General features: G+C 64.7%; 50 protein-coding genes (1 of these 50 cut by a window edge). 15 read left to right on the top strand and 35 right to left on the bottom strand.

Annotation, left to right across the window (positions count from 1 at the left end):
• The first annotated feature begins 25 nt into the window (after positions 1-25).
• Positions 26-2,179, top strand: a complete 2,154-nt coding sequence (locus ACE039_RS21325; protein ID WP_485823266.1) for a phosphocholine-specific phospholipase C — start codon at positions 26-28, stop codon at positions 2,177-2,179.
• An 85-nt stretch (positions 2,180-2,264) separates the two neighbouring features.
• On the opposite strand, the gene ACE039_RS21330 is transcribed toward ACE039_RS21325, so the two are convergent.
• The 7 genes from ACE039_RS21330 to ACE039_RS21360 all read right to left on the bottom strand — a co-directional run bounded on the left by ACE039_RS21330 (position 2,265) and on the right by ACE039_RS21360 (position 9,340).
• Positions 2,265-3,026 (bottom strand): ABC transporter ATP-binding protein, encoded by a 762-nt coding sequence (locus ACE039_RS21330; protein ID WP_105555133.1) that lies wholly within the window; start codon positions 3,024-3,026, stop codon positions 2,265-2,267.
• Positions 3,023-4,861, bottom strand: a complete 1,839-nt coding sequence (locus ACE039_RS21335) for a branched-chain amino acid ABC transporter ATP-binding protein/permease (protein WP_105555134.1) — start codon at positions 4,859-4,861, stop codon at positions 3,023-3,025. The genes ACE039_RS21330 and ACE039_RS21335 overlap by 4 nt, the downstream gene beginning before the upstream one ends.
• Before the next feature lie 6 nt (positions 4,862-4,867).
• Positions 4,868-5,905 carry a branched-chain amino acid ABC transporter permease gene (locus tag ACE039_RS21340; protein ID WP_313457562.1) on the bottom strand — a complete coding sequence of 346 codons (1,038 nt, stop codon included), beginning with the start codon at positions 5,903-5,905 and terminating at the stop codon, positions 4,868-4,870.
• A gap of 166 nt (positions 5,906-6,071) precedes the next feature.
• Positions 6,072-7,235, bottom strand: a complete 1,164-nt coding sequence (locus tag ACE039_RS21345; protein WP_105555136.1) for an ABC transporter substrate-binding protein — start codon at positions 7,233-7,235, stop codon at positions 6,072-6,074.
• Between the two features lie 236 nt (positions 7,236-7,471).
• A complete protein-coding gene (locus tag ACE039_RS21350) occupies positions 7,472-8,029 on the bottom strand; it encodes a biotin transporter BioY (RefSeq protein WP_105555137.1) in 558 nt (185 codons plus the stop codon).
• Positions 8,030-8,069: 40 nt separating this feature from the next.
• Positions 8,070-8,666 carry an energy-coupling factor transporter transmembrane component T family protein gene (locus tag ACE039_RS21355; protein ID WP_485823267.1) on the bottom strand — a complete coding sequence of 199 codons (597 nt, stop codon included), beginning with the start codon at positions 8,664-8,666 and terminating at the stop codon, positions 8,070-8,072.
• Complete coding sequence (locus ACE039_RS21360; RefSeq protein WP_105555139.1) at positions 8,663-9,340, bottom strand: energy-coupling factor ABC transporter ATP-binding protein; 678 nt, start codon at positions 9,338-9,340, stop codon at positions 8,663-8,665. Before ACE039_RS21360 ends, ACE039_RS21355 begins: the two co-directional genes overlap by 4 nt.
• A 52-nt stretch (positions 9,341-9,392) precedes the next feature.
• Between ACE039_RS21360 and msrB the strand changes: the two genes are divergently transcribed.
• The 4 genes from msrB to ACE039_RS21380 all read left to right on the top strand — a co-directional run bounded on the left by msrB (position 9,393) and on the right by ACE039_RS21380 (position 11,500).
• Positions 9,393-9,791, top strand: coding sequence for a peptide-methionine (R)-S-oxide reductase MsrB (msrB, locus tag ACE039_RS21365; RefSeq protein ID WP_105555140.1), 399 nt, complete (start codon positions 9,393-9,395; stop codon positions 9,789-9,791).
• Positions 9,792-10,367, top strand: a complete 576-nt coding sequence (locus tag ACE039_RS21370; RefSeq protein ID WP_105555141.1) for a septation protein A — start codon at positions 9,792-9,794, stop codon at positions 10,365-10,367. It begins immediately after the preceding gene.
• 69 nt (positions 10,368-10,436) lie between these two features.
• Entirely contained in the window at positions 10,437-10,706 is a 270-nt protein-coding gene (locus ACE039_RS21375; protein ID WP_105555142.1) for a BolA family protein, read from the top strand.
• Positions 10,707-10,723: 17 nt separating this feature from the next.
• Positions 10,724-11,500, top strand: a complete 777-nt coding sequence (locus ACE039_RS21380) for a peptidylprolyl isomerase (protein ID WP_310032979.1) — start codon at positions 10,724-10,726, stop codon at positions 11,498-11,500.
• A gap of 169 nt (positions 11,501-11,669) precedes the next feature.
• On the opposite strand, the gene ligA is transcribed toward ACE039_RS21380, so the two are convergent.
• The 3 genes from ligA to smc are packed head-to-tail and all read right to left on the bottom strand — an operon-like array spanning position 11,670 to position 18,434.
• On the bottom strand, positions 11,670-13,772 hold the full coding sequence (ligA, locus tag ACE039_RS21385; RefSeq protein WP_485823268.1) for an NAD-dependent DNA ligase LigA: 2,103 nt from the start codon (positions 13,770-13,772) through the stop codon (positions 11,670-11,672).
• Entirely contained in the window at positions 13,772-14,854 is a 1,083-nt protein-coding gene (locus ACE039_RS21390) for a cell division protein ZipA C-terminal FtsZ-binding domain-containing protein (protein WP_105555145.1), read from the bottom strand. The genes ligA and ACE039_RS21390 overlap by 1 nt, the downstream gene beginning before the upstream one ends.
• A 46-nt stretch (positions 14,855-14,900) precedes the next feature.
• Entirely contained in the window at positions 14,901-18,434 is a 3,534-nt protein-coding gene (smc, locus tag ACE039_RS21395) for a chromosome segregation protein SMC (RefSeq protein WP_105555146.1), read from the bottom strand.
• A 264-nt stretch (positions 18,435-18,698) separates the two neighbouring features.
• On the opposite strand from smc, the gene lplT reads away from it, so the two are divergent.
• The gene (lplT, locus tag ACE039_RS21400) at positions 18,699-20,012 is read left to right on the top strand and encodes a lysophospholipid transporter LplT (protein ID WP_105555147.1); all 1,314 of its coding nucleotides are present in this window, start codon (positions 18,699-18,701) and stop codon (positions 20,010-20,012) included.
• 81 nt (positions 20,013-20,093) lie between these two features.
• Here the strand turns inward: lplT and ACE039_RS21405 are convergent, their stop codons facing one another.
• Entirely contained in the window at positions 20,094-21,080 is a 987-nt protein-coding gene (locus ACE039_RS21405) for a uracil-DNA glycosylase (RefSeq protein WP_485823269.1), read from the bottom strand.
• On the bottom strand, positions 21,077-22,345 hold the full coding sequence (gene tsaB, locus ACE039_RS21410; RefSeq protein WP_485823270.1) for a tRNA (adenosine(37)-N6)-threonylcarbamoyltransferase complex dimerization subunit type 1 TsaB: 1,269 nt from the start codon (positions 22,343-22,345) through the stop codon (positions 21,077-21,079). Before tsaB ends, ACE039_RS21405 begins: the two co-directional genes overlap by 4 nt.
• Positions 22,346-22,476: 131 nt before the next feature.
• On the opposite strand from tsaB, the gene risA reads away from it, so the two are divergent.
• The 4 genes from risA to ACE039_RS21430 all read left to right on the top strand — a co-directional run bounded on the left by risA (position 22,477) and on the right by ACE039_RS21430 (position 25,841).
• The gene (gene risA, locus ACE039_RS21415; RefSeq protein WP_003813882.1) at positions 22,477-23,211 is read left to right on the top strand and encodes a response regulator transcription factor RisA; all 735 of its coding nucleotides are present in this window, start codon (positions 22,477-22,479) and stop codon (positions 23,209-23,211) included.
• A gap of 34 nt (positions 23,212-23,245) precedes the next feature.
• A complete protein-coding gene (gene risS / locus ACE039_RS21420; RefSeq protein ID WP_199196712.1) occupies positions 23,246-24,640 on the top strand; it encodes a sensor histidine kinase RisS in 1,395 nt (464 codons plus the stop codon).
• Between the two features lie 59 nt (positions 24,641-24,699).
• Positions 24,700-25,248: a peroxiredoxin gene (locus tag ACE039_RS21425; protein WP_006217982.1), complete on the top strand. Its 549-nt coding sequence runs from the start codon at positions 24,700-24,702 to the stop codon at positions 25,246-25,248.
• A 74-nt stretch (positions 25,249-25,322) separates the two neighbouring features.
• Positions 25,323-25,841 (top strand): carboxymuconolactone decarboxylase family protein, encoded by a 519-nt coding sequence (locus tag ACE039_RS21430; protein ID WP_057284725.1) that lies wholly within the window; start codon positions 25,323-25,325, stop codon positions 25,839-25,841.
• 275 nt (positions 25,842-26,116) lie between these two features.
• Here the strand turns inward: ACE039_RS21430 and ACE039_RS21435 are convergent, their stop codons facing one another.
• From ACE039_RS21435 to ispD, 3 genes are all read right to left on the bottom strand, one after another.
• Positions 26,117-28,231, bottom strand: coding sequence for a DUF4344 domain-containing metallopeptidase (locus ACE039_RS21435; protein ID WP_485823271.1), 2,115 nt, complete (start codon positions 28,229-28,231; stop codon positions 26,117-26,119).
• 146 nt (positions 28,232-28,377) lie between these two features.
• On the bottom strand, positions 28,378-28,863 hold the full coding sequence (gene ispF, locus ACE039_RS21440; protein WP_105555151.1) for a 2-C-methyl-D-erythritol 2,4-cyclodiphosphate synthase: 486 nt from the start codon (positions 28,861-28,863) through the stop codon (positions 28,378-28,380).
• Positions 28,860-29,543, bottom strand: coding sequence for a 2-C-methyl-D-erythritol 4-phosphate cytidylyltransferase (ispD, locus tag ACE039_RS21445; RefSeq protein ID WP_485823272.1), 684 nt, complete (start codon positions 29,541-29,543; stop codon positions 28,860-28,862). The genes ispF and ispD overlap by 4 nt, the downstream gene beginning before the upstream one ends.
• Before the next feature lie 29 nt (positions 29,544-29,572).
• Here ispD and mfd point away from each other — a divergent pair, with 29 nt between their 5' ends.
• On the top strand, positions 29,573-33,055 hold the full coding sequence (gene mfd, locus ACE039_RS21450; protein WP_485823273.1) for a transcription-repair coupling factor: 3,483 nt from the start codon (positions 29,573-29,575) through the stop codon (positions 33,053-33,055).
• A gap of 22 nt (positions 33,056-33,077) precedes the next feature.
• On the top strand, positions 33,078-33,935 hold the full coding sequence (gene serB / locus ACE039_RS21455) for a phosphoserine phosphatase SerB (protein WP_485823274.1): 858 nt from the start codon (positions 33,078-33,080) through the stop codon (positions 33,933-33,935).
• Positions 33,936-34,070: 135 nt separating this feature from the next.
• Here the strand turns inward: serB and ACE039_RS21460 are convergent, their stop codons facing one another.
• From ACE039_RS21460 to ACE039_RS21540, 17 genes are all read right to left on the bottom strand, one after another.
• Positions 34,071-36,320 carry a TonB-dependent receptor gene (locus tag ACE039_RS21460; protein ID WP_485823275.1) on the bottom strand — a complete coding sequence of 750 codons (2,250 nt, stop codon included), beginning with the start codon at positions 36,318-36,320 and terminating at the stop codon, positions 34,071-34,073.
• Positions 36,321-36,646: 326 nt separating this feature from the next.
• Positions 36,647-36,976 carry a DUF2818 family protein gene (locus tag ACE039_RS21465; protein ID WP_448710971.1) on the bottom strand — a complete coding sequence of 110 codons (330 nt, stop codon included), beginning with the start codon at positions 36,974-36,976 and terminating at the stop codon, positions 36,647-36,649.
• A gap of 13 nt (positions 36,977-36,989) precedes the next feature.
• Positions 36,990-38,474: an NADH-quinone oxidoreductase subunit NuoN gene (gene nuoN / locus ACE039_RS21470; RefSeq protein ID WP_448710973.1), complete on the bottom strand. Its 1,485-nt coding sequence runs from the start codon at positions 38,472-38,474 to the stop codon at positions 36,990-36,992.
• 9 nt (positions 38,475-38,483) lie between these two features.
• Positions 38,484-39,986 carry an NADH-quinone oxidoreductase subunit M gene (locus ACE039_RS21475; protein WP_105555157.1) on the bottom strand — a complete coding sequence of 501 codons (1,503 nt, stop codon included), beginning with the start codon at positions 39,984-39,986 and terminating at the stop codon, positions 38,484-38,486.
• On the bottom strand, positions 39,983-42,040 hold the full coding sequence (gene nuoL, locus ACE039_RS21480; RefSeq protein ID WP_485823276.1) for an NADH-quinone oxidoreductase subunit L: 2,058 nt from the start codon (positions 42,038-42,040) through the stop codon (positions 39,983-39,985). The genes ACE039_RS21475 and nuoL overlap by 4 nt, the downstream gene beginning before the upstream one ends.
• A gap of 17 nt (positions 42,041-42,057) precedes the next feature.
• Positions 42,058-42,366: an NADH-quinone oxidoreductase subunit NuoK gene (gene nuoK, locus ACE039_RS21485; protein WP_006217969.1), complete on the bottom strand. Its 309-nt coding sequence runs from the start codon at positions 42,364-42,366 to the stop codon at positions 42,058-42,060.
• On the bottom strand, positions 42,363-43,019 hold the full coding sequence (locus ACE039_RS21490; protein ID WP_006223759.1) for an NADH-quinone oxidoreductase subunit J: 657 nt from the start codon (positions 43,017-43,019) through the stop codon (positions 42,363-42,365). The genes nuoK and ACE039_RS21490 overlap by 4 nt, the downstream gene beginning before the upstream one ends.
• Before the next feature lie 17 nt (positions 43,020-43,036).
• Positions 43,037-43,525, bottom strand: coding sequence for an NADH-quinone oxidoreductase subunit NuoI (nuoI, locus tag ACE039_RS21495; RefSeq protein ID WP_416023811.1), 489 nt, complete (start codon positions 43,523-43,525; stop codon positions 43,037-43,039).
• Between the two features lie 21 nt (positions 43,526-43,546).
• A complete protein-coding gene (gene nuoH / locus ACE039_RS21500) occupies positions 43,547-44,620 on the bottom strand; it encodes an NADH-quinone oxidoreductase subunit NuoH (protein WP_088587944.1) in 1,074 nt (357 codons plus the stop codon).
• Entirely contained in the window at positions 44,620-46,947 is a 2,328-nt protein-coding gene (gene nuoG / locus ACE039_RS21505; protein WP_485823277.1) for an NADH-quinone oxidoreductase subunit NuoG, read from the bottom strand. The genes nuoH and nuoG overlap by 1 nt, the downstream gene beginning before the upstream one ends.
• A gap of 15 nt (positions 46,948-46,962) precedes the next feature.
• The gene (gene nuoF, locus ACE039_RS21510; RefSeq protein ID WP_088138982.1) at positions 46,963-48,330 is read right to left on the bottom strand and encodes an NADH-quinone oxidoreductase subunit NuoF; all 1,368 of its coding nucleotides are present in this window, start codon (positions 48,328-48,330) and stop codon (positions 46,963-46,965) included.
• Positions 48,327-48,821, bottom strand: a complete 495-nt coding sequence (gene nuoE, locus ACE039_RS21515; RefSeq protein WP_006217963.1) for an NADH-quinone oxidoreductase subunit NuoE — start codon at positions 48,819-48,821, stop codon at positions 48,327-48,329. Before nuoE ends, nuoF begins: the two co-directional genes overlap by 4 nt.
• A gap of 47 nt (positions 48,822-48,868) precedes the next feature.
• The gene (locus ACE039_RS21520; protein ID WP_105555160.1) at positions 48,869-50,125 is read right to left on the bottom strand and encodes an NADH-quinone oxidoreductase subunit D; all 1,257 of its coding nucleotides are present in this window, start codon (positions 50,123-50,125) and stop codon (positions 48,869-48,871) included.
• A gap of 3 nt (positions 50,126-50,128) precedes the next feature.
• Complete coding sequence (locus ACE039_RS21525) at positions 50,129-50,755, bottom strand: NADH-quinone oxidoreductase subunit C (protein WP_105555161.1); 627 nt, start codon at positions 50,753-50,755, stop codon at positions 50,129-50,131.
• Between the two features lie 75 nt (positions 50,756-50,830).
• Positions 50,831-51,307, bottom strand: coding sequence for a NuoB/complex I 20 kDa subunit family protein (locus ACE039_RS21530; RefSeq protein ID WP_006217960.1), 477 nt, complete (start codon positions 51,305-51,307; stop codon positions 50,831-50,833).
• A gap of 40 nt (positions 51,308-51,347) precedes the next feature.
• Positions 51,348-51,707 (bottom strand): NADH-quinone oxidoreductase subunit A, encoded by a 360-nt coding sequence (locus ACE039_RS21535; RefSeq protein WP_006217959.1) that lies wholly within the window; start codon positions 51,705-51,707, stop codon positions 51,348-51,350.
• Positions 51,708-52,005: 298 nt separating this feature from the next.
• Positions 52,006-53,121 carry a porin gene (locus ACE039_RS21540; protein WP_448710980.1) on the bottom strand — a complete coding sequence of 372 codons (1,116 nt, stop codon included), beginning with the start codon at positions 53,119-53,121 and terminating at the stop codon, positions 52,006-52,008.
• 462 nt (positions 53,122-53,583) lie between these two features.
• Between ACE039_RS21540 and ACE039_RS21545 the strand changes: the two genes are divergently transcribed.
• The 3 genes from ACE039_RS21545 to ACE039_RS21555 are packed head-to-tail and all read left to right on the top strand — an operon-like array spanning position 53,584 to position 55,063.
• Positions 53,584-54,198, top strand: coding sequence for a TetR/AcrR family transcriptional regulator (locus ACE039_RS21545; protein WP_485823278.1), 615 nt, complete (start codon positions 53,584-53,586; stop codon positions 54,196-54,198).
• Complete coding sequence (locus tag ACE039_RS21550) at positions 54,195-54,638, top strand: PaaI family thioesterase (RefSeq protein ID WP_105555164.1); 444 nt, start codon at positions 54,195-54,197, stop codon at positions 54,636-54,638. The genes ACE039_RS21545 and ACE039_RS21550 overlap by 4 nt, the downstream gene beginning before the upstream one ends.
• Positions 54,635-55,063, top strand: coding sequence for an NAD(P)-binding domain-containing protein (locus tag ACE039_RS21555; protein ID WP_448708013.1), 429 nt, complete (start codon positions 54,635-54,637; stop codon positions 55,061-55,063). Before ACE039_RS21550 ends, ACE039_RS21555 begins: the two co-directional genes overlap by 4 nt.
• Here the strand turns inward: ACE039_RS21555 and ACE039_RS21560 are convergent.
• The 3 genes in view from ACE039_RS21560 to ACE039_RS21570 are tightly spaced (each overlapping or abutting the next) and all read right to left on the bottom strand, a layout consistent with a single transcriptional unit that may run on beyond the window.
• Positions 55,034-55,801, bottom strand: coding sequence for a phosphatase PAP2 family protein (locus tag ACE039_RS21560; protein WP_485823279.1), 768 nt, complete (start codon positions 55,799-55,801; stop codon positions 55,034-55,036). The two genes, ACE039_RS21555 and ACE039_RS21560, sit on opposite strands and share 30 nt — an antisense overlap.
• The gene (locus ACE039_RS21565; RefSeq protein ID WP_448708011.1) at positions 55,798-56,598 is read right to left on the bottom strand and encodes a metallophosphoesterase family protein; all 801 of its coding nucleotides are present in this window, start codon (positions 56,596-56,598) and stop codon (positions 55,798-55,800) included. The genes ACE039_RS21560 and ACE039_RS21565 overlap by 4 nt, the downstream gene beginning before the upstream one ends.
• Positions 56,595-57,241 carry the 3' portion of a diacylglycerol/lipid kinase family protein gene (locus tag ACE039_RS21570; RefSeq protein WP_485823280.1) on the bottom strand. It continues 328 nt past the right edge of the window, so only the last 647 of its 975 coding nucleotides appear in the window; its start codon lies beyond the right edge, outside the window — the gene reads right to left on this strand; the stop codon is at positions 56,595-56,597. The genes ACE039_RS21565 and ACE039_RS21570 overlap by 4 nt, the downstream gene beginning before the upstream one ends.

A 57,241-nucleotide genomic window follows, 5' to 3' on the forward strand; every position in this document is an offset into this window, starting at 1 on the left:
GCGTCGCATTCCAGGATGCCCACCCATGCAGACCCGACGCGACTTCCTGCGCAACAGCGCGACCCTGGCCGGCGCCGGCAGCGCACTGGCGCTGTTGCCGGCGTCCATCCGCCGCGCGCTGGCCATCCCCGCCAACCACCGCACCGGTACGATCCGCGACGTCGAGCACATCGTGATCTTCATGCAGGAGAACCGCTCGTTCGACCATTATTTCGGTGGCCTGGCGGGGGTGCGCGGCTTTGGCGACCGCTTTCCCATCCCTGTGCCGGACAGCCCCGACGCCCGCTGCCGCACCGTGTGGGCGCAATACAACGACAAGCCCGATGAAGGCGCGCCGCGCACCGTGCTGCCCTACCACCTGAACACGCGCGAAGCGTTCGAGACCTTGCGCGTCGCCAGCACGCCGCATACCTGGTCGAACGCGCAGGACGCCTGGGAAGCGGGCCGCATGGGCCGCTGGCCCGCTGCCAAGAAAAACCATTCGATGGCGTACTACACCGAGGCCGACATGCCTTTCCAGTACGCCATGGCGCGGGCTTTCACGGTCTGCGATGCCTATCATTGTTCGTTCACCGGCGGCACCAACACCAATCGGCTCTTCGTATGGAGCGGCACGAACGACGGCGCCGGGCGCGGCAATGGCCCCGCGCTGGGCAATGTCTATAACAAGCTCAAGGGCGGCGATCCCGCCCGCGCCTATACCTGGACCACCTATCCGGAACGTCTGGAAGCCGCAGGCGTCAGCTGGCGCATCTACCAGGACATGGCGGACAACTATTCGCTGAACCCCACCGCGGGGTTCAAGGCCTATCGCGATGCGTACCATGGCGTGCCGGGCGCGCTTGCCGCGCTGAAGGACAAGGCGTTGACCACGCGCGGCCTGGACCTGCTGCGCCAGGACGTACTGGACGGCACGTTGCCGCAAGTGTCGTGGATCTGCGCCACCAAGGCCGGCTCCGAGCATCCCAGCCCGTCCAGCCCCGCCCAAGGCGCAGACTACACGGCACGCGTACTGGACGCGCTGACCGCCAATCCCGAGGTCTGGAGCAAAACCGTCCTGCTGTTGATGTTCGACGAAAACGACGGCTTCTTCGATCACATGCCGCCGCCCGCCCCGCCATCGCGCGACGCCACCGGCGCACTGGCCGGCGCGTCCACAGTGGACACCCGCGGCGAATACCACGAGCTTGTCACTGGCGTGGAAAAGGATGACACGCCGGCGCATCTGCATGGCGTCTACGGGCTGGGGCCGCGCGTGCCCATGTATGTGCTGTCGCCGTGGACCAAGGGCGGCTGGGTCAATTCGCAAGTGTTCGACCACACGTCCGTGCTGCGCTTCGTCGAACAGCGCTTCGGGGTGGCCGAGCCGAACATATCGCCCTGGCGCCGCGCGGTCTGCGGCGACCTGACATCGGTCTTCGATTTCGCCAACCCGGATGAAGCCGACCTGCTGCGCGGCTTTCCGCCAACGGCCGAACGAGCGGCGCAGGCATCCGCCCTGCCCGGCACCGTGACGCCCCCCGCGCCGGCGCAACCGGCGCTGGCGCGCCAGCAACCCGGCACGCGCCCTTCCCGCGCGCTCCCTTACGCACTGCAGGCCCACGCCCGGGTGGACGGCGACCGCGTCACGCTGGCGTTTGAAAACACCGGCACGGCCGGCGCGGTGCTGCATGTCTATGACCGGCTGCACCTGGACCGTGGCCCGCGCCGCTATACCGTGGAGGCCGGCAAGCGGCTGGAGGGCGAGTGGCTGACGACGGGCGACGACGGCCGCTACGACCTGTGGGTACTGGGTCCGAACGGCTTCCATCGCCATTGCGCCGGACGGATCGCAGCCGGGGCGATGCCGCCGCTGGCGGTCACCGCGACCTATGCGGGGCCGGGCGCGTCTTTGCGGCTGTCGGTGCACAACCCCGGACCGCAGCCGCGCACGTTCCGCATCGAGGCCAATGCCTACGACTATCCGCCGCAGACCCACGCCGCGCTGGCGCCGGGTGAAGCCGTGGAACTGTCCTGGGACATGACCCGCACGGACGGCTGGTACGACGTCGCCGTGCAGGCGCCCGACGACGCCGCCTGGACGCGCCGGCTGGCCGGGCGCATCGAGACCGGCGCGCCCTCCACGTCCGACCCCGCAATGGGGCAGGCGCTGATGCTGCAATGGACGCCCTTGCCATGACGCCACCCGCCCCTTACGAAGGCGGCGTGACGTTCCAGTTCGGCGATACGCCGGAGCTGGCTCTACTTGCTACGGGCAAGACCGTTCAGGCCTGCTCCGCGCCCTTGCCCAGGCCCAGATAGCTTTCGATGACCTTCGGGTCGCCGGCCAGCTCGCGTGCCGGACCGTGCAGGATCACCTCGCCGGTTTCCAGCACATAGCCGTAGTCGGCCACTTGCAGGGCGGCTCGGGCGTTCTGCTCGACCAGCAGGATCGCCACGCCGGTTTCGCGCAACCGCGCGATGATGTGGAAGATCTCGCGCACGATGCGCGGCGCAAGCCCCAGGCTGGGCTCGTCCAGCATCAGCAGCGTGGGCTTGGCCATCAACGCGCGGCCCACTGCCAGCATCTGCCGTTCGCCGCCAGACAAGGTGCCGGCCTGCTGCGCGCGGCGTTCGCGCAAGCGCGGGAACAGGTCGAACACTTCGTTCAGCGTGTCGCGCCAGCCCGCCTCGCGCGCGCGGTAGCGGCGGAAACCGCCCAGCAGAAGATTGTCTTCCACGGACATGGTGCCGAACAGTTCGCGGCGTTCGGGCACCAGCGACATGCCCGCCGCCACGCGGCGTTCCACCTGCCAGGCGGACACGTCGGTGCCCGCGTACTGCACGGTGCCGGCCGAATGGCCGGTCTGCGGCAACGAACCCATCACGGCGTTCAACATGGTGGATTTGCCGGCGCCGTTGGCGCCGATCACGGTCACGATGCTGCCGGCGGGCACGGTCAGGGTGGCGCCCACCAGCGCGCCGACCTTGCCGTAGCGAGCGGACAGGTTGCTGACTTCCAGGACGGGAGATTGGGTGGCGCTCATTGCACACCTCCGGCCGACACCGGCTTGGCCTGATCGGCCTCTGGCAGGTCGTCGTCGATGCCGCCCAGATAGGCTTCCAGCACGGCCGGGTTCTTTTGCACATCGGCCGGCACGCCTTCGGCCAGCTTGGTGCCGAAATCCATCACCACCAGGTGGTTGGTCAGGCGCATCACAAAATCCATATCGTGTTCGACAAGCAGAATGCTCATGCCTTCCGCGCGCAGTTGTTCCAGCACGCGCGCCAGGTCCTGCTTTTCCTTGTAGCGCAGGCCGGCGGCGGGTTCGTCCAGCAGCAGCAGCACGGGATCGGACGCCAGGGCGCGCGCGATTTCCAGGATGCGTTGCTGGCCCAGCGCCAGGTTGCCCGCCTGCTCATAAAGGTATTCGCCCAGGCCCACCCGCTTGATCTGCTGGGCGGCCTCGTGCAGCAACTGCGCCTCGCGGGCGCGGTCCGAATGCAATGCCCCTGCCAGCACGCCGACATCCGAGCGCAAGTGCGCGCCCAGCGCCACGTTTTCCAGCACGGTCATGCCGGGCAGCAATTGCACGTGCTGGAAGGTGCGTCCGACGCCCAGCTTGGCGATCTCGCGCGCCGAGCGGTTGTCGATGCGCTGGCCCATGAACGTGACCTTGCCGCGCGTCACCGGCAGCACGCCGCTGATCAGGTTGAACGTGGTGCTCTTGCCGGCGCCGTTGGGGCCGATCAGGCCCATGATTTCGCCCGAACTGACCTTGAAGGTGATGTCATTGACCGCGACCAGACCGCCGAATTCCTTGCGGATGGCGTCCACTTCCAGCACCACCTGCCCCGCCTGCGGACGTTCACGCGTGGGCAAGGCGGGCGCGGGCGCCGGCGGCGCCAGATTGCGGCGCGAGCCGTCCGCGCCGGTGAGGCTGCCCCACCAGCCCGCCAGGATCGGCCACAGGCCGTTACGGGCGTATTGCAGCATCAGGATCAGCAGCACGCCGAAGACGATCATTTCGAAGTTGGCGTTGGTGTCCAGCAGCTTGGGCAGCCAGTTCTGCAACTGGTCCTTCAGCACCAGGATGACGCTGGAGCCCAGCAATGCGCCCCAGACGTAACCCGCGCCGCCCACGACCGCCATGAACAGGTATTCGATACCGTAGTTCACGCCGAAGGGGCTGGGGCTGACGGCACGCTGCATATGCGCGTAGAGCCAGCCCGAAATGCAGGCCAGCAACGCCGCCCAGACGAAGATCACGACCTTGTACGCGGCGGTGTTCACGCCCATGGACTCGGCCATGCCGGCACCGCTCTTCAGGGCACGGATGGCGCGGCCGGGCCGCGAATTCAGCAGGTTGCGCGTAGCCCACAGCGCCAGCAGCACGAAGACCCAGATCAGGTAATAGATGTGGCGGCCATTGGCCAGCGACATGCCGAAGATGCTGATGGGTTCGATGCCGGCGATGCCGTCGTGCTTGCCCAGCCAGTCGATGTTGCCGAAGAGGAAATACAGCGACAGGCCCCAGGCGATGGTGCCCAGCGGCAGGTAATGGCCAGACAGGCGCAAGGTGATCGCGCCCAGCAGATACGCCACCACGGCGGTCAGCACCAGGCCCGCGGGCAGCGCCAGCCACGGCGACACGTCATATTGCGTGGTCAGGAAAGCGGTGGTGTATGCGCCCAGGCCCACGAACGCGGCCTGGCCGAACGAGGTCAGGCCGCCTACCCCGGTCAGCAATACCAGGCCCAGCACGACCAGGCTGGCCAGCCCGATGTAATTGAGTTGCGTCACCCAGAATTCGGGCGTGACCGGCACCAGCGGCAGGCCCACCAGGACGACGAGGAATACGACAAGCAGAATGCGGTTCATGGCGGTTTACTCCTCTTCGTCCACGTGATGGGTGCTGAACGAACGCCAGACCAGAACCGGGATAATCAAGGTGAAGACGATCACTTCCTTGTAGGCGCTGGCCCAGAAGGACGAGAAGGATTCCAGCACGCCCACCAGCAGCGAGCCGGCAGCCGCCACGGGGTAGCTGGCCAGGCCGCCGATGATGGCGCCCACGAAGCCCTTCAGGCCGATCAGGAAACCGGTGTCGTAGTACACCGTGGTGATCGGCGCGATCAGCATGCCGGACATGGCACCGATCGCGGTGGCCAGCGTGAACGTCAGGCTGCCCGACATGGTGGTGCTGATGCCGACCAGGCGCGCGCCGCGGCGGTTGACGGCGGTGGCGCGCAGCGCGCGGCCATACAGCGTCTTGCCGAAGAACAGCCACAAGGCAACGATCAGCAACGCGCAGGTCGCAACCACGAATAGGCTTTGCGCGGACCAGGTCATGAAGCCCAGGTCGACTTGTCCGCTGACGAATGCCGGCGTGCGCCAGCCTTCCGCGCCAAAGAACACCAGCGCCAGGCCGGTCAGCGCGAAGTGCACCGCGACCGAGACGATCAGCAGGACCAGCACGGTGGCTTCAGCCAGGGGTTGATAGACGATGCGATAGACCATCGGGCCCATCGGGATCACCAGCAACAGCGTCAGCAGCATGTTCAGCCACAACGAGTTCTCGGGTCCGGTGTAGCTCTTGGTAAGCCACAGCAGGGCCAGCGGCAGAACCACGCAGGTGACCAGCGATTTGGGCAGGCCGGCGAAACTGCGGGTGCGCACGGCGCGCAGCAGTTCAAGCGCCAGGCACACGGCGCCCAGCAGCGGCAGCAGATAAGCGGTGCCGGGCACCTTGCCGTCCACCAGCATGGCCAGGGTCAAGGCGCCAAACGCCACGAACTCGCCCTGGGGAATGAAAATGACGCGCGTAACGGCGAAAACCAGCACCAGAGCCATGCCCAGGAGGGCATAGATGGCGCCGTTGACGACACCGTCTTGCAGCAGGATCAGCGCAATTGAGGAATCCATCTAACAACCTTATTGATTCTTGGTGTCCCGGCCCCACCCGGGACACTGATACGACACACCGGCCGGAAAGGCCGGTGCGAAGCATTGCTCGGGTGCCGCAAGGCAAACGCCGGTTACTGGCGTTTACCCCGCGTGGCGCACCCGTGGATCGGGCAATCCTGGGAAATTACAGGCCGGGCTGATAGACCCACTTGCCGCCTTCGACCTTGACGATGACGCGCGAACGCTCGTCAAAGCCGGCGTGGTCGGTGGGCGACATGTTGAACACGCCTTGCGACGCAGCCAGGTCCTTCACGCCTTCCAGCGCGTCGCGCATGGCGGCACGGAATTCCGGCGTGCCGGGCTTGGCGCCCGACTTCAGCGCCACGGGCAAGGCCGCCACGACCAGCTGGCCGGCGTCCCACATGTGGCCGCCAAACGTGTTGGTCGAGCCGGCGCCGTTAGCCTTCTCGTAGGTCTCGACGTAAGCCAGGGCCGACTTCTTGACCGGGTTGGAATCGGGCAGTTGAGCCGCCACCAGCAGCGGGCCGGCCGGCAGGAGCATGCCGTCGCAATCCTTGCCGCAGACGCGCAGCACGTCGTTGTTGGCGGCGCCGTGGGTTTGATAGATGGTGCCGCCGAAATTGCGGGCCTTCAGTTCCTTTTGCGGCAGGGCCGACGGCGTGCCGGCGCCGGCGATCAGGATGGCGTCGGGCTTTGCGCCGACCAGCTTCAAGACCTGCCCCGTCACGCTGGTGTCGGTGCGGCTGTATTTTTCGATGGCGACGATCTCGATGCCCTTGGCCTTCGCGGCCTTTTGCATCACGTCCAGCCAGCCGTCGCCGTAGGCGTCGGCAAAACCGATGAAGCCCAGCGTCTTGACCTTGGACTTTGCCATGGCATCAGCCAGGGCGCCGGCCATCAGCGCGTCGTTCTGCGGGGTCTTGAAGACCCAGCGGCGCTTGTCGTCCACGGGTTCGACGATCTTGGCGCTGGCGGCCACGCTGATCATCGGCACCTTGGCTTCGGCGGCCACGTCCACCATGGCCAGCGAACCCGGCGTCACGGACGTGCCGATCAGCACGTCGACCTTGTCGTCCGAGGCCAGCTTGCGCGAGTTCTTGACGGCTTGCGTCGTGTCGGTGGCATCGTCCAGGACGATCCATTCGATCTTCTGGCCGGCCACTTCCTTGGGCAGCAGTGCCACGGTGTTGCGCTCGGGAATACCCAGCGACGCGGCGGGGCCGGTGCTGGAGACCGTCACGCCCACCTTGACCTGCGCACTCGCCAGGAGGGGCAGAGTCAGGGCTACGGCGGCAGCCGCCGCGGACAAGCCGAAGTGCTTGCGCATATTTTTGTCTCCTGTGGTGGCTCTTATGTGCCTCGATTGAGGCGAAGCGAGCCTAGTTAAAGTTATACAGAAAAAAATATTATAGGGTTAAAACAGTATCAAATGACTTCCCGCAACTACGGTAAATCCCTGATGTGCTACGGAAACCTTGTTTTAGCGAACGCATTTGTTAATGGCGAACTTGTACTAGAAAAGCTTTCGGCGCGTCAGTTGGGGGATTCCCTGTGCCGGCCGCCTTACCGTCCCAGCATCGGCCACACGCGTTCCACCCGCGAGGCGACCCACGCGGCCACGACGGCCTTGACCAGATCGCCCGGCAGGAACACCGCCACCGCCATCGCCGCCTTGGGCAGGCCCATCTTGGTCACGGACGCCAGCCACGGCACGCCGAAGGCATACACCACGGCGATTCCGCCCACGACGCAGGCGGCCACATAACCGGCCAACCCCGTCCAGGTCCCCGTGGCGCGGCTTGCCAGGCGGCGCGCCAGCCAGCCCGTGACGAAAGCGCCTGCCACAAGCCCGATCAGGAACCCGCCCGTGGGACCGAAGAAAGCGCCCAGTCCGCCGCGGCCGCCGGGCAGGACAGGCAGGCCAATGGCCGCCAGCGCCAGATACAGCAAGCAGGCCAGCGCGCCACGCACGGGCCCCAGCATCGCGCCAGCCAGCATGGCGCCAAGCGTCTGCAGCGTAATGGGCACCGGAATGCCGGGCAGCGGGATCGGCGGCATCAAGCTCAGCACGACAATCAGCGCCGCGAACAGCGCGATCAGCACGGTGTTATTGGATTTCATGGTTTTCCCCTCTACGGAATCAAGGCAGTACGCGCCGCCATCATGGGCTGCGCGCGTCGATGGCTTCGGCCACTTCCTGGGCGCGCTTCAAGGTCAGGACGATCAAGGGCACGATCAGCGCCACGGGATGGGCCCCCAGCCCGCGCGCGGCTTGCGCTTCGCGAATTTCTTGAAAGTTGCGCCAGATCTCGGGCACGAAACGCAGGGCCAACGCCAGCGCCAGCGCGACCTTGCCAGCATCCACCAGACCGATGCGCTCGAACGGCGTCAGCGCTCGTTCGCAGACGGTAATCAGGTCGGAGGTCCGGGTGGACAGCGTCACCGCCAGCGCCAACCCCACCATCGCCCCCACGCGCAGCACCACGGCCAGCGCTTCAAGCCAGCCCTGGAACCACCCGGTGAACAGCGCCACGGCCAGCAGCACCCAAAGCAGCCCGCGCGTCTGCCGCCAGACGGCGGCGGCGGTCACGCCCGTCGACCCGGTCAGCCCCACGGCAACGGCAAACGCCAGCGCCAGCCAGCGGGGGTCGCGCAGCATGAACAACCCGGCCCCGGCCGCGACCAGCACCGCCAGCTTCAGCCAGGCCGGCAGCCGGTGCAACGGCGTCTGGCCGGCGACATATAGGGGCTCCATCATGCGCAGTGCTCCCGGTACCAGCGCAGGGCGGCGGCAGGCGTGTCGTCCGCGGCGATGCCGCCGTCACGCACGACCAACACGCGGTCGAACGCTTCCAGCAATTCCAGATCGTGGCTGACGACAATGGCGTCATGGGGCAATGCGGCGATGGCGTCGCGCACCCGATTGCGGTTGCGCAGGTCCAACTGGGTCGTGGGCTCGTCGAAGACGATCAGCGCCGGCTCCATCACCAGCACCGCCGCCAGGGCCACAAGCTGGCGCTCGCCCCCCGACAGCGTGTGGCTCGTGCGGTCCGCCAGATGGCCCACGCCCAGCGCACCCAGTTGGGATTCGATGCGGGTTTCGCGCAGCGCCTTGTCGGGTTCCAGGCGCTTCAGCCCGAACGCCAGGTCTTCCCGCACGATGGGAAAAACGATCTGGTTTTCAGGGTTCTGGAAGACGAAGCCGACCCGCTGGCGCACGGCCTTCAGATCTTTCCGGGTATCCAGCCCGTCGACGCGGACGCTGCCGGCGGACGGCAGCACCAGGCCGTTGACCAGCCGCGCCAGCGTGCTTTTGCCGGCGCCGTTGGGGCCGACGATGCCGACGCGGCGTTCGGCCAGGGTCACGCTCACCCCGCGCAGCACTTCCGCCTGGGGCGTGGACACTACCGCCTGGTCAAACTCGATTAACATGGGGCGGGATTATGCCCGAACCATTTCGGGCATCGGGACTCCAAGAGCTCATATGGAAAAAGTACGCAAAACCGACGCCGAATGGCGCGCACAGCTTTCCCCCGAAGAATACGTGGTCACCCGCGAAAAGGGTACCGAACGCGCATTCACCGGGCGTTACTGGAATACCACCACGCCGGGCATCTACCGCTGCGTGGGCTGTGGCACGGCCCTCTTCGCATCCGACACCAAATTCGACGCCGGCTGTGGGTGGCCCAGCTACTTCCAGGCACTCGACCCGGAACTGGTCCGCGAAGAGCGCGACACGACCCACGGCATGGTGCGCACCGAAGTGCTGTGCAACGTCTGCGATTCGCACCTTGGCCACGTCTTCCCCGACGGCCCTCCGCCCACCGGGCTGCGCTATTGCATCAATTCCCTGTCGATGACGTTTGAACCCATAGAAGACTGAATGAAGAAGTTTCTGTTCGACCTGTTCCCGCTGTTCCTGTTCTTCATTGCCTACCGGTACACGGATATCTTCATCGCCACCGGCGTCGCGATGGCGGCGGCCGTGCTGCAGATCATCTGGCTGAAAGCCACGGGCCGCCCCACCGAGGCCATGCACTGGATCAACCTGACGGTCATCCTGGTCTTCGGCGGCGCCACGATCTGGTTGCACAGCGACGTCTTCATCAAGTGGAAACCCACGGTGCTGTATTGGCTCTTCGGCGGCGCGCTGCTGTTCGCCCGCCTGCTGTTCGGCCGCAACCTGATCCGCCGCCTGATGGAAAAGCAGATCCAGTTGCCCGATACCGCCTGGGACAAGCTGAACCTGGTCTGGGCCGGGTTCTTCCTCATCGCGGGCGCCCTGAACCTGTATGTGGCGTTCTCCGGCCATTTCACCGAATCGCAATGGGTCAGTTTCAAGGCCTTCGGCCTGATGGGCCTGATGGTCGTGTTCGTGATCGGCCAATCGGTATGGTTGGGCAAACACATCCAGACCGACGAAAACGCCAGCTCCGGCACCCCGCCGAGCAAGCCCTGATCCGCCAGACGGCCCTATCATCGGCGTGCCCGCCCCCGGGCGGCGCGCCGGAACTTACACACTGCCGCCATGTCAGACAACACCGACCGCATCGCCCTGATCCGGGAGCGCCTAGCCGCCCTGGAACCCCTTACCCTGGACATTCTGGACGACTCGCATTTGCATGCCGGCCACGAAGGCAGTAAAAACGGCGCCGGCCACTATCGCGTGCACATCGTTGCGTCTTGCTTTGCAGGGCTCTCCGCCGTAGCGCGACATAGGCTGGTGTATCATCATTTGCAAGATTTGATCCCCTATCCGATTCATGCGCTTGCGCTAGATGCCCAGGCTCCCAAATAGAAAGTCAAAGGATATTCATGAAACGCATCGTCATGCTGGCTGCGGCCTGCGTCATCGCCGTGCCTGCTTTCGCGCAAAACGTGGCAACCGTCAACGGTAAGGCCATTCCGCAGAAGAACCTGGATCAATTCGTCAAGCTGCTGGTCAGCCAGGGCGCGACCGATTCGCCGCAACTGCGCGAACAGGTCAAGCAGGAAATGATCAACCGCCAGATCTTCGTGCAAGCCGCCGAATCCAGCGGCATTGCCAAGCAAGCCGACGTTCAGACGGAAGTCGAACTGGCCCGCCAAGGCATCCTGGTCCGCGCCCTGATGGCCGACTACCTGGCCAAGAATCCCGTGTCGGACGCCAAGGTCACGGCGGAATACGACAAGATCAAGAAAGAACAAGCTGGCAAGATGGAATACAAGGTCCGTCACATCCTCGTCGAAGACGAGAAGACGGCCAATGACCTGCTGGCCCAGATCAAGGGCAACAAGGGCAAGTTCGACGATCTGGCCAAGAAAAACTCGAAGGACCCCGGCAGCGCCGAAAAGGGTGGCGATCTGGGTTGGGCTCCCCCGACCAACTACGTCCAGCCGTTCGCGCAAGCCGTGACCCAGCTGAAGAAGGGCCAATTGGTCGACAAGCCGGTGCAAACCCAGTTCGGCTGGCACATCATCATGGTCGACGACACCCGTCCGGTCGAATTCCCGCCGCTGGATCAGGTGCGTCCGCAACTGGAAGAAATGCTGCGCCAGCAAACCCTGGCCGACTACCAGAAGCAACTGCGCGACAAGGCCAAGATTCAGTAAGCCTGCGCCAGACACAAAACTGCCCGCCCTTGCGGGCAGTTTTTTTTTGCCGCGCGATAGCGCCGCCCCAAGACAAGAACCGCCCTCCCTTGGGGCAGCAAGCGCCCAAAAAAAACTGCACGCCTCGGGCATGCAGTTTTTTCGTTTCCCGGGGGCAGACCGCCGGGCCCTAAGACATGCCCAGCAGGGCCTTCAGCGCGTCTTCGTCCAGCACCGTCACGCCCAGTTCCTGCGCCTTGGTCAGCTTGCTGCCGGCCTCTTCACCGGCCACCAGATACGCGGTCTTCTTCGACACCGAGCCGCTGACCTTGCCGCCAGCGGCCTGGATGTGCATCGAGGCCTCTTCGCGCGTCCAGTTGGGCAGCGTGCCCGTCAGCACAAACGTCTTGCCCGCCAGCGTCGTGCCTTGCGGCACGGCTTCGGCCACCGGGTTCACGCCCTGCGCCTTCAGTTGTTCGATCACATCGCGGTTGTGCTGCTCGGCAAAGAAGCGGCGAATGGACGCCGCCACCACCGGGCCCACGTCGGGCACCGAAGACAGGGCGTCTTCGTCCGCGTCCATGATCGCGTCGATGCTGCCGAAATGCCGGGCGACATCACGGGCGGTCGTTTCGCCCACGTGGCGGATACCCAACGCGAACAGTAAACGGCCCAAGCCCGGCTCGCGCGCCTTTTCGATGGCGGCCACCAGGTTGTCGGCGGACTTCTGGCCCATGCGGTCCAGCCCCACCAGTTCCAGCGGCCGCAGGCTATACAGGTCAGCCAGCGTCTTGACGCGACCGCTGTCGACCAACTGGTCCACGAGCTTTTCGCCCAAGCCTTCGATATCCAGCGCCTTGCGGCTGGCCGCATGCCACAGGGTCTGCTTGCGCTGCGCCCCACAGAACAGGCCGCCGGTGCAGCGCGCGATGGTTTCGTCTTCCAGCCTTTCGATGGCCGACCCGCAGACGGGGCAAGCCGTCGGCATGACGAATTCCCGGGCATCATCCGGCCGTTTTTCAAGCACCGGCCCCAGCACCTCGGGAATCACGTCGCCGGCGCGGCGCACGATGACCGTGTCGCCGATTCGCACGTCCTTGCGGCGGATCTCGTCTTCGTTGTGCAGCGTGGCGTTGGTCACGGTGACGCCGCCCACGAACACGGGCTTCAGGCGCGCCACCGGGGTGATCGCACCGGTGCGGCCGACCTGCACCTCGATATCCAGCAACGTCGTCGTGGCCTCTTCGGCGGCGAACTTGTGCGCCAGCGCGAAACGCGGCGCGCGCGCCACAAAGCCCAGCACCTTCTGGGCCGGCAGCGAATCCACCTTGTAGACCACGCCATCGATGTCGTAGGGCAGGGTCGCGCGCATCGCGCCCACCTTGGCATAAAAGGCCATCAGCCCTTCGGCGCCCGTGGCCCGATGGTTATGCATCAGGTTGACCGGCAGGCCCAGCTCGTGCAGCCATGCCAGCATCGCGCCGTGCGATTTTTCGGGCAGCAGCGACGCTTGGCCGGCACCGGCCGACGCCTCGTCGAACAGGCCGCTCTGCGCGCCGGGCAGGCCTTGGACCTCGCCCCAGCCGTAGGCGAAAAAGCGCAACGGCCGCTTGGCCGTGATGCGCGGGTCCAGCTGGCGCAGGCTGCCGGCGGCCGCGTTGCGCGGGTTGACGAACACTTTCTCGTCGCGCTTGGCCTGGGCCACGTTCAGTTTTTCGAAGTCGGCGCGGTTCATCAGGACTTCGCCGCGCACTTCCAGCACCTCGGGCGCGCCATCCTTCAATTGCAGCGGAATCGCCTTGATCGTGCGAATGTTGGACGTGACGTCCTCGCCCGTCTGGCCATCGCCGCGCGTGGCTGCCTGCACCAGGCGGCCGTCTTCGTAGCGCAGGCTGATCGCCAGGCCATCCAGCTTCAGCTCACAGAAATAATCGGCCTGTTGCGCCGGGCCCAACAGGCCCGCGCCGCGCAACGTATCCGTCACGCGGCGATCAAAGGCCGTGACCTCTTCTTCGTCGAATGCGTTGTTCAGCGACAGCATGGGCACGGCGTGGCGCACCGCGCCGAACGCCGAAACCGGTGCGGCGCCCACGCGCTGCGTAGGCGACTCCGGCGTGACGAGTTCGGGGTGCTCGGCCTCCAGGGCTTCAAGCTGGCGCATCAAGCCGTCGTACTCGGCGTCCGAAACCGTGGGTTCGTCGTAGACGTAATAGCGGACGTTGTGCTGTTCAAGCTCTGCGCGCAAGCGCGCCGCGGCCTTGGCCGCGTCTTCCCCACCGGACGCGCTGCTCATTAAGCGAACACCCGTTGAGCGCGCTCGCTTCCGGCGGGCAGGCCCGCTTGTTCGAGCTGTTCGAACAGCACTTGCAGCCGTTCGTCGATGACCGTCTCCGACCCCTCGGCAAGCGGTTTGCCTTGGTCGTCGACCAGTTCGGCACGCAAGCGCGCCGCCAGGTCGCGGCCCACATCGACCATGCGGCCAAAGGCGCGGCTGTCCGCCGGCGCGCAAGGCACGTCCAGCAGCAAGTACAGGCGTTCGATGCCGCCCATTCCGGCGTCAAAGGCGGCGCCGTCGGCACGCGACAGCGTGAACCGGGTCGCGCCATTCTCGGCCGGCCAGGCAAGGCGATTGCCTTCGGCCACGAAACCCGTATCACGGGCGACGGACAGGACTTCGGCGGCCGGCTGGGCGGTGCCCAGCATCAGGGTCAGGCCGACCTGGGTATCCAGGGCGGCGCAGGTATCGTCCAGACGGGCGCCCTGCTCCAGCACGGCTTGCTGGTCGGGGCCTTCGATCGTGGCGTCGAAGCGTTCAGCCATGTCTTGCGCACGGGCCCAGGCTTGCGACCATTCGATGGCGGTCAGCGGACCGCTGCGGTTGGCCAGCAACACGGCCAGTTGCATCGACGCATAGGTTTCGCCGGCATGGACGCGGGCACGATGACGGCGCTGGTCGGTTTCGGCGAACACGCGCATCGGCTTGCGGCCAACATGGCGCAGGCTTTGCATGTACGGCAGCAGGTCGGCACCGCGAACCGGTTCCGCGAAGTTGATCTCGATGACCACTTCGCAGGCGGGATCGGGTTCCTCGGTGTCGTCGGCATCGCTGCCCGGGTCTACCGGTGCCGGCTGGCCTTCCTTGCGCGGTGCGTCGCCACCCATGCCGGGCTCGCGGCGGGAAACCGCCCCGGAGGCCGTGGTCGCAGCGCCCGCCGCGGCCGCAGCCGCGCCGCCCAGCAGGGGATCCTGCTCGGAGGTGGGGAAATGGCTCTGCATCTTGCGCCGGACGCGCCGGTCCTGCCACCAGTTGAACCCCAGCACCAGCAGTATCAGCAAGACGCCCAGGGCAATCAGCCCGATCTGCAAATCACTCATGTGTAAATCCCGCGCCAACAGGGCGGCGCCTTTCTAAATATTGGGTTTATGCCGCTTCGGAGGCCATCATCTGCACGGCCGAATCTATATCTACCGCAACGATACGCGAAACCCCTTGCTCTTGCATGGTTACCCCGATCAGTTGCTTGGCCATCTGCATGGCGATCTTGTTGTGCGAGATGAACAGGAACTGCGTTTGCTCGCTCATGCTGGCGACAAGATTCGCATAACGTTCCGTGTTCGCATCGTCCAGTGGCGCGTCCACCTCGTCCAGCAGGCAGAACGGCGCCGGGTTCAGCTTGAACAGCGCGAACACCAGCGCGGTCGCGGTCAGGGCCTTTTCGCCGCCCGACAGCAGGTGAATCGTGCTGTTGCGCTTGCCCGGAGGCTGCGCCATCACCTGCACGCCGGCGTCCAGGATTTCCTCGCCAGTCATGCTGAGCTTGGCCTCGCCCCCGCCGAACAGCTTGGGGAAGAGCTCGCCAAAGTGGCCGTTCACGACGTTGAACGTCTCTTGCAGCAGTTCGCGGGTCTCGCGGTCGATCTTGCGGATGGCGTCTTCCAGGGTCTCGATGGCGGTCATCAAGTCCTGGTGTTGCGAATCCAGGAAGCCTTTGCGTTCGCGCGACGTGTTCAGTTCGTCCAGCGCCGCCAGGTTGACCGAGCCCAACGACTCGATCTGGCGCGAAATGCGCCCCACTTCCTGCTGCAGCCAGCTGGCGCGGCGCCATTCGTCGGGCGCGTTGGCCAAGTCCTGGGCCAGCGCTTCGCGGTCGACTTCGCGGGCGTTCAACTGTTCGGTGAACTGTTCCTCGGCCAGGCGGGCCGCCTGTTCCTGCAACTGCAATTCCATGATGCGCGCCCGGCGCGGTTCCAGCGTTTGCTCTTGCTGCTGCCGGTCTTCGTCGGCGCCGCGCAACAACGCCGACAGGTTTTCCATTTCCTGGCGGGCGCGGGACAGCGCTTCCTCGCGTTCGGCACGCGCTTCCAGAGCATCCTGCAAGCCGGCCTGGGACGCGGACGCATCCAGCTCGGCCAGATCGCCCATCAGTTGTTCAAGTTCAACCGCGCCGCGCTGGCTCTGGTCGGCCGCCAACTGCTGGTTGCGTTGCAGGTCGGTGATGCGGACCTGGATGCCGCGCTCGGCGAACTCGGCCTCCTGGGCCGCACGTTCCAGTTCACGCAGGCGCGTGCGGGCCGCCTCGGCTTGGGCGGCCAGCGTTTCGCCGTCGATCTCGGCGTCGGCGAAACGGGATTGGTGTTCGGCCAGCTCTTCGTCCAGGGTTTCGAAGCGGGCTTCGGCCTCTTCGCGCGTGGCAAGCAGGTCTTCTTCCTGCACCTTGATTTCTTCAAGGTCCTGCCGCAAGCGCGACGCGCGTTCGCCGGATTGTTCGGCCTGCTGCTGCAGCCGCGAGTGTTCCAGCTGGATGTCGTGCACCCGGCGCGTGACCTCGGCCACGCGGGTGCGCGCCGGCGCGATGGCCTGGGACACCTGCTGCCAGGCCGCTTCGGCGCGGGCGACCGCGGCGCGCGCCTGGTCGGCGATCAGTTGCTGGGCTTTGATTTCGCGCTGCAGGTTTTCGATTTCCTGCTGGCGGGCCAGGAGGCCGGCCTGCTCGGAGTCCGGCGCGTAGAAGCGCACGCTGTGCGCGTCGACCAGATGGCCGGCCTTGACCACGCAGGCACCGCCGGCGGGCAAGGATGCCCGCATGGCCAGAGCCTGGGTTACGTCGGTCGCGGTGTAGACACCGGCCAGCCACTCGTTCAGAAGCGTGCGCAGGTCGGGATCGGTAATGCGCAACAGGCTGGCCAGCGGCGTCAGGCCGGCGGGTGCCGCCGGCGCCGGCGCGGCGACGGGCAACTGGTAGAACGCCAGGCGAGCCGGTGGCGCATCTTCGGCAAAGGCGCGGGCCCAGTCCAGGTTGCGCACTTCCATCGACGCCATGCGTTCGCGCAGCGCCGCTTCAAGCGCGGTTTCCCAGCCTGGCTCGACATGCAGCTTCTGCCACAGGCGCGACAGGCCGGCGAGCTCGTGCTTGGCCAGCCAGGGCTCCAGCGCCCCCTGCTTTTGCACGTCTTCCTGCAATTTCACCAGCGCCGACAGGCGGGCTTCCAGGCGCGCCAGATTCTGCGCGTCGGTCTGGGCGGCGGCCTGGGCGCGACTGCGCTCGGCGTCCGCTTCCGGCACCCGGCCTTCCAGCGTGGCCAGTTCTTCCTGGGCTTCTTGCAGTTGGTCTTCGCCCGCAAGGCGGTCACCGGCCAGTTGTTCCAGACGCACGGGGTCCGGGGCGTGCAGTTCGCGCAGTTCCTGTTGCAGACGCTCGCGGCGCTGCTCCAGGACCTGCATCTGGCGGTCGGCGTCGCGCTGGGTCTGAGCGACCAGCGCCAGGTTCTGCTCGACGCGGGCCAGCGCGGCACGCATTTCGTCGCGGCCGGATGCGGCCTCGCGCACGCGCTGTTCGACCGAAGGCAGGCCGGCCTGGGCATCTTCAGCCGTGGCGCGCGCCTCTTCGGTGCGGGCGGCGGCGGTGGCCAGGTCGTCTTCGGCCTGGGCGATCTGTTCCGTGCAATGTTCGCGTTGGCTGGTCCATTCCGCGATCTGCTGCTGCAGTTGGTCGCGGCGCGACTGGAGGCGATTGCGGGAATCGACCACGTGGCGGATCTCGGCCTCCAGGCGGCTGACCTGGGCGTTGGCCTCGTACAGCGCGCCCTGGGCGGTGTGGACCGCGTCGCTGGCGGCGTAATGCGCCTGGCGCCGGGATTCCAGCGCGGCTTCGCCCGCCCGCAGGCCGGCGATGGCGGCTTCCAGCTCGTTCTGGGCCTGCGCCATTTCCTGGACTTTCTTGGCGCGCTCCTCGCGCGCCCCGGTTTCCTTCAGGAACCACAACGCATGCTGCTTCTTTTCGCCGTCGGCCTGGAGTTCGCGGTAGCGCGTGGCCACTTCGGCCTGCGCTTCCAGCTTTTCCAGCTGGCTATTCAGTTCACGCAGGATGTCTTCGACGCGGGTCAGGTTCTCGCGCGTGTCGGACAGGCGGTTTTCGGTCTCGCGGCGACGTTCCTTGTAGCGCGACACCCCGGCCGCTTCTTCCAGGAATACCCGCAGTTCTTCAGGGCGCGCCTCGATCAGGCGGTTGATCATGCCCTGGCCGATGATGGCGTAGCCCCGCGCGCCCAGGCCGGTGCCCAGGAAGATGTCGTGGATGTCGCGGCGCCGGACCTGCTGGTTATTGACGAAATAGCTGCTGGTGCCGTCCCGGGTCAGAACGCGGCGCACGGCGATTTCGGCGTAGGTGCTCCATTGGCCGGCGGCGCGCCCTTCGCTGTTGTCGAACACCATTTCCACCGAGGCCCGGGCGGCCGGCTTGCGGTGGCCGGAGCCGTTGAAAATGACGTCCTGCATGGACTCGCCGCGCAGCTCGGAGGCCTTGGCCTCGCCCAGCACCCAGCGTACTGCGTCAATGATGTTCGATTTTCCGCAGCCGTTGGGACCCACCACGCCGACCAGTTGGCTGGGCACGGGGATCACGGTGGGATCAACGAAGGACTTGAAGCCGGCGAGTTTTAGCTGAGTAAGACGCACAGTACGATGACGACGGGGTGGGTTGAACGAAAGGCGTTAACGGACCTGCCGCACAGATTGCAAACCGGCCCGTCAAGGGCCGGCTCACATATGGGTCGTATGATACCGCAGGCAGTCTGTCCCTAAACGTTAGCAACGGTCAACCCGCGGGCAAACGCTCAATAGCGCGCGTCCACGCTCCGGCTATACTCCCTGACACTTTTTGGCACGACACATAATTTTCACGCGGACCGGCCGGGCTCAGGCCAAAGAACGGGGACATTCTTGAAACGTGGTTTCTATCTGGTCATGGCCGCGCAGGCCTTCTCGTCATTGGCGGACAATGCGCTGTTCATCGCAGCCATCGCCTTGATACAGGAGCTGCATGGCCCCGACTGGCTGGCGCCCATGATGAAATGGTCTTTCGCGCTGGCCTACGTGGTGCTAGCCGCCTTTGTTGGCGCCCTGGCAGACTCCTTCCCCAAGGGGCGGGTGATGTTTTCCACCAACGCCTTGAAAGTGGCCGGCTGTCTGCTGATGTTCTCGTACGCCAGCATCGGCGTCGCCCCCGAATATCAAACCTATCTGGTATGTGCCGCCTACGCCGTCGTGGGCATCGGCGCCGCCGCGTATTCGCCCGCCAAATACGGCATCGTCACCGAAATGCTGCCGCCCCACATGCTGGTCAAGGGCAATAGCTGGATCGAAGGCCTGACGGTCTTTTCCATCATTCTTGGCACGGTGCTGGGCGGTCTGTTGATTTCTTCCTCGGTCTCCACCGCGCTGCTCAGCCACTCGTTCATCGGCAGCCTGGTGCACACGCCGGCCGAAGCCGCCATCCTCGTGATCGCCTTCGTCTACCTGCTGGCGGCGCTGTGCAACCTGATGATTCCGCACACCCACGTGCGCTACCCGCCGCAGCAAAAGAACCCGGTACGGCTGATCCGCACGTTCTGGGGCTATGTCCGCGTGCTTTGGCGCGACAAGCTGGGTCAGATCTCGCTGGCCGTCACCACGCTGTTCTGGGGCGCCGGCGCAACCCTCCAACTGATCGTCATCGAATGGGGCCGCAGCCATCTGGGCTATCAGCTGGACAAGGCTTCGATGCTGATGGGCGTGGCCGCGCTGGGCACCGTGGTGGGTTCGATCCTGGCGGGACGCATCCCGCTGCGCCGCGCACTGGCCGTGCTGCCCGTGGGCGCCGCCATGGGGCTGGTCGTGCTGCTGATGCCGCTGGTCTACTCCCCCTGGAGCGTCTACCTGCTGCTGCTGATCACGGGCGGCCTGGCCGGGTTCTTCGTGGTGCCCATGAACGCCCTGCTGCAACACCGCGGCCACGTGCTGCTGTCGGCCGGCCATTCCATCGCCGTGCAGAACTTCAACGAACAGCTCAACATCCTGCTGATGGTGGCGATGTACACCCTGCTGCTGTGGCTGCAACTGCCGATCAACATCATCATCATCATTTTTGGCACCGTCGTCGCCGTGCTGATGGTCGTGTTCATGCGCTGGAGCAAGCGCAACATGCTGGCCAATCCCGATCTTCACGACCAGATCGGCCAGGAAGGCCATGGCCGCGCACTGGACTCCACGCACTAGGAAATCACCGCCAAGCGATTGATATTCCAAAGAAAAAACCGGGCCTTGCCCGGTTTTTTCGTTTGCGACCGGCAGCCGCCGTCAGACCATGCGGGACGCCAGCTTCAGGTCCTGCCAGGCCCGCGCCTTCTCGGACGGGCTGCGCAGCAGGTACGCCGGGTGGTAGCTGACGATGACCGGAATCTCGGCGCCTTCGTCCGTCTTCAACGAATGAACACGGCCCCGCAGGCTGCCGATCGTGGCGTCCGTGCCCAGCAGCGTCTGCGCCGCGAAGCGACCCAGCACCAGGATGCGCTCGGGTTTGAGCAAGGCAATCTGCCGCATCAGGTACGGGCTGCAGGCCGCGATTTCCTCGGGCTTGGGGTTGCGGTTGCCCGGCGGACGGCACTTGATCACGTTCGTGATGAACACGTCGGTTTCCCGGCTCATGCCCACGGCGGCCAACATCGCGTCCAGCAGCTGGCCGGACCGGCCCACGAAGGGATGACCCTGCCGGTCTTCTTGCTCGCCCGGGGCTTCGCCCACGACCAGCCAGCGGGTCGGGGTGGCGCCTTGGCCGAACACGGCGTGGCGCCGCCCGTCGCACAAGCCGCAGGCGGTGCAGGCCACGACCTGTTCACGCAATTCGTCCAGATTGGCGTTCTTGACGGCCTCGGCCACCGGGATGCGCGGCGCCTCGACGACGTCGTCCTCGGCCGCCTTGGGCTCCGGACGCGGAGGCGGGCCCGTGCGATTCAGGATGGACGCCGGAATGCCCGGACGGCCATTCGCCCGCTTGGACGCGACGGTCTCGACCACAGGCGCGGCGCCAGCAATGGCAGCGGGCGCGGCAGGCGCGGGCGCAGGCGCCACGGGCAGCGGCGCGGTGTCTTGCACAACGACGGCTGGCGTTGCGTCGGGAACGGAAACCGGTTGGGAAACAGGCGCTTGCGGCACCACGACGGGACGCGCGGCGGCGGGCGCCGGACGCATCCACAGGCGTTCCATGCCGATTTCCCGCAGCCAGATCCTTTGCAGCGGATTGATGCGGGGAACGGCCGGCTTGGCGGCAGCGGTCGGCAGGCTCATGCCGCTTCCTCCGCCGCGGCCGCAAACCGCTTCTGCATGACCAGCGCGTCTTCGCGGGCCCCCTTGGCGGCCGGGTAATACCCGCGCCGCACGCCGATCTGCAAATAGCCGTGATGTTGATAGAAGCTGACGGCGGACGCGTTGGACGGGCGCACTTCCAGCAGCACGCCTTCCAGCCCGCGCTGGCGCGCCTGCTGTTCGCACCAGTCAAGCAGGACGCCGCCCAGGCCCTGGCGATGCAGGGGCTTGTCCACGGCGATCACCAGCAGGTGAGCCACGTCGGGGGCGAACATCAGGATGCAGAAGCCCGCCACCTTGCCCTCGCGGCGGAGCACCCAGGCGCCGTATCCGGCAGCCAGCGCATCCGCGAAATTGCCGCGAGTCCAGGGAAACGCCTGCACATGGGCTTCCAGCGCCACGACGTCGTCCAGGTCGGCTTCGGTGAGCGGCTGCGGAATCAGGGGCGCTTGCGACGCCAGTGACGGCTGCGCCTTGGGGTTGCCGCCTTCGCCACGCATGCGTTCGGCGGTGGTGAAGGCCACTTTGTCGCGCACGTACAGCGGCGCGGCCTGTTCGGGCGGCAGGGCCTCGCCACGCAGCCATCCCTGGCGCGCCAGCCGCGCCACGCTGGCGGCTTCAGGCCGTTGCGCATCGGCGGCACGGCGCCAGGCCGCGGGATGCGGCATGTCGGCCGCATAGGCGTCCCAGGCGTCGCCCGCCAGCACCAGATTCAGGCTCAGCCCCGCCCGGGCCGACCATGCGGGCAGATGGTGCTCGGTCCAGGGCACGACTTCGGCCGCCGCGATCAGCAGCGGCGGCTGCACGGTTTCCCAGCCGCCCTCGCCTTCCGGCGCGGCCACCGGGCGGTAGACCGCCAGATAGACCTCATTCATGCGGGCGTCCAGGGCCACGACGATGGCATCGGACGGGGTTGCGTCCGCGACCTGGGCGGCAACCGCCTGGTGCGACACGACCGGCAGCACGGGTATGCCCAGGCCCAGCCCCATGCCCTGGGCCACGCCACAGGCCACGCGCAGCCCCGTAAAGCCCCCCGGCCCCTGGCCGAAGGCCACGGCATGGAGCGACGAAGGCGCCAGGCCCGAGGCCGCCAGAAGCTCGTTGGTCATCGGCAAAAGCCGTTCGGCGTGCTCCTGGGAGCCCTCGTGTTCCCGGGTACTGACCTCCAGGCGGCCATCGACCGCCCGCAACAGGGCCACCCCACAACGGGACGAAGACGTTTCCAAAGCCAGCAGGTTTAGTTCCATAGATGCAGATTGTACGAAATACGGCGGCTTTGCCCCCGGTTGTAAGGGGGATTTCAACCATGGTTCGCAATGTGTAATATCTTGTGAACGCCCACTAGCCGCTGGTTCTCGTCACTGTTACATTTCCGGCCATGAATACGCAAAACACCACCCCCACCCGAAAAATCCTCGTCGTCGACGATGATCCGCGCTTGCGCGATTTGCTGCGCCGGTATTTGTCCGAGCAGGGATTCAACGTTTTCGTTGCCGAAGACGCCAAAGAGATGGGCAAACTCTGGCAACGCGAGCATTTCGACCTGCTCGTGCTGGATCTGATGCTGCCCGGCGAAGATGGCCTGTCCATCTGTCGTCGGCTGCGCGGTGGCCACGACAACACGCCCATCATCATGCTCACGGCCAAGGCGGAAGAAATCGACCGCATCGTGGGCCTTGAAATGGGCGCGGACGACTACCTGTCCAAACCGTTCAACCCCCGGGAACTGCTGGCACGGATCAACGCGATCCTGCGCCGCCGCGGCACCGAGGAACATCCCGGCGCCCCCAGCCAGGAAAACGAATCCATCGCCTTCGGCCCCTACGTGCTCAACCTGTCCACCCGTACGCTCACGCGCAACGGCGAACAGGTGCCGATCACCACGGGTGAATTCTCGGTGCTCAAGGTGTTTGCGCGCCATCCGAAGATCCCCCTGTCCCGCGACAAGCTCATGGAGCTGGCGCGCGGCCGCGAATACGAAGCTTTCGATCGCAGCCTCGACGTCCAGATCTCGCGCCTGCGCAAACTGATCGAACCTAATCCGTCCAAGCCCGTGTTCATCCAGACCGTTTGGGGTCTCGGATACGTGTTTGTGCCGGACGGTGGTAGCTGATCGGCTCGCCCGCCCCGGGCAGGAGCGCAGCCTCGTGCCCCGCTTGCGCAGAACCTTCAGGAACCTGACTTCACGTTTGCGGCTCGGCTTGTTCGGCCGCACGTTCCTGCTGCTTGCCGCGCTGATGTTGGTCAGCCTGGGCGCGTGGCTACAAGTCTTCTTCAGCATGGAGCTGGGACCGCGCGCCAATCAAATGGCGCAGCGGGTGATCACGGCCGTCAATATCACACGCACGGCGCTGATCTACTCGCACAACGGCGAACGCAGCAAGCTCCTGCTGGACCTGGCCACCAACGAAGGCATCCAGGTCTATCCGCGCGAAGTCACTGACTTTGCCGAAGCCCTCCCCGACGACGACTATTGGCAACGCGTTGCCCAGCACATCCGCACGCGCTTCGGTCCGGAAACGCAGATCGCCTGGGGCGTGAACCAGGTGCCTGGCTTCTGGGTCAGCTTCCAGATAGAGAAAGACCTGTACTGGCTGGTGTTCGAGCGAGAGCAGATCGGGTTGACGGGCGGGATCGAATGGTTGGGCTGGGGCGCCACGGCGTTGCTGCTTTCCCTTGTCGGGGCGGCGGTCTCGGTGGGCTTCGTGAACCGGCCGTTGTCGCGGCTGGCCCGGGCGGCCCAGGTGCTGTCGCGCGGCGAGACACCCGCAGCCCTGCCCGAGCAGGGTCCGCTGGAAATCCGCGACCTCAACGCCTCGTTCAATCGGATGGCCAAAGACTTGCGACAGGCCGAGGCAGACCGGGAATTGATGCTGGCGGGGATTTCGCACGACCTGCGCACGCCGCTTGCCCGCATGCGGCTTGAGATCGAACTGAGCGGCGTGTCGGAAGACGCCCGCCAGGCCATCGACGAAGACCTGGGCCAGATCGACCACAGCATCGGCCAGTTGATGGAATATGCACGTCCGGCCGGCACGCTGCCGCAGCTGGCGACGGACATCTCGGCGGTCCTGGCCGAACTCTACGAACGCGAACGCAGCCACACGGCGTCGCTGGGCGGAGACCTCGACGCCTCGCTGGAACCGGGGCTGCGCGCCCGGATCACGGCGCTGGACTTGAAGCGCGTGGTCAGCAACCTGATCGAAAACGCGCGGCGCTATGGCCGGTCCAGCGACGGCATGGCGCACCTTGTCATGACGCTGCAAGCCGAAGGCGGCATGATCGTGATCGAAGTATGCGACCGCGGACCCGGCATCGCTCCCGAAGATGTCGACCGGCTGCTGCGGCCTTTCTCGCGGGGCGAGGCGGCGCGTACCGGTGTCAGTGGCGCGGGCCTGGGTCTGGCCATCGTCGAACGCCTGCTCAAACACGTGGGCGGCACGCTGCGAATGCTCCCCCGAGAGGGCGGCGGGCTGACCGCGCGGATAGAGTTGCCCAAAGCCAAGTTTAGGAATTATCAATTAGACAACGATAATCCATAGCGTAGAATTTATGCTTTAAGGCACAGCCTTATTTCCACCAACAACTACTGGGAGTACACATGAAAACTGTTGGCGACAAACTCGAGCCCTTCAAGGTCACCGGCGTCAAACCCGGCTTCAACCAGCACGAAGAAAATGGCGTGTCGGCGTTTGAAGACATCACCGAAAGCTCGTTCCCCGGCAAGTGGAAGGTGATCTACTTCTACCCGAAAGACTTCACGTTTGTGTGCCCGACCGAAATCGTCGGCTTCAACAAGCTGGCCAAGGATTTCGAAGACCGCGACGCCGTCCTGCTGGGCGGCTCGACCGATAACGAATTCGTCAAGCTGGCATGGCGCCGTGAGCACCCGGACCTGAACAAGCTGGGCCACTACCAATTCGGCGACACCACCGGTGCCCTGATCGACCAGCTGGGCGTCCGTGAAAAGGGTGCTGGCGTTGCCCTGCGCGCCACGTTCATCGTTGATCCGGACAACACGATCCAGCACGTTTCGGTGAACAACCTGAACGTCGGCCGTAACCCGGAAGAAGTTCTGCGTCTGCTTGACGGTCTGCAAACCGACGAGCTGTGCCCGTGCAACCGTACGGTTGGCGGCGCCACGCTGTAATTTCCAGCCCGGCAACGGGCCTGCTTGCAGGCCCCGAGCCGGGCTTTAATTGCGCTAGATTATAGGTAAAAACTATGGAATTTCTTACTACCATTAAGGAACAGCTGCCGGATTGGGCCAAGGACATCCGCCTGAATCTGGACGCCGTGATTGCCCGTTCGACGCTCGCCCCTGAAGATGCCGTGGGCGCCGCCCTGTCCGCCGCCTACGCCGCGCGCAGCCCGGTGCTTGTGGAAGCCTTCAAGAGCGGCTTGTCGGAAGGCGACGCCAATGCCGCGCTGACCGCTTCGGCGCTCATGGGCATGAACAACACCTGGTATCCCTACGTGGAAATGACCGGCGATGCGCAGTTGAAGAGCCTGCCGGCGCAGTTGCGCATGAATGCCTACGCCACCCACGGCGGAGTGGAAAAGAAGCGCTTCGAACTGTTCGCGCTGGTGGCCTCGATCATCGGCAAGTGCCACTTCTGTGTGGCCTCGCACTATGAAAACCTGAAGAACGACGGCCTGTCGACCGAACAGCTGCGCGACGCGGGCCGTATCGCGTCCGTCGTTAACGCCGCCGCCCTGGCGCTAGCCGCCCAAGGAAAGTAAACGAGCCCCCACGCCGCACACGCTGCGCGTGCTTGCTGCCCCCCGAGGGGGCGCTTTTTGCCTTGGGGCGGCCCGGCGGCAAAAATGGCCCCCACACCGCACACGCTGCGCGTGCTTGCTGCCCCCCGAGGGGGCGCTTTTTGCCTTGGGGCGGCCCGGCGGCAAAAATGGCCCCCACGCCGCACACGCTGCGCGTGCTTGCTGCTCTGCTCCTTGATGGGCACAAAAAAACCGCCTGTTCGCACAGGCGGTTTTTTTCATGCGGCTGGCGATGGCTACTTCTTCGCCATGTCCGAGGTGGTCGGCAGGCCGTTGGCGGCCCATGCTTCGACGCCGCCGCGGTACCAGTAGGCCGGCCAGCCCAACGTCCCGGCGCGCAGGGCCGCGTTATAGGACGAACGGTCGTTCATGCTGCCGCCCAGGAACACGACCGGCACATCCCGCTTGCCGCCGCTTTTCTTCAGCAACCAGGCGTCCAGCGAGGCCTGCAGCTGATCAGTGACGCTGCCGTCCGAACCGGCGTCGGCCAGCGGGAAAGCGATCGGCACCGTGTCGCGCAGGCCGCTGGTATCGACGATCAGGATGTTCTTGTCGTTCTTGACCATCGACACCAGGTCCGCAGTGGTAATCACCTGGGCGCGGTAGATCTGGTTGGGCGTCGGCCCCTTGTAGGGCGCGGCGAACAGCATGGTCGTGGGCGGCACGCCCATGTCTTTCAGTTCGTCGATGGCGCTGGGGGGCATGCCTTGGCCGGGCGCCGATTGCGGCTGCTGGCGCGGCGCAGTGGCCGGGCCGCCGCCCTTGTTGGCCACGACTTCGCCGTTGACCGTACCCATTTCGATATCGGAAATCATCACCGCGATGCTCTCGATGAGCTCATAGCACATCGTGATCGAGCCTTCACGCGGGCTGTACCAGGCGTTGAGCTTGCCGCAGTCCTTGAACACCACGTTTACCGGACGCGGCAACACATAGGTCTGCCCGAGCAGCTTGATGTTGTTCGTGATCGCTTCGGAAAGGTTGTTGGCGAACAGGTTGCCGATCTTGCGCGAAGACGGTTCGAAGACCACCTTCACCGGCGCGCCGGGCGCATTGGCAGGCTGCAGGCCGTCCGGCGTCCAGGTGCCGACGCGGGTATAAGGCGCCAGGATCTTGCGCCAGGCGCGGTTCTGCTTGTTGAATTCGTCCGAGCAACGCGCCTTGGTCCGGTCTTCAAGCCCCACGTGCTTGGCCACCGGTTCGAAGACGCTGGGATTACCGCCATACATGATGCACAGCATGTTGCGGAAGCGCTTGAGGTCGCCCGTGTGCTCGTCTTGCCAGGCCGAAGAGGCCGACGCGCCATTGCTTTCAGCCACTTTGCCGCTGTAGTACCACTGCAGCGCGGCATAGGTCGCCGCGTCGCGGGCCATGGTGTTCACGTCCTTGTCGTTCGACGGGTACATCGTCGGTTCAACAATCTGCAACGCCGCATAGATGTCGACCGCGTCTTCTTCCGCGCCGGTCGACGGCAATTCCAATTCGCCGATCAGCGCATGGCCGAACTCGTGCATGAAAATGCTGCGCATGATCCCGATGTACACCGAAACGATGCGCAGGGTGTCGCCACCGAAGCGCGGATAGGGGCCCGCGCCCGGCAATCCCGAGCCGCCGTTACCGGCGGCCGGCGTCTGGGCGGGTGCTGGCGTTCTTTGCGGATTGCCGCCTTGCGGGGCGGTTTGCGGCGCACCCGCGCCGCCGCTGCCGGGGCGCGGGGGCAGTCCCCCGGCGGGCGCCGCCGCGCCGGACGGCTTCGAACCCACATTCGACTCGATGGTGAAATCCGCGATGCCGAACGTGCCGACGTCATACGCCATGATGCCGATTTCGGAACCCACCGCGGGCGAATCGGTGACGTCGCCGATTATCTGGCCATTCACGACGAACCGGGCAGCGCCCGGAAGCTCGACCACTTTCATGCGGTCGGAACCGTCCAGTTTCGCCAGGTTGGGCACCGACGCGATATCGCGCCGCTTCTGGCCTTCCAGGCAGAACAGCAACGTATTCTTGTCGGCCGTGATCTCAAGCAGGCACAAGCTCTTGGCCGCGCGGTTATTCAGCACGACGCCGATGGAGGCTTTCGGATTCTGCGAATTGACGACCACATTGACGTCGGTCACGCGGCCCGTTTCGGGCGCCGGCCCCACATTGAGATACAGCGTCTGTTCGCTGCCCGGCGTCGCCGTATTGCGCAAGCTGAACCAGCCGTCTTGCACGCCGGCGGTCCAGCCTTGCAGCAGTTGCTGCCTGACCGTGCCGGCCAGCGGGCCAAGCTGTTGTTCAAACTCGGCGTGTGCAGCCGAGCTGAATGCACCTAGGACGAAAATCAGGGCGACGCCGCGTAAATGCATCCGAATGTCTCTGTGGTCGAAATTGAAGAGCGGAGAATATGCCAGATCAATTCGACCCGCTTATTTATTTGTTAAAGATGTATTCCAAAGTAAATAAGCCGGAAATTCATGTGCATCGCGCTGGCGCCGCCGGGTTCCTTCCCGGCTCAGGCGCGGGCCAGCAGGGCCACGACGGTGGCCGCAATGCCTTCCTTGCGGCCCAGATAACCCAGGCCCTCGTTGGTCTTTGCCTTGATGTTGACCTCGGTCTCGGCCAGGCCGGTATCCGCAGCGATGTTCTTCACCATGGCCGGCGCATGCGGGCCGATCTTGGGCGCTTGCGCGTGCAAGGTGGCATCGATGTTCACCGGCGCCCAGCCGGCGCTGCGCACCCGCGCCATCGCCTCGCGCAGCAGCACGCGGCTGTCCGCGCCCTTGAAAGCCGGATCGGTATCCGGAAAATGCCGGCCGATGTCGCCCAGGCCCGCCGCGCCCAGCAGCGCGTCGGTGATCGCGTGCAGCAGGACGTCCGCATCGGAATGCCCCAGCAGGCCGTGCGTGTGCGGGATCGTGACCCCGCCGATGATCAGCGGGCGGCCTTCGACCAGCGCGTGCACGTCAAAGCCCTGCCCGACGCGAAAAGGAATGCTCATAGCCATTTTTCCATCAGTTCGAAATCATCCGGCCACGTCACCTTGAAGTTGCGCAAGGCGCCCGGAACCAATAACGGCGCATATCCGGCCGCCTCAAGGGCTGATGCCTCGTCGGTGACGGTCACGCCATTCACGGAGGCCGCCGTCAGCGCATCGCGCAGCACGCCGGCCCGAAACATCTGCGGCGTCTGCGCCAGCCACAAGCCATTGCGGTCCAGGGTGCGCTCGACCCGCTCGTGGCCGCCCTTGACCGTATCGGCAACGGGCAACGCCAGCAAACCGCCAACGGGGTCCGCCAGGCAGGCGTCGATCAGGCGGCGCAGCGCGGCTGCCGGCAGGCCGGGACGAGCCGCGTCATGAACCAGCACCCAGGCATCGTCCGCCACGCCGCTATCGGCCAACGCACCGGCAACGGTGTCGGCCCGGGTCGCGCCGCCGCAGGCGCGCCATACCGTCCGAGGCAGGCCCGCCAGCGCCGCGTCCACCCAGCCGTCGCCCGGCGTCACGGCCACGCGCACCTGAGACACCCGTTCATCGGCCAGCAGGGCGCGCACCGCATGGCGCAGCATGGGCTGTCCGGCCAATGGACGATACTGTTTGGGCACGACCTGCGCGCCGGACGGGTTGGCGCGGGCGCCGACACCCGCGGCGGGGACGATTGCAATGATTGAGTCAGACATGGTGCGGTGATTTTATAATCTTCCGCTTGATGCCTGCTCCCAGCCTGATGCCCACCCCCAATTCCTCCGCCACCGCCGCCCCGCCCGTCCCGGCGACCGCCTCAACTTTGTCCGCGCTGAAACCCGGCGCGCGCTATGCGCAGCCCCGCCCGCCCGGGTCGGGAGACGCCTGGCTGCTGGCGGACCTGGCGCGGCAAGCGGCCGCGCCGCTGGTCATCCTGACCGCCGAGCCGGTGGAGGCCCAGCGGCTGGCCGAAGAAATCCAGCTATTCGCGCCGGACCTGCGCGTCAGCCAGTTGCCCGACTGGGAAACGCTGCCCTACGACGCGTTTTCGCCGCACCAGGACCTGATCTCCCAGCGCCTGCACACGCTGCACTCGCTGATGATGAAGACGGTGGACGTGCTGACGGTGCCGATCACGACCGCGCTGTACCGGTTGGCGCCGCCCTCGTTCCTGGCCGCCTACACGTTCTCGTTCAAGCAGAAGGACAAGCTGAACGAAGCCGCCCTGCGCGCCCAACTGACGTTGGCCAACTACAACCACGTCACCCAGGTGACCGCGCCGGGTGAATTCTGCCTGCGCGGCGGACTGATCGATCTGTTCCCCATGGGCTCCGCCGTACCGTACCGGCTGGACCTGTTCGACGACGAAATCGAGACCATCCGCAGCTTCGACGTCGACACGCAGCGCAGCCTGTACCCCGTGCGCGAGGTCCAGTTGCTGCCCGGCCGCGAATTCCCGATGGACGAAGATTCGCGGACCCGTTTCCGCGCACGCTTCCGAGAGATTTTTGAAGGCGATCCCTCCCGCGCCCTGCCCTACAAGGACATCGGCAACGGCATCCCGTTTGCCGGCGTCGAGTACTACCTGCCGCTCTTCTTCGAGGAAACGGCGACGCTCTTCGATTACCTGACGGCAGGGACGGTCACCGTCACGGTCGGCGATATCGACGACGCGATCCAGCGCTTCAACCACGACACATCCAGCCGCTACGGTTTCTTGAAAAGCGACCGCGAGCGCCCGGTGCTGCCGCCGTCCTCGTTATTCCTGGACAACGAAACGCTCTATGCAAGCCTGAAGGCGTTCCGGCGCCTGTCGCTCACCGCCGGCGAGCCGCACCCCGACTTCAAAGCCGTGCCCGACGTCAGCGTGGCGCGCCGTTCCGAGGACCCGATCGCCAAGCTGCGCGCGCTGGTGCAGACCCGCCAGACCCGCGTGCTGCTGTGCGCGGATTCGGCCGGCCGCCGCGAAACCCTGGTGCAGATGCTGAACGAGTTTGGCGTCACGCCCGATGCGCAGCCGGAAACCATCGAAGCCTTTCTGGCGTCCGACGCAAACTTCGGCATCGTGGCCGCGCCGCTTGCCACCGGCTTCGGTTTGCCGCAGGCCAACCTGGCCTTCCTGACCGAAAACGACCTGTACCCGGGCCTGGCTTCGACCGGCCGGCGCGGCAAGCGCTCGCAGGAACGCGCCAGCAACGTCGAAGCGATGGTGCGCGACCTGTCCGAACTGCGCGCCGGCGATCCCGTCGTCCACGCGCAACACGGCATCGGCCGCTACCATGGCCTGGTCAACATGGACATGGGCGAAGGCGAGATGGAATTCCTCCATCTTGAATACGCCAACGGCAGCACCTTGTACGTGCCGGTGTCGCAGTTGCACGTGATCGCCCGCTATAGCGGCGCCGACCCGGAAGCCGCGCCCTTGCACCAATTGGGCTCCGGCCAATGGGACAAAGCGCGCCGCAAGGCCGCCCGCCAGGTGCGCGACACCGCGGCCGAGCTGCTGGCGCTGTATGCGCAGCGCGCCGCCCGCGAAGGCTTCGCCTTCAATCTGCCGCTGAACGACTACCAGGCCTTCGCCGAAGGCTTCGGCTTCGAAGAAACAGCGGACCAGGCCGCCGCCATCGAAGCCGTGCTGGCGGACATGACCTCCGGCCGCCCCATGGACCGGCTGGTCTGCGGCGACGTGGGTTTCGGCAAGACCGAAGTGGCGCTGCGCGCGGCCTTCCTGGCGGTGGCCAACGGCAAGCAGGTTGCCCTGCTGTGCCCCACCACCCTGCTGGCCGAACAGCACGCCCAGACGTTCTCCGACCGTTTCGCCGACTGGCCGGTGCGCGTCGTGGAGTTGTCGCGCTTCCGCTCGGCCAAGGAAGTGGCCGCCGCCATCGAAGGCATCAACGACGGCCGCGTCGACATCGTCATCGGCACGCACAAGATCCTGTCCAAGGATGTGAAGTTCAAACGCCTGGGACTGGTCATCATCGACGAAGAGCACCGCTTTGGCGTGCGCCAGAAGGAAGCGCTGAAAGCGCTGCGCGCCGAAGTCGACGTGCTGACGCTGACCGCCACGCCCATCCCGCGCACGCTGGGCATGTCGCTGGAGGGCATCCGCGACTTCTCCGTCATCGCCACGGCACCGCAGAAGCGCCTGGCGATCAAGACCTTCGTGCGCCGCGAAGACGGCAGCACCCTGCGCGAGGCCCTGCTGCGCGAGCTCAAGCGCGGCGGCCAGTGCTACTTCCTGCACAACGAGGTTGAAACCATCCACAATCGCCGCGCGCGGCTGGAAGAACTGGTGCCCGAAGCCCGCATCGCCGTGGCCCACGGCCAGATGCCCGAGCGCGAACTGGAACAGGTGATGAAGGGCTTCTACCAGCAGCGCTATAACGTGCTGCTGTGCACCACCATCATCGAAACCGGCATCGACGTGCCCAGCGCCAACACCATCGTGATCCACCGCGCCGACCGCTTCGGACTGGCGCAGTTGCACCAGTTGCGCGGCCGCGTGGGACGTTCGCACCACCAGGCCTACGCCTATCTGCTGACGCCGGGCGAAGACGCCATCACGTCCAACGCCAAAAAGCGCCTGGAGGCGATCCAGGCCATGGAGGAACTGGGTTCCGGCTTCTACCTGGCCATGCACGACCTGGAAATCCGAGGCACGGGCGAAGTGCTGGGCGACTCGCAATCCGGCAACATCCAGGAGGTCGGCTTCTCGATGTACAACGAGATGCTGAACGAGGCCGTCCGCGCGTTGCGCGCGGGCGAAGAACCCGACCTGGACGCGCCCTTCAACCTGGCTTGCGAGGTCAATCTGCATGCCCCCGCGCTGCTGCCTTCCGACTACTGCGCCGACGTGCACGCGCGCCTGGGTATCTATAAGCGTCTGGCCCACGCCGCCAACGAAGACGATTTGATCCTCATCCAGGAAGAACTGATCGACCGCTTCGGCAAACTGCCCGAAGCCGCGCAAACGCTACTGACCACGCATCGTTTACGACTGGCCGCGCAACCGCTGGGCATCGTCAAGATCGACGCCAGCGAAACCCAGGCGCTGATGCAATTCGGCCCCAAGACCACGGTCGATCCCGGCCGGATCATTGAACTTGTGCAACGCCAGCGCAACATCAAACTGGCAGGACAGGATAAATTGCGGATTGAGATCAAGGCCGCGCAGATCGCCGCTCGCGCCGATGCCATACGCGTCGTGCTGCGCGCCTTGAAATAATCCCGCCAACCTTCGCAACTTTATGACTACCCATCACCTTGTCGTCCAATCCCCCGGCCTGACCGTCGAACACGCGGAACAGCTGGCCGCCCTGGCTCAGGCCCAGGGGGTGGCGCGCATCAGCAACACCGCCGCCCGTCTGCTGGACGTGCAGCACGACGCCCTGACCCGCGCCGAAGTCGTGGCCTGGGCCGACCGCAACGGCGTGGATGTGGCCTTCCTGCCGGCCGGCCTGAAGCTGTCGCAATGCAAGGTGCTTGCGATGGACATGGATTCCACGCTGATCAACATCGAGTGCATCGACGAGATCGCGGGTGTGGTGGGGGTGAAAGACAAGGTGTCCGAGATCACCGAAGCCGCCATGCGCGGCGAGATCAAGGACTTCGCCGAAAGCCTGCGCCGCCGTGTTGCCCTGCTCAAGGGCGTGCCGGCCGACGCGCTGGAGCAGGTCTATGTTGAAAAGCTGCGGCTGAACCCAGGCGCGGAACGCCTGATCAGCACGGCGCAGGCCGCCGGCATCAAGGTATTGCTGGTGTCGGGCGGCTTCACGTTCTTCACCGACCGCCTGCGCGAGCGGCTGAAATTGGACAGCGCGCATGCAAACACGCTGGAGATCGACAACGGCCTGCTGACCGGCCACGTCGTGGGCGACATCCTGGATGCCTCGGCCAAGGCGGTCTACCTGCGTGAATTCGCCCGTGTGCACGGCGCCACGAAAGACCAGATCATCGCCATGGGCGACGGCGCCAATGACCTGCTGATGCTGGGCGCGGCGGGCTTCCCGGTCGCCTACCACGCCAAGCCGCTGGTGCGCGAGCAAACCCGCTTCGCGTTGAACGTGACGGGCCTGGACGGCGTGCTGAGCTGGTTCGAAAGCTGATTGGCGGCAGGCTTCGCAGCCGTCCGAAGCAACAGCCAACCGCCCGCCCCAAAAAAAGCCACCTTGCGGTGGCTTTTTACTTGCAGCGCCGGAACCGTACCGGCCCATCAAGAGCGGTCCGTCGCTACGGCGTCATCAATACCGGACCTTAAGCGACAGCAATGCCGCCCGGCCCGAGCCCAACGCAGCATAGTGCGCCGCGTAAGCCTTGGTGTAGTACGTTTCATCGAACAGGTTCAACACGTTCAGCTGGGCTGAGAAGTGCTCGTTGAATTCGTAGCCCGCCATCGCGTCAAAGCGCCAGTACGAAGGCACCCAGCGCGCCTTGGGCGTGCCATCCGCGTTATTCGATGCATCGGCATTGCCGAACTGCTTGTCGACGTAGTAGGCGCCGCCGCCGACCGTCAGCTTGGGCAGCACCTTGTAGGTGGTCCACAGGCTGAACGCATTGCGCGGCGTATTGGGCAGGTCCTGGCCTACGGCGCCGCTGTTATAGGCGCCCTTGGTCACTTCGCTGTCCATGAAGGTATAGCCGCCAAACACGTTCCACCTGGGCGTGATGTTGCCCGAGAAGCCCAGTTCGATGCCCCGCACCCTGGCCTCGCCCACTTGCGACACTTCCGTGGCGGACACGGCAACGCTCGTGTTCTTGCGAATATCGTGGAAGGCAGCCGCCGACAGCGTCAGCCGGTCGTCGAACACCTGCCATTTCGTGCCCAGTTCCACGGTACGGCTCTTTTCGGGCTCGAGCGACGCGCTCGTGGCCGTGGCGGCATCGCTGATTGCGCCGGCCGCGATGGCCGACGGCGTGGATGACGTGCCGTACGTCGCGTAAATCGTGCCATTGGGCAGCGGCTTGTAGGCCAGGCCCAACTGGTAGTTAAACAGATTGTCTTCGCGGCTGGTGTTGTAGAACGCCGGCGTGCCGGCCGGATCGTTGCGGCCCTTCGCAATGTTGCTGCCGCTGGTGCGGTAGTTGTCCCAGCGCGCGCCGATGCTGGCTTGCCATTGTTCGTTGAACTTGATCGTGTCGAAGCCGTACAGCGCCACGGTGTCCGTGTTGTAGCGGGCCGGGTTGTCGTTGCGTTGCAGGTGTCCCGGATACGAGGTGCCCGGTTCCGGATCCCACAGCGAAGCGCACAGCGCCGGATTCGGGCTGCCCGCGCAGGCGCTGGTGCCCCCGGGAATAGACTCCGTATAGCCGTCCTTGTCCTGCTTGATGTTGCTGTATTCGAAGCCCAGGTCGAACGAGTGCTTCAGGCTGCCGGTATCGAACTCGCCGGTCAGGTCCGTCTGGTTGGCGAAGCTCTTGGTGACGTAGTAGCCCGACTTCAACGCGCGGTAAACCAGCCCGTTGGGCACGTTGCCCTTGCTGTCGTCCGGGTTGGTGGCGGCGAAATCGGTCGTGCCACGGCCATACCGGGTCACGTTGCGCAATTGCAGCTTGTCCGAAAAATCGTGCTGAAAATCGACCGTCGCGACATCATCCCGCGTGCTCATGAAGTCCCGGCCCGTCAGGCCGTAGAACGTCTTGCGGCTCACGCCGCGCGTCTCCGTCACCGGCTGCCCCGTCTTCGGGTCATACGGAATGGAGTAGTCCGGCATGCTGTCGTCTTGATAATGGTAGTAGCTGAGCGTGATGCGAGTCGGCGTGCCGATTCCAAGCATCAGCGACGGCGCCACGCCCCAGCGCTCGAAATCAACGGCGTCGTCGCGGCCGGCCACATCGCCCTTGTTGCCCATCACGTTCAAGCGGAACGCCGCCTTGTCGGCCAGGCGCCAGTTGCCGTCGATCGTGGCGCGGTAATTGTTGTCCGTGCCGATCTGGGCGGTGGCTTCGGTGAAGTCCGTTGCCTTCGGCGCCTTGCTGACCATGTTGATGCTGCCGCCAGCGCCACCCCGGCCCGAATACACCGAGTCCGGCCCCTTGATCACTTCCACCTGTTCCAGGTTGAACGTATCGCGCACCTGGGTGCTGGAATCGCGGATGCCGTCCAGGAACAGGCTGCCCGCGGCATTCTGGCCGCGGATGATCGGCAGGTCGCCGCCCGGCCGACCGCCCTCGCCCGCGCCGAACGTGATGCCCGGCGAATTGCGCAGCACGTCTTGCAGCGTGGACGCTGCCTGGTCCTGGATCACCTGCTTCGGCACAACCTGCACCGTGCGCGGCGTATCCAGCAAAGGTGCCGTCATCTTCGGCGACGGCACTGTCGTCGTCTGGTACGAAGACCCTTCACCCTCCACCCGAACCGGGGCAAGCTGCGTCACGCCCGAGTCCGCGGACTGCGCGGCGGCGTAGGGGCTGATGAACAAGGCGGGCGCGGCAATGGCGGCGGCCAACGAGGTAGTAAGCGTATTCAGCGAATACGAATCTTGGGGCTTCAAACCAGCTTCTCCAGAATATGAATAGCAACGATTCTTATTTTTTTACCGGTTGCGATTTTGATCTTGGGCGCTGAATGAAACCTGAACGAAAGTGCTGCGCTTACGTTAAAGACGAAAAAAACAACACTTATGCCTGCAAGATCGCTATAAATAACGGCTTATAGCGCCGTGACACGGCGACACCCCTTGCAGCGTCCACGGCAAGTTCGCGATGCCATTGCACGCGCCAGGGGTGGCCGCCCTGCTGCGCGGCCTTGCGCGCGGCACATTTCACGGACCCAAAAGAAAAACGCCCCTGAAGGGGCGTTTGGTGCCTTGGCGGGCCATCAGGCGCGCAGACGGGGGTGCCGTTTGAACAAGTAGCGGTAGACGAAGCCCGGATAGGCCAGCACCAGGTACAAGCTCAGGGTGATCGCGTAGAACTCCCAGGTCTGGGCAAACCGGTTGCCTAGCGTGGACTCGAACGCAAAACCTAGCGCGCCAACGATGGCGTAGAACACCAGCACTTCAACCAGGCGCAGCCAGAACGGTTTGACCACGGCCGCGCCGGCCTGCTTCCAGGGCAGGACGGCGAACACCCGTTCCGTCAGGAACGGGAGGTTGGCGCTGACAAGCGCCAGCGCGATCAACAGCCACACCGCCAGCGTCTGGTTCATGGCGGGTATCCGATTACAGGGACAGCGACGAACGGATGGCCTGTACGCACAGCGCCATCAGGCCGCCCGGGAGCAGGCCCAGTACCAGCATCATGGCGCCGTTGACCGACAGCAGTCCGCGTTGACCGCAGGTGGCGGCGATCGGTGCGGCGTCGGCCGCCGGTTCGTCGAAGTACACAACCTTGACGACACGCAGGTAGTAGAACGCGCCGATCAGCGAGAACAGCACGGCAATCACGGCCAGCGTGACGTGGCCGGCGCTGATCAGCGCTTGCAACACGGCCAGCTTGGCATAGAAGCCCACCAGCGGCGGAATCCCGGCCAGCGAGAACATCAGCAGCAGCACGATGGCGGCATGCCACGGGCTACGGCGGTTCAGGCCCTTCAGGTCGTCGATCTGCTCGCATTCGAAACCCTGGCGCGACAGCAGCAGCACGATGCCGAAGCTGGCCAGCGTGGTCAGCACGTAGGTCAGCATGTAGAACAGCGACGCGCCATAGGCGGCGGACGACAGTTCCGGCTTGCCTGCGACCGAGCCCGACATCAGGCCCAGCAGCACGAAGCCCATGTGCGAGATGGTCGAGTAGGCCAGCATGCGCTTGAAGTTGGTCTGCGCGATGGCGGTCAGGTTACCGATGGCCAGCGACAGCACGGCCAGGATCATCAGCATCGGCTGCCAGTCGGCGGCCAGGCCATGCAGGCCGTCCACCAGCAGGCGCAGCGTGATGGCGAAGGCCGCCAGCTTCGGCGCGCCGCCCAGGATCAACGTGACCGCGGTCGGCGAACCCTGGTAGACGTCGGGCACCCACATGTGGAACGGCACGGCGCCCAGCTTGAACGCCAGGCCCGACACCAGGAACACAATGCCGAACACCAGCGCCATCTTCTCGGCCTTGCCGGCGGCGACGACCTTGGAGATCTCGGCCAGGTCCAGGTGGCCCGTGGAGCCGTAGACCATCGACATGCCATACAGCAGGAAGCCCGAGGCCAACGCGCCCAGCACGAAGTACTTCATGGCGGCTTCGGTGGCCACGACGTCGTCGCGGCGCAGCGCGATCAGCGCATACAGCGCCAGCGACATCAGTTCCAGGCCGAGGTAGATCGAGATGAGGTTCCCGGAGGAAATCATGACCATCTGGCCCAGCAGCGCGAACAGCGTCAGCACGTAGAGTTCGCCGCCCTTGAGCATGTCGCGGACCTGCGCATAAACGCGGCCGTAGACCAGCGTGGCGCCCACCGCGATATAGGACGCGATCTTCAGCAGGTGCGACAGTTCATCGGTGACGTACAGCCCGTGGAACGTCGCGCCTGCGACGCCGTTTTTCCATTGGAAGGCCGACACGACGGTCAGCACGCCCAAGGCCAGCAGGGTCAGCAGGAACGTCGGCTTGCGCTCAGGGTGATTGCTGACCGCGTCGACGAGCAGGATAGCCAGGCCGAAAACCAGCAGGAGGATTTCCGGTGTCGCCAGGGCGAAATCGATTTGGGATTGCATCATTGTCTTGTCTTACAGTTTCGAGACGGCAACGTGTTGCAGCAGGGCCTCGACCGACACGTGCATGACGTCGGTGAAGGGCTTGGGATAGATCCCCATGTACAACACGGCGATCGCCATCACGCCAAGAATCACAAATTCGCGGCGGTTGATATCGGTCAGTTCGCGCACATGGTCATTGGCGATGTCGCCCAGGACCACGCGCTTGACCATCCACAGCGAATACGCAGCACCCAGGATCAGGGCGGTGGCCGCCAACAAGCCGATCCAGAAGTTGTGCTCGACCGCGCCCATGATCACCATGAACTCGCCCACGAAACCGCTGGTGGCCGGCAAGCCGCTGTTGGCCATCGAGAACAGGATGAAGAACGTGGCGAAACGCGGCATCACGTTGACCACGCCGCCGTAATCGGCGATGCGGCGCGAGTGCATGCGGTCGTAGAGCACGCCAATACACATGAACATGGCGCCCGACACGAAGCCGTGGGAAATCATCTGCACGATGGCGCCTTCGATGCCGGCCGTGTTGAAGATGAAGAAGCCCAGGGTCACGAAACCCATGTGGGCCACGGACGAGTAGGCCACCAGTTTCTTCATGTCTTCCTGGATGATCGCCACCAGGCCGATGTAGATCACCGCGATCAAGGACAGCGTGATCATCAGGCCAGCCAGGCTGTGCGAGGCATCCGGCGTGATCGGCAGCGAGAAGCGCAGGAAACCGTAGGCGCCCAGCTTCAGCATGATGGCGGCCAGCACGATGGAGCCGCCCGTGGGCGCTTCGACGTGAACGTCCGGCAACCACGTGTGGACGGGCCACATCGGCACCTTCACCGCGAATGCCGCCAGCAGTGCCACGAAGATCAGGATCTGTTCGGTCTGGCCCAGCTTGACCTTGTGCCAGGTCAGGATGTCGAACGAACCACCCGAGGCGTGCCACAGGTAGATGAACGCGACCAGGGTCAACAGGGAACCCATCAGCGTGTACAGGAAGAACTTGAATGCTGCGTAGATGCGGTTATCGCCGCCCCACGCACCGATGATGATGTACATCGGGATCAGCGTGGCTTCGAAGAACACGTAGAACAGCATGCCGTCCAGCGCCGCGAACACGCCCACCATCAGACCCGACAGGATCAGGAAGGCGGCCATGTACTGCGCCACGCGGCTGGTGATGACTTCCCAGCCCGCCAGCACCACGATGATGGTGATGAAGGCGGTCAAGAGAACGAACCACAGCGAAATGCCGTCGATGCCCAGATGGTAGTTGACGTTGAAAGCCTCGATCCAGGAGGCCTTCTCCACGAACTGCATGGCAGCCGTGGTGGAGTCGAAACCGGTGTAGAGCGGGATCGTGACGAGGAAACCGGCCAAGGCGCCGGCCAGCGACAGGCCGCGCGTCAGACCGGGACGGTCGTCACGGCCCACCGCCAGCACCAGCAGGCCGAATACGATCGGGACAAAGATCGCAAGCGTGAGCCAGGGGAAAGTGTTGGATGCCATCTCGCTTGCCATCATTGGGGAATCAGCACAAAGAAAGTCACCAGCGCCATGATGCCGATGATCATCGCGAACGCGTAGTGATAGATGAAGCCGGACTGCAGGTGGCGGCTGACCGCTGCCACCCAGCCCACCACGCGGGCGCTACCGTTGACCAGAAGGCCGTCGATGATGCCGCGGTCGCCGGTATTCCACAGGCCACGGCCCAGCGCGCGCAGGCCACGAGCGATGATCTGCTCGTTGACCCAATCCACGTAGTACTTGTTCTCAAGCACCTTGTTCACGCCAGACAAGCTGGACTTGATCGCGGCCGGAACCTTGGGGTTGATCAGGTAGCAGTACCAGGCGATGACGAAACCTGCCACGACCAGCCAGAACGGCAGGGTCTGGAAGGCATGCAGGCCATAGGCGACCCAGCCGTGCCATTCTTCGCTCAGTTCGTGCATCGCCGGATGCTGCGGCAGCACCGTGATGACGCCGTTGAAGAACTTGCCGAACAGCATCGGGTCCACGGCCCACGCACCCACCAGCACCGACGGGATCGCCAGCAGGATCAGCGGCAGCGTGACCACCCAGGGCGATTCGTGCGGCTTGCCGCCGTGATGGCCGTGGCCATGGTCGTCGTGCCCGTGGTCGTCATGGGCATGGTCGTCATGGGCATGGTCGTCGTGACCATGGCCGTGACCGTGGTCGGTGGTGTCGAAGCGTTCCTTGCCGTGGAAGACCAGAAAGTAAACGCGGAACGAGTACAGCGAGGTCACGAACACCCCGATCAGCACGGCGTAGTACGCGAAGCTTGCGCCCCAGACGTTAGCGTGGCCGGCTGCTTCGATGATGTTCTCTTTCGAGTAGAAACCCGAGAAGAACGGCGTGCCTACCAAGGCCAGCGTGCCGAGCAGGAACGTGATCCAGGTGATGGGCATGTACTTGCGCAGGCCGCCCATGTTGCGGATGTCCTGGTCGTGGTGCATGCCGATGATGACCGAACCCGCGCCCAGGAACAGCAGCGCCTTGAAGAACGCGTGGGTCATCAGGTGGAAGATCGCCACCGAGTAGGCCGACGCGCCCAGCGCCACCGTCATGTAGCCCAGCTGCGACAGCGTGGAGTACGCGACGACGCGCTTGATGTCGGTCTGGATGATGCCCAGGATACCCAGGAACAGCGCGCCGATGGCGCCGATCACGATGATGAACGACAGCGCCACGTCCGACAGTTCGAACAGCGGCGAGAAGCGCGCCACCATGAAGATGCCGGCCGTCACCATGGTGGCGGCGTGGATCAGCGCGGAGATCGGGGTCGGGCCTTCCATCGAGTCGGGCAGCCAGGCGTGCAGCGGAACCTGAGCCGATTTGCCCATGGCGCCGATGAACAGGCAGATACACGCCACCGTCAGCAGCATCCAGTCCGAGCCCGGCAGGGTCATCGCGGCCAGCTTGTCGGCTTGGGCGAACACTTCACCGTAGTGCATCGTGCCGGCGTAAGCGAACAACAGGCCGATGCCCAGCACGAAGCCGAAGTCACCGACACGGTTGATCAGGAACGCCTTCATGTTGGCGAAGATCGCCGTAGGGCGGGTGTACCAGAAGCCGATCAGCAGGTACGACACCAGGCCCACCGCTTCCCAGCCGAAGAACAGCTGCACCATGTTGTTCGACATCACCAGCATCAGCATGGAGAACGTGAACAGCGAGATGTACGAGAAGAAGCGCTGGTAGCCGGGATCATCCGCCATGTAGCCGATGGTGTAGATGTGCACCATCAGCGACACGGAGGTCACCACGACCATCATCATGGCCGACAGCGGATCGATCAGGAAGCCGATTTCCAGCTTGGTCTTGCCGATCAGGCTCCAGGTGTAGACCGCGCCGTCGAAGCGCAGGCCGTTCAGCACGTCGGCCAGCACCACCACCGAACCGATGGCGGAAATCAACACGCCAAGGATGGTGATGACGTGGGACGCGCGACGGCCGATGGGACGGCCCAGGAAGCCGGTGCCGAAAAGGCCCGCGAGAATTGCTCCGGCCAGCGGTGCCAGCGCGATGAGCAAGTAGAGATTGGGTGAGCTAGACATTTTCTTCCAATACCCCGTCAGCCCTTCAGGCGATCGAGTTCGTCAACGTTGATCGTGTTCAGGTTGCGGAACAGCAGCACCAGGATGGCCAGGCCGATCGCCGCTTCAGCGGCGGCCACGGTCAGGATGAAGAACACGAACACCTGGCCGGCGGTGTCGCCGAACCAGCTGGAGAACGCCACGAAGTTCATGTTGACGGCCAGGAGCACAAGCTCGATGGACATCAAGAGAATGATCAGGTTGCGGCGGTTCAGGAAGATGCCGAAGATCCCGATGGCGAACAGGATCGCCCCCAGGATCAGATAGTGGGCCAGCGTCAGCGTCATTCTTTTTCTCCTTGGGGCGCAGCGGCAACGCCGTTGGCGGCGTCGCGCTTGGCCTGGGCACGGTCGCTCTGGGCCGGCATGTCCACCATGCGGAAACGATCCTTCGAGCGAACGCGCACGGCGGCCACCGGGTCGTTGTACTTCACGTCGCGGCGGCGGCGCAGGGTCAGCGCAATCGCGGCGACCATGCCGACCAGCAGCAGCGCGGCGCCAACTTCAATGGCGTAGACGTACTGGGTGTACATGACTTCGCCCAGCGCGCGAGCGTTGTTGTAATCGCCGGCAACCGGCGCTTGCGGACCCGAGCCGTACCAGGTGGAACCCAGCACGAAGGACATCTCCAGCACCAGCACCAGACCGATCACCAGGCCCAGAGGCAGGTAGGTCTTCATGCCCTGGCGCATGGTGTCCATGCGGATGTCCAGCATCATCACGACGAAGAGGAAGAGCACCATCACGGCGCCCACGTACACCAGCACCAGCAGCAGCGCCAGGAATTCGGCGCCCAGCAGCATCCAGAGCATGGCGGCGTTCGAGAACGCCAGGATCAGATGCAGGACTGCGGTGACGGGACTGCGCGCGGTGATCACGCGGAACGCCGCGATCACCAGCACGGCGGCCAGTATGTAGAAAAGGACAGTGGTAAAAGTCATGGATCAGACCCTGGGCTTCAACGGTAAGGAGCGTCGTCGGCCCGGCGGCGGGCGATGTCGGCTTCGTAGCGGTCGCCCACGGCGAGCAGCATGTCTTTGGTGAAATACAGGTCGCCGCGCTTTTCACCGTGGTATTCGTGGATATGGGTTTCCACGATCGAGTCCACGGGGCAGCTTTCCTCACAGAAGCCGCAGAAAATGCACTTGGTCAGATCGATGTCGTAACGCGTGGTGCGGCGGGTGCCGTCATCGCGCTGGTCCGATTCGATGGTGATCGCCAAGGCCGGACACACGGCTTCGCACAGCTTGCACGCGATGCAGCGCTCTTCCCCGTTGGGGTAGCGGCGCAAGGCGTGCAGGCCGCGGAATCGCGCCGACGTAGGCGTTTTTTCCTGCGGATAGCGCAAGGTGACCTTGCGCTTGAAAAAGTACTTGCCCGTCAGGCGCATGCCCTTGAGCAACTCGGTCAGCATCAGACTGCCGAAGAAATCTTTGATCGCTTCCATATCCTGCCTCTGCTTGGCGGCTTAGCGCCAAATGTTCCAGGGCGTCTGCATCCAGATCGCCACCACGACCAGCCAAACGCCGGTCAGTGGGATGAAGATTTTCCAACCCAAACGCATGATCTGGTCATAGCGGTAGCGCGGGAACGATGCGCGGAACCACACGAACAACGAGACCACGACGAACGTCTTCAGACCCAGCCAGATCCAACCCGGGATCCAGGTCAGCGGCGCGATATCGATCGGGGAAGCCCAGCCGCCCAGGAACATGATCGACGCCATGCAGGACAGCAGGATCATGTTGGCGTATTCACCCAGGAAGAACAGGGCGAAGGCCATACCCGAGTATTCGACCATGTGGCCGGCCACGATTTCCGATTCGCCTTCCACCACGTCGAAGGGGTGACGGTTGGTTTCGGCCACGATCGCCACCACGTAGATCACGAACAGCGGCAACAGCGGCAGCCAGTTCCACGACATGAACGTCAGGCCCTTGTCGGCGAACCAGCCGCGGTTCTGGACGTTCACGATCTCGGACATGTTCAGGCTGCCGGACACCAGCAGCACCGTCACCAGCACGAAGCCGATGGCCAGTTCGTACGACAGCATCTGGGCCGAGGCGCGCAAGGCGCCCAGGAACGCGTACTTGGAGTTCGACGCCCAGCCCGCCACGATCACGCCATAGACGCCGATCGAGGTGATGGCCATGATGTACAGCAGGCCGGCGTTGACGTTGGCCAACACGACCTCAGGGCCGAAGGGCACCACGGCCCAGGCGGCCAGCGCGGGCATCAGGGTGACCACGGGGGCCACGACGAACAACACCTTATTGGCCTGGCTGGGGACGACGACTTCCTTCGTCAACAGCTTGAACACGTCGGCGAACGGTTGCAGCAACCCCTTGAAGCCCACGCGGTTCGGGCCCACGCGCACGTGCATGGCGCCGATCATCTTGCGTTCCCAGTACGTCAGGTACGCGACGCACAGAATGATCGGCACGGCGATGATCACAATCTTGATGAGGGTCCAGAGGACCATCCAGACCGTCGGGCCCAGCAATGCCTGCCCGTGGCTCTCAAGAACATTAAGCCATTCCATCAGGCACGCTCCACGCTGAGTTGACCGAATGCGCCACCCAGGGCTGCGGTGTTTTCAAAGGCTGCGGAAATGCGCACGGCGCGATCGGCCACGGCATCATCCTGCACGGTTTCGAGTTCGACGGCGCCCTGGGCGCCCGCGACGCGGACCTTGACCCCGGCCGTCAGGCCCAGGCTGGTCAACGTGCGGCCGTTCATGGCGGCAGCCGGCTTCTTCGAGGCCGGGGACGCTTGCAGCGGCTCCGAACGGCGGACCATGGCGTCGGTGCGGTAGATCGGCACGTCGGCCACGCGTTCCAGGCCGCTTGCAGCCTGACCCAGGCCCAGCGGCGCCTTGACGTCGTTGGACAAGCGGCCTTCGATGCCACCGGCCAGCGCGGCGTCGCGCACGGATTCCGAGGTCTCGTCGTCAAAGCCGGCCAGGTGCAGGACGTTGCCCAGCACGCGCAGGACTTTCCAGCCCGGACGCGTCTGGCCCAACGGCGTGACCGTGCCCTTGAAGCTCTGGGCCAGGCCTTGCGCGTTGACGAACGTGCCCGAGGTCTCGGTGAACGGCGACACCGGCAGCATGACGTCGGCCCATTCGGCGGCAGCCGAGCGGTACGGCGTCAAGGCGACGGCGAATTGCGCGCCGCGCAGCGCGGCGATCGCTTGCTGGCCGTTGTCGGCATCCAGCAGCGGCTCGGCGTGCAGCACGATGTAGGCCTTCAGCGGTTCCGCCAGCATCTCAGCGGCAGTCTTGCCGCCCTTGCCCGGAACGGCGCCAGCCAGGTAACCGCCGACGGTGTTGCCGCCGGAGGTCAGGAAGCCGAACTTGCCGCCGGCCAGATCCGCCACGGCGCGGCCGTTGGCGGCCAGCGTCGATGCCTGGGCGCTGGCCACGGCCAGGTTGCCCATCAGCACGGCGGTGTTGGCGCCGGAAGCCAGGCTGGCGGCGATGATCTTGGCATTTTCGCCCGGGGTGACCGAGGCGAATTCGGCCGGAACGGCCTGGTCCTTGGCTTGCGCCAGGGCCACGGCCACTTCGGCCAGCGCACGCGGCAGCTCGGACGGCGCCACGGTAATGCGGGCGGCGACGGGCATCAGGGGATCGTCAGCGGCGCTGTCGACCATCAGGATCTGCGTGCCGCGCTTGGCCGCCTGGCGCAGGCGTTGCGCCATCAGCGGATGGTCCTTTCGCAGGAACGAGCCGACGACCAGGACGCGATCCAGGTTGTCGAGTTCGGCGATGGGCATGCCCAACCACGGCGCACCGGTCAACGCGGCGTCAAAGGCCGGGTCGGTCTGGCGCAGGCGGAAGTCGATGTTCTCGGAGCCCAGCGCGCGGACCAGACGGCCCAGCAGCGCATATTCTTCGGTGGTGGCGTATTCGGACGCCAGCGCGCCGATCTGGCCAGCGCCGAAGCTGTCGCGGACGCGCGACAGGCCTTGGGCGACGGCTTGCAGCGCATCGGCCCAGGAAGCTTCCTGCCACTTGCCATCGGTGCCCTTGATCATCGGGGCGGACAGACGGTCGTCGCTGTTCAGGCCTTCATACGAGAAGCGGTCGCGGTCGCTGATCCAGCATTCGTTGACGGCTTCGTCTTCGAACGGCACCACGCGCATGACGCGGTCGCCCTTGACCTGGACCACCAGGTTGGCGCCCAGGCTGTCGTGCGGGCTGACCGAACGGCGGCGAGCCAGTTCCCAGGTACGCGCGCTGTAGCGGAAGGGCTTGGAGGTCAGCGCGCCCACCGGACAGATGTCGATCATGTTGCCCGACAGTTCGGACTCGATCGAGCGGCCGACGAACGTCGTGATCTCGGAGTGTTCGCCACGGCCCAGCATGCCGAGCTCCATGACGCCGGCGATTTCCTGGCCAAAGCGCACGCAGCGGGTGCAGTGGATGCAGCGGCTCATTTCCTCGGCGGAAACCAGCGGGCCCAGGTCCTTGTGGAAGACGACGCGCTTTTCCTCTTGGTAACGCGAGGAAGAACCACCGTAGCCCACGGCCAGATCCTGCAGCTGGCATTCGCCGCCCTGATCGCAGATCGGGCAGTCGAGGGGGTGATTGATGAGCAAGAATTCCATCACCGATTTCTGAGCGGCGCGAGCCTTCTCAGAGCAGGTGTGGACGACCATGCCGTTAGTCACGGGCGTGGCGCAGGCGGGCAGCGCCTTGGGCGCTTTTTCCACTTCAACCAGGCACATCCGGCAGTTGGCCGCGATGGACAGTTTCTTGTGGTAGCAGAAATGCGGCACGTAAAGCCCGACTTTCTGAGCGGCATGCATGACCATGCTGCCTTCGGGCACTTCGACCTGATTGCCGTCGACGGTTAGTTCAACCATTGCTGTTCCTGAGACCTACAGATATTGCGGGACCACACAAGACTTATGCTCGATGTGGTGCGCGAATTCGTCGCGAAAATGCTTGAGGAAGCCACGGACGGGCATGGCGGCGGCGTCACCCAGGGCGCAGATGGTGCGGCCCATGATGTTGCCTGCCACGTTGTCCAGCAAGTCCAGATCTTCCGGACGGCCGTGACCGTTTTCGATGCGGTGCACCATGCGGTAGAGCCAGCCGGTGCCCTCACGGCACGGCGTGCACTGGCCGCAGCTTTCCTCGAAATAGAAGTACGACAGACGCAGCAGCGACTTCACCATGCAGCGCGTTTCGTCCATGACGATCACCGCGCCAGAACCGAGCATCGAGCCGGCCTTGGCGATGGAGTCATAGTCCATCGTGCATTCCATGATGATGTCGGCCGGCAGCACCGGGGCGCTGGATCCGCCGGGGATCACGGCCTTCAGTTTCTTGCCGCCGCGCATGCCGCCCGCCAGTTCCAGCAGGGTCGAGAACGGGGTGCCCAGCGGGATCTCGTAGTTGCCGGGGCGTTCGACGTCGCCGGTGATCGAGAACAGCTTGGTGCCGCCGTTGTTCGGCTTGCCGACTTCCAGGTAGGCCTGGCCGCTGTTGCGGATGATCCACGGCACCGCCGCGAACGTTTCGGTGTTGTTGATCGTGGTGGGCTTGCCGTACAGGCCGAAGCTGGCCGGGAACGGCGGCTTGAAGCGCGGTTGGCCCTTCTTGCCTTCCAGCGATTCCAGCAGCGCGGTTTCTTCGCCACAGATGTAGGCGCCGTAACCGTGGAACGCGTGCAGCTGGAAGCTGTAGTCCGAACCCAGGATCTTGTCGCCCAGGAAGCCGGCGGCGCGCGCCTCTTCCAGCGCTTCTTCGAAGCGTTCATACACTTCGAAGATTTCACCGTGGATGTAGTTGTAGCCGACGCTGATGCCCATGGCGTAGGCCGCGATGGCCATGCCTTCAATCACGATGTGCGGATTGAAGCGCAGGATGTCGCGGTCCTTGAACGTGCCCGGCTCGCCTTCGTCCGAGTTGCAGACAAGGTACTTCTGGCCCGGGAAGGCGCGCGGCATGAAGCTCCACTTCAGGCCGGTCGGGAAACCCGCGCCGCCACGGCCGCGCAGACCCGACGCCTTGACTTCGGCGATCACGTCTTCCGGCTTCATGCCGGTGGTGAGGATCTTCTTCAGGGCTTCGTAGCCGCCACGCTTGACGTAGTCGGCCAGGCGCCAGTTGGCGCCGTCGACGTCGGCCATGATCTGCGGCTGGATGTGCCGGCCATGCAGGCACATCGAATTGGACACATCGTTCAGCGGATTGGGATCCAGCCCTTGCGCGAACTGCTTGTACAGGTCGGGCGCGTTCATGCCGACTCTCCTTGCACCTTGAGGGCCGCGACCAGCGCGTCCAGCTTCTCGTCGGTCATGCGCACGCACATATGCTTGTTGTTCACGATCAGCACGGGGGAATCGCCGCAAGCGCCCATGCATTCGCCTTCAACCAGCGTGAACTGGCCGTCGGCGGTGGTTTGACGGTAGTCGACACCCAGCTTGCGCTTGAGGTATTCGCCGGCACGATCGCCATCGCGCAAGGCACAGGGCAAGTTCGTGCAGACGGCGATCTTGTTCTTGCCGACGGGCTTGACGTCGAACATGTTGTAGAACGTGGCGACTTCCTGCACCGCGATGGGCGGGACGCCAATGTAATTGGCCACATCTTCAATAGTTTCGGTAGCCAACCAGCCCTTCTCTTCTTGCGCGATGGCAAGCGAGGCCATGATGGCGGACTGCCGCTGGTCGGCCGGGAACTTCGCGAGTTCTCGGTCGATTTTCTGGTAGGCCTGTTCGGAAAGCAGCATAGTTTGAATCCGGGTTATGCGGGCGTGCTCGTGACTGTCTGGGCGGATCAGCGATCGATCTCGCCGAAAACGATGTCCTGCGTACCAATGATGGTGACGGCGTCGGCGATCATGTGACCGCGCGACATTTCGTCCAGCGCTTGCAGGTGGACAAAGCCGGGGGCCCGAATCTTCAGGCGGTAAGGCTTGTTGGCGCCATCCGACACCAGATAGATGCCGAACTCGCCCTTCGGGTGCTCCACCGAGGCAAACGCTTCGCCCGGCGGCACGTGGAAACCTTCGGTGAAGAGCTTGAAATGGTGAATCAGCTCTTCCATGTTGGTCTTCATGGCGGTGCGCGAAGGCGGGGCGATCTTGTGATTCTCGATCATGACCGGACCCGGGTTGTTGCGCAGCCATTCCACGCACTGGCGGATGATGCGATTGCTTTCACGCATTTCGGCGATGCGGACCAGATAGCGGTCGTAGCAGTCGCCGTTGACACCCACGGGGATGTCGAAATCGAGCAAGTCATAGACTTCGTAGGGCTGCGTCTTGCGCAAGTCCCAGGCGACGCCCGAGCCGCGCAGCATCGGGCCGGTGAAGCCCAGCGCCTTGGCGCGTTCGGGATCGACCACGCCGATGCCCACCAGGCGCTGTTTCCAGATGCGGTTGTCGGTGAGCAGCGTTTCGTACTCGTCGACGCAGGCCGGGAAGCGGTTGGTGAAGTCTTCGATGAAATCCAGCAGCGAGCCCGAACGCGCGTCGTTCATCAAGCGCATTTCTTTGTCGCCGCGGTATTTGCTGGAGTCGCCGTACTGCGGCATCGTGTCGGGCAGGTCGCGGTAGACGCCGCCCGGACGGTAGTAGGCCGCGTGCATGCGCGCGCCCGAGACGGCTTCGTAGCAGTCCATCAGGTCTTCGCGTTCACGGAAGGCGTACAGGAACACGGCCATGGCGCCGACGTCCAGCGCGTGCGAACCCAGCGACATCAGGTGGTTCAACAGACGCGTGATCTCGTCGAACATGACCCGGATGTACTGGGCGCGCAACGGGGCTTCGACGCCCAGCAGCTTTTCGATGGCCATGACGTAAGCGTGCTCGTTGCACATCATGGACACGTAGTCCAGGCGGTCCATGTAGGGCAGCGCCTGGATGTAGGTCTTGTGTTCGGCCAGCTTTTCGGTGGCACGGTGCAACAGCCCGATGTGCGGGTCGGCGCGCTGGATGACTTCGCCGTCCAGTTCCAGCACCAGGCGCAACACACCGTGCGCGGCCGGATGCTGAGGGCCGAAGTTGAGCGTGTAGTTCTTGATTTCTGCCATGATTTAACGCCCCAAGCCGTAGGAGTCTTCGCGGACCACGCGCGGGGTGATCTCGCGCGGATCGATCGTGACCGGCTGGTAGATGACGCGCCGTTGTTCGGGGTCGTAACGCATTTCGACGGTGCCGGACAAGGGAAAGTCCTTGCGGAACGGATGGCCGATGAAGCCGTAGTCGGTCAGGATGCGGCGCAGGTCCGGGTGGCCTTCGAAGACGATGCCGTACAGGTCGAAGGCTTCGCGTTCGAACCAACCCACGGTCGGCCAGCATTCCATCAGCGACGCGATGATCGGGAATTCATCGTCCGTGGCCCAGGTGCGGACACGCAGGCGCCAGTTGTTCTCGATCGACAGCAGGTGGATCACCACGGCGAAGCGCGCGCGGTGGATCTTGGTGCTGGTTTCCTCGGGCAGCTGGCGGGTGCCGTTGCCCCACGTCAGGTAGTCGACGCCACAGAGGTCGATACAGGTTTCAAAGCGCAAGCCGGCTTCGGTGCGCAGCTTGTTGCAGACGGCGAACCACTGCGGCGCGGGCACTTCGAGCGTCAGCTCGCCCAACGCCTCGGTCAGCGCGATATCCGCGCCGAGGGTGGTCTGCAAATTGTTTTTCAGGGTTTCGAGCCTGGTCATCATCTTGTACGCTTAGGTGAACCGATACGCTGGATTCGCAAGGCCTGCGGCAACGACTGCCGCCGGCGGGGCGAAGGCTCAGCGCGCAATCGTGTTGGTCAGACGGATCTTGTTCTGCATTTGCAGCAAGCCGTAGACCAGCGCCTCGGCCGTGGGCGGGCAGCCCGGCACGTAGACGTCTACCGGTACGATCCGATCGCAGCCACGAACCACGGAATACGAGTAGTGGTAGTAGCCGCCGCCATTGGCACAGGAGCCCATGGAAACCACCCAACGCGGCTCGGGCATCTGGTCGTAGACCTTGCGCAGCGCCGGCGCCATCTTGTTGCACAGCGTGCCAGCGACGATCATCAGATCGGACTGACGCGGGCTGGGCCGGAAGATGATGCCGAACTGGTCCAGGTCGTAGCGGGCCGCGCCCGCGTGCATCATCTCAACCGCGCAACAGGCCAGACCGAAGGTCATGGGCCACATGGAGCCGGTCTTCGCCCAATTAAGGAACTTGTCGGCGCTGGTTGTGATGAACCCTTGCTTGAGAATGCCGTCTATAGCCATATTCGTCTCTGATAGCGTGCTGTGAAAAAACCCGGAGGGGTTATTCCCAGTCCAGCGCGCCCTTTTTCCATTCGTAGATGAAGCCGACGGTCAACACGGCTAGGAAAACCATGACCGTCCAGAAACCGACGAGCCCGACTGTGCCTTGGGCGATGGCCCACGGGAACAGGAACGCGATTTCCAGGTCGAAAAGAATGAACAGAATCGCCACCAGGTAGTAGCGCACGTCAAACTTCATGCGAGCGTCTTCAAACGCTTCGAAGCCGCACTCATAGGGCGACAGCTTCTCAGCGTAAGGACGCCGCGGGCCAAGGAGGGAGCCGGCCGTTAGAAGCGCGAACCCGATAAGGGTGGCCACTACGATAAACAGCAGGACGGGAAAATACTGTTGCAGGTTCATTCAGGCGTCCGTCAAATGCGCAAACCTTAGGATTGTAGCATTCGCGTGGTTACTTCCGGCTGAACTCTGTAGCTTGAATAACAGGTGAAAGACTGCATTCCTCAAATGGAACAATCGCAGTCTCCGGCAGAGAACCCGAAGGATACAGGACTCTCCTGACAAGCACCTTCGGAACGCTAAAAAACCGCTCGATCGGACGAAAAAAAGCCACCCCGAAAGGTGGCTTTATACGAACGGGCCGAAGCCCGTTCGTTCGCTTGCGCTTTGAATCCAGACAGGGCTTGCGCCCTGCGTTGGATTAGAAGCGGTGGCGGATACCGACGCCGACAGCGGTCGACTTCAGGTCGTCGATGAAGGCGTAGTTCTTGGCGTACGAACCGTAGGCGTACAGGTTGGTGCGCTTCGACAGGTCGTAGGTGTAGCCCAGCGAGTAGACTTGGGTCGACTCGTCGCCGCCGGTCAGCTTGGTGTTGCTGGGGTCAACCATTTGCCACGAACCGAACAGGCTGCTTGCGCCGCCGATCGGGGCGGACAGGCCGACCATGTACGAGTTGGCCTTGAAGCCATCAGCAAAGGCGTTGGCGCCGAAGTTGATGCTGCCCAGGTTGGTGTCGACGCCTTGACCAGCGAACCAGCCGTCGGTCGTGCGAGCGTAGGCCAGAGCCAGCTTGACGACTTCAAAGTCGTACGAACCGCCGATGGCGTACTGACGCGGGGTAGCATCGCTCGATGCGCCCGGCAGCTTGTTCGAGCCGTTCAGTTGGTCGTACGTCAGGGCTGCATTCAGCGGGCCGTTGACATAGCGCAGACCGGTCGTGATGGCGCGGGTGTTGTCGGCGGTCTTGAAGCCGGTTTGAGCCGTGTTGGTGTCGTTCACGTTGAACGAGTAGCCAACGCCGAACTGGAAGCCGCTGAACGACGGGGTCTGATACATGACCATGTTGTCGTAGCGGTTCGTGTTGGCGGCGCTCAGAGCCACGCCGATGTTAGCTTGACCGAAGCCAGCGCCGAACGGATCGATCGAGCCGAAGTACTTCGACGCGATGTTGGTTTGGCGACCGAAGTCCAGTTGGCCCCAGCTGTCGCTGGCCAGACCGACGGTGGCTTGACGACCGAACAGGCGGCCGCCTTGAGCGGAGTTGCCGTTACCGGAGTTGAAACCCGATTCCAGTTGGAAAACAGCGCGCAGGCCGTCACCCAGGTCTTCCGAGCCACGCAGACCCCAGCGCGAACCGTTCTGGACGCCGTTGATCATGCCGAAACGGCTGCCGTTCAGGGCATCGTTCGCAGCACCGCTGATCTTGTTGTAGCCGAGGCCCGTGTCGATGATGCCGTACAGGGTGACAGACGTTTCTGCCTGGGCGACACCGGCGAAACCGGCGAGCAGGGCGGCAGCGAGCAGAGTCTTTTTCATTTAAGAAATCTCCGTTGATTTGAGTGACAAGAGCAGCAATCCAGCAAACCAGCCTGCCGCCCCCCTAACTCCGCGAAGGGAAGTTGACGCTATTGCATCAAAAATCGGGGGGACTGGCTATGGTCGGCATCAGAAAAGTGCTGGTTTACGACACCCCTGTTGGGATCTTGCAACATCACGCGAACACGGCACCAAAGGTGCTAGGGATTACCCTCGGTTAAACAGGCAAGCCCGTATCCATGCGACTTTCAGCCCTGCCCCCAATTAATTCGGGCATCTTTACCGGCCCCTTTCAATCCCCTTTCTGGCCGCCATCGAGGCGCTTTCCATCTTAACGGGGGTTCCGGCCGGGACGTCCGGAGCCTTGCCTGCCCGTGATGGCGTGGCCCGAAAATAACATTGTTATTAATAAAAATCGTCGATATTATCGACCTGATCCCGTTACCACCGCCGCCCCGCCCCATGCCCTCCCCCACCGCCCGCGCCGACCGCAATGAACGCCTTCACGCGCTGCGCCGCCAATTGATCCTGGATGCCGCCCAGCGCGTGTTCGAACGGGACGGGCTGGAGAAAACGACGATCCGGGCGATTGCCAAGGAGGCCGGCTGCACCACGGGCGCGATCTACCCCTGGTTTGCCGGCAAGGAAACCATCTACGGCGCGCTGCTGGACGAATCGCTGCAGCGCTTGCATGCGCATTTGGCCGACGCGGCCACCACCGGCGACGCACCGGCCGCCGCGCGGCGGGCCATCCGCGCCTTCTTCGGCTATTACGCCGAGCGGCAGACGGACTTTTCGCTGGGCATGTATTTGTTCCAGGGGCTGGGGCCGCGCGGCCTGGGCCGGGAAATGGACGAGAAGCTCAACGCGCGCCTGCGGCAGTGCGTGGACCTGCTGGGCGTTGCCCTGGCCCGCACGAAAGGCTGGGACGCTGCCGCCGTGGCCGTCGAGCAGATGAATCTCTTCACCTACCTGATGGGGTTATTGCTGCTGCTGCACACCCATCGCCTGAAATCCCTGGGCCAGCATGCCGATGCGCTGCTGGACCACTACTGCCTCGCCCTGGAGCAACGATGACCGCAACCGTCCTGGCCGCCGACACCGACGTCCCGCTGATCAGCCTGGCCGACTTTCATATTTTGCTGGCCGATCAGCATCCATTCTCGTTGCTGCTGGGTATCGACATCCTGCGCATTGGCCGCGGCACGGCGCGCGCGGTGCTGCCCGCCCGCGAGGCCCACCAACGCCTGGGCGGTATCGTGGCGGGGCCCATGCTGATGGGCTTGGCCGACCTGGCCATGTATGCCGCCGTGGTGGGCGCCACCGGCCAGGCACACGCCGTCACGGCCAGCCTGACCATCAACTTCCTGCGCAAAAGCCCCCCGGGCGCGATTTACGCCGACGCCCGCTTGCTGAAGGTGGGTCGTTTGTCGGCCGGCGAAGTCATCCTGACCGGCGAAGGCTCGGACGAGCCGCTCGCCCACATCGTGAGCACGTGGTCCGTGCCGAAGCCATGAGCCAGCGCATCAGCATCTTGGGGATGGGCGGCACCGGAACGCGGGCCGCGCGGCGGCTGCTCGAGGCCGAACCGGACATCGCGTTGACCGTCTACGACATTGATCCCGAACGCTGCGAGGACTTCCGCGGTTCGGCCACGCTGGCCACCTCAGCCCGCGAAGCCCTGGCGGAATCGGACACCATCGTGCTGGCCCTGCCGCGGGAGCGCGAGATCGACCGCACGCTGGAGCGTTTCAGCGACGGCGAAGTCACGGCGCCCGTCGCCGGCAAGCAGATCATCGACCTGGCCCCTCCTCCCGGTGAACGGGCGCGCCGCCTGGGGCTGGCGATCGCAAGCGCGGGGGGCCGCTACACCAGCATGCCCGGACTGGCGGCGGAAGACGTCAGCACACGCCTACTGCGCGTCCTGCACTGCCCGGCGTGACGTGCAGTAGCGTTCGGCCACTGCGACGCAAACCGACAGCCAGGCCAGCCCGAACGTGAAACCCGCCACGACATCGCTGGCAAAGTGGACCTGCAGCAGGATGCGGCTGAGTCCGATCGCCGTGATCAGCGCGGCGAAAAGGGCCACGCAGGGCCACCGCCAGGCGGGTGGCGCCAGCCGCCACACCAGATAGCAGGCCGTGCCATACACCACCATCGCGGCCGAGGCATGGCCGCTGGGGAAACTCCACCCGGCCACCGTGGCGTAGCCGTGGTCGTGCTCTGGCCGCACGCGTTCAAAGGTGTGCTTGAGCAGCGTGTTGATCGCCCCCCCCACGCCGGTGGTGATGGCGCAGAACGCCGCCAGCCGCCACCAGCCCGTCCAAAGCAGATAAAGCGTCATCAGCACGCTCAGCACCGTGAGGAGGTCGCGGTCGCCCAGATAGGTGAACCAGGACAGCAGCCACAGCAGCGACGTGTCCATCGTCATGCTCAAGGCGCCGGCCAGCGCGCCGTCGAACGAGACAATGCCGCCCTGGTGCCGCACCGCCATCGCCAGGCCCAGGAACAACACCAGCAAAACGGCCAGCCCCGACGCGTAGGCCGCATTGCGACACCGTGCCGGGCAGTTGACGTAGGCGCGCGCGGCGAACAACGCTCCCGCGCCCGCAAGCAGCGGCAGCGCGATAAACAGTCCCAGGGCATGCGAGGCTGCCCATGCGGCATACGCATCGGTCATGACAGCGTCACCAGCGTCCTGTCGACCGGCGCGAACGCGTGCGTGCCCGCCGCGTAGTCCCAGCGCTCGACATGGCAAGCCTGCGTGCCGCTTTCGCCTTCGCCTTCGCGCGTGATCACGTTCACGGAGTTGGGCACGCTGCCCCGGACGCGGTGCGAGCAGGCAGTGCCCGCCTGGACGATCCAGCCTGCCGGCTGGCCGGCTGCGACCAAGGGCAGCACATAGGGGAGGTGAATGTGCCCGCCCAGGATCAGGTCCACCCCCGCCTGGCCCCAGGCCGCCAGCGCGCGCTCGCGGCCGATGAGCAGATTGGACAGGTCGGATTCCACCTTGGCCCGCACGGGGTGATGCGCCACGACCACCCGCAACTGACCCGGACGGGCCTGGCGCAAGCGCTGCGCCACGCGGGCGATCTGCGTATCGGAGATTTCGCCATCCTTGCGGCGGCGCGGTCGCGTGGTGTTCACACCGATGGCCAGCAGCCCCGGGGTTTCGAACACCGGCTCCAGCACCGCGCCCAGCGCACGCTTGTAGTTGCCGTACGGATTGAGGGCGCGCGCGAACAGGTTGAACAGCGGAATGTCGTGGTTGCCCGGCACCGCGAGCACGGGCAACGACAGGCGTTCGATGAATTTGCGGGCGGCGGCGAACTGGCCGCGCCGCGCACGCTGGGTGATGTCTCCGCTCAGCACGACCAGATCCGGGTTCAGCGAACGGGCCAGGTCCAGGGCCGCTTCAACGACCGGCTTGCGCTCGGTGCCGAAATGCGTGTCGGATAATTGCAGGATGCGCGTCATGAGCGGTCCAGGTACGCCGAGTCCGCCGGCACCACCAGCGGCAGTTTTTCATCGGCCACCTTGAATTCCAGCGGCGTGCTCATCCAGGATATTTCGCCGTCCATCGCCACCTTGACGCGGCTGCGCCCCCGGATATGCACGGTCAGCCGGTCGAAGGCGAAGCTGATCACGTGTTCGGCGTCGCCCAACCGGCTGAACAGCCCGCGCACCAGCAAGCCATATAGCGCCAGGGTGCCGACCGGGCGCGCCGCCATCGCCATCAGGCGGCCGCGGTCCAGCTCCTGTGATTCGATGCCGATGTGTTCGAGTTGCAGCTTGTTGTTGCCCACCACCAGCGTGGGCGAGCGCAGATCGCGCACCCGGCCTTCGTATTCGAGTTGCAGCCTGAGCTGGCGCGGCGCGCGCAGCAACGTGACGATGCCCGACCACAGCGCCACAAGGCGGCTGCGGCCGAAGCGCTGCTTATAGGCCTCGCGGTCTTCCAGCAGCGTGGGGTACAGGCCCAGGCTGGCGTTCACCAGGAACAGCCTGCCGTTGAGGTGTCCGACTTGCACGGGCTGCAGATGACCTTGCAGGAAACCGCGCAACGCGACCTCGGTATCCTGAGAGATGCCGTAGCTGCGCCCGAAGTAATTGAAGGTGC

This window comes from Achromobacter maghribensis, from assembly GCF_057334215.1.

Bases quoted from the DNA above. Each gene is read 5' to 3' on its own strand.
- ACE039_RS21360 (WP_105555139.1), bottom strand. From the start codon at position 9,340: ATGTTAATCGAGTTTGACCAGGCGGTAGTGTCCACGCCCCAGGCGGAA.
- ACE039_RS21430 (WP_057284725.1), top strand. From the start codon at position 25,323: ATGGAATTTCTTACTACCATTAAGGAACAGCTGCCGGATTGGGCCAAG.
- nuoI (WP_416023811.1), bottom strand. From the start codon at position 43,525: ATGGAAGCGATCAAAGATTTCTTCGGCAGTCTGATGCTGACCGAGTTG.
- ACE039_RS21560 (WP_485823279.1), bottom strand. From the start codon at position 55,801: ATGACCGATGCGTATGCCGCATGGGCAGCCTCGCATGCCCTGGGACTG.
- ACE039_RS21390 (WP_105555145.1), bottom strand. From the start codon at position 14,854: ATGAGTGATTTGCAGATCGGGCTGATTGCCCTGGGCGTCTTGCTGATA.
- ACE039_RS21370 (WP_105555141.1), top strand. From the start codon at position 9,792: ATGAAGAAGTTTCTGTTCGACCTGTTCCCGCTGTTCCTGTTCTTCATT.
- nuoN (WP_448710973.1), bottom strand. From the start codon at position 38,474: ATGATGCAATCCCAAATCGATTTCGCCCTGGCGACACCGGAAATCCTC.
- ACE039_RS21490 (WP_006223759.1), bottom strand. From the start codon at position 43,019: ATGACTTTTACCACTGTCCTTTTCTACATACTGGCCGCCGTGCTGGTG.
- ACE039_RS21380 (WP_310032979.1), top strand. From the start codon at position 10,724: ATGAAACGCATCGTCATGCTGGCTGCGGCCTGCGTCATCGCCGTGCCT.
- ACE039_RS21520 (WP_105555160.1), bottom strand. From the start codon at position 50,125: ATGGCAGAAATCAAGAACTACACGCTCAACTTCGGCCCTCAGCATCCG.
- nuoK (WP_006217969.1), bottom strand. From the start codon at position 42,366: ATGACGCTGACGCTGGCCCACTATCTGATCCTGGGGGCGATCCTGTTC.
- ACE039_RS21425 (WP_006217982.1), top strand. From the start codon at position 24,700: ATGAAAACTGTTGGCGACAAACTCGAGCCCTTCAAGGTCACCGGCGTC.
- ACE039_RS21405 (WP_485823269.1), bottom strand. From the start codon at position 21,080: ATGAGCCTGCCGACCGCTGCCGCCAAGCCGGCCGTTCCCCGCATCAAT.
- ACE039_RS21375 (WP_105555142.1), top strand. From the start codon at position 10,437: ATGTCAGACAACACCGACCGCATCGCCCTGATCCGGGAGCGCCTAGCC.
- ACE039_RS21540 (WP_448710980.1), bottom strand. From the start codon at position 53,121: ATGAAAAAGACTCTGCTCGCTGCCGCCCTGCTCGCCGGTTTCGCCGGT.
- ACE039_RS21340 (WP_313457562.1), bottom strand. From the start codon at position 5,905: ATGGATTCCTCAATTGCGCTGATCCTGCTGCAAGACGGTGTCGTCAAC.
- ACE039_RS21530 (WP_006217960.1), bottom strand. From the start codon at position 51,307: ATGGCTATAGACGGCATTCTCAAGCAAGGGTTCATCACAACCAGCGCC.
- ACE039_RS21325 (WP_485823266.1), top strand. From the start codon at position 26: ATGCAGACCCGACGCGACTTCCTGCGCAACAGCGCGACCCTGGCCGGC.
- mfd (WP_485823273.1), top strand. From the start codon at position 29,573: ATGCCTGCTCCCAGCCTGATGCCCACCCCCAATTCCTCCGCCACCGCC.
- ACE039_RS21435 (WP_485823271.1), bottom strand. From the start codon at position 28,231: ATGCATTTACGCGGCGTCGCCCTGATTTTCGTCCTAGGTGCATTCAGC.
- ACE039_RS21350 (WP_105555137.1), bottom strand. From the start codon at position 8,029: ATGAAATCCAATAACACCGTGCTGATCGCGCTGTTCGCGGCGCTGATT.
- ACE039_RS21550 (WP_105555164.1), top strand. From the start codon at position 54,195: ATGACCGCAACCGTCCTGGCCGCCGACACCGACGTCCCGCTGATCAGC.
- ispD (WP_485823272.1), bottom strand. From the start codon at position 29,543: ATGTCTGACTCAATCATTGCAATCGTCCCCGCCGCGGGTGTCGGCGCC.
- ACE039_RS21335 (WP_105555134.1), bottom strand. From the start codon at position 4,861: ATGAACCGCATTCTGCTTGTCGTATTCCTCGTCGTCCTGGTGGGCCTG.
- nuoE (WP_006217963.1), bottom strand. From the start codon at position 48,821: ATGCTGCTTTCCGAACAGGCCTACCAGAAAATCGACCGAGAACTCGCG.
- ACE039_RS21535 (WP_006217959.1), bottom strand. From the start codon at position 51,707: ATGAACCTGCAACAGTATTTTCCCGTCCTGCTGTTTATCGTAGTGGCC.
- ACE039_RS21555 (WP_448708013.1), top strand. From the start codon at position 54,635: ATGAGCCAGCGCATCAGCATCTTGGGGATGGGCGGCACCGGAACGCGG.
- serB (WP_485823274.1), top strand. From the start codon at position 33,078: ATGACTACCCATCACCTTGTCGTCCAATCCCCCGGCCTGACCGTCGAA.
- nuoL (WP_485823276.1), bottom strand. From the start codon at position 42,040: ATGTCTAGCTCACCCAATCTCTACTTGCTCATCGCGCTGGCACCGCTG.
- risA (WP_003813882.1), top strand. From the start codon at position 22,477: ATGAATACGCAAAACACCACCCCCACCCGAAAAATCCTCGTCGTCGAC.
- ACE039_RS21355 (WP_485823267.1), bottom strand. From the start codon at position 8,666: ATGATGGAGCCCCTATATGTCGCCGGCCAGACGCCGTTGCACCGGCTG.
- ACE039_RS21330 (WP_105555133.1), bottom strand. From the start codon at position 3,026: ATGAGCGCCACCCAATCTCCCGTCCTGGAAGTCAGCAACCTGTCCGCT.
- nuoF (WP_088138982.1), bottom strand. From the start codon at position 48,330: ATGAACGCGCCCGACCTGTACAAGCAGTTCGCGCAAGGGCTGGATCCC.
- ispF (WP_105555151.1), bottom strand. From the start codon at position 28,863: ATGAGCATTCCTTTTCGCGTCGGGCAGGGCTTTGACGTGCACGCGCTG.
- ACE039_RS21525 (WP_105555161.1), bottom strand. From the start codon at position 50,755: ATGATGACCAGGCTCGAAACCCTGAAAAACAATTTGCAGACCACCCTC.
- ACE039_RS21465 (WP_448710971.1), bottom strand. From the start codon at position 36,976: ATGAACCAGACGCTGGCGGTGTGGCTGTTGATCGCGCTGGCGCTTGTC.
- ACE039_RS21545 (WP_485823278.1), top strand. From the start codon at position 53,584: ATGCCCTCCCCCACCGCCCGCGCCGACCGCAATGAACGCCTTCACGCG.
- nuoH (WP_088587944.1), bottom strand. From the start codon at position 44,620: ATGGAATGGCTTAATGTTCTTGAGAGCCACGGGCAGGCATTGCTGGGC.
- ligA (WP_485823268.1), bottom strand. From the start codon at position 13,772: ATGAGCAGCGCGTCCGGTGGGGAAGACGCGGCCAAGGCCGCGGCGCGC.
- msrB (WP_105555140.1), top strand. From the start codon at position 9,393: ATGGAAAAAGTACGCAAAACCGACGCCGAATGGCGCGCACAGCTTTCC.
- ACE039_RS21565 (WP_448708011.1), bottom strand. From the start codon at position 56,598: ATGACGCGCATCCTGCAATTATCCGACACGCATTTCGGCACCGAGCGC.
- ACE039_RS21345 (WP_105555136.1), bottom strand. From the start codon at position 7,235: ATGCGCAAGCACTTCGGCTTGTCCGCGGCGGCTGCCGCCGTAGCCCTG.
- ACE039_RS21475 (WP_105555157.1), bottom strand. From the start codon at position 39,986: ATGATGGCAAGCGAGATGGCATCCAACACTTTCCCCTGGCTCACGCTT.
- tsaB (WP_485823270.1), bottom strand. From the start codon at position 22,345: ATGGAACTAAACCTGCTGGCTTTGGAAACGTCTTCGTCCCGTTGTGGG.
- nuoG (WP_485823277.1), bottom strand. From the start codon at position 46,947: ATGGTTGAACTAACCGTCGACGGCAATCAGGTCGAAGTGCCCGAAGGC.